The organism is Flavobacterium sp. ov086, from assembly GCF_900187965.1.
In the GTDB taxonomy this organism is placed as follows: Bacteria; Bacteroidota; Bacteroidia; order Flavobacteriales; family Flavobacteriaceae; genus Flavobacterium.
The window spans coordinates 115,344-173,014 of record NZ_FZNL01000012.1 but is presented as its reverse complement, the minus strand read 5'-3'; the positions used below and the strand labels follow the sequence as shown (position 1 = coordinate 173,014).

The window sequence follows — 57,671 nt, the reverse complement described above, 5'->3', positions numbered from 1 at the left end:
CCACAATTGACACCGCTCCTTTTTACGGATTTGGTTTAAGCGAAGAAATGATTGGCGAAGCTTTAAAAACCCAAGATCGATCAAAAGTACAATTGTTGACTAAATTTGGCCTTGTTTGGGACGGAAGCAATAACGGAAAAGGAGAATTCTTTTTTGACGCCGAAGACAACGGAAAGAAAATCCCGGTTTACAAATACTCTTCAAAAGCAAATATTATCAAAGAAGTTGAAGAAAGTTTAAAACGTCTTCAAACCGATTATATCGACTTATTGCAAATTCACTGGCCAGACGCTACAACGCCAATTCATGAAACAATGGAAGCACTTGAAACCCTTATTAAACAAGGAAAAATTAGAGCTGCCGGAGTTAGTAATTATAGCCCAGCACAAATTCAGGAAGCACAAAAAACAATACAATTAGCTTCAAACCAAGTTCCGTTTAGTATGTTGAATCGCAATATCGAAACCGATTTAATTCCGCTAACAATTGCAGAAAATATCGGAATCATTGCTTACAGCCCAATGGAAAGAGGTTTATTGACCGGAAAATATTTCACAGACAGTAAACTAAAAGACAACGATCATAGAAACGGATATTTTGGACAATTTGATCTTCAAAAAGTAAAAACTTTAGTCGAAGAATTAAGTTCATTAGCCAACGCAAAACACATTTCGATTTCACAATTGGTTTTACGCTGGACCACTTTACAAAAAGGAATCACAATTGTTTTAGCTGGAGCAAGAAACGCCGAACAAGCAATTTCGAATGCAAAAACAATGGATTTTGATTTATCAATTTCTGAATTAGATTTCATTAATCAAGCAATTTCAAAATTAAAATAAGAAGAATAATTTGGGTGTGACCCCGCAGAAAAAGCGGGGTCGGGCTTTCGGCTATATCTTTTGTTCCGTTTCACTTCACAAAAGGATACCGCCTCTATCCCTCACACAAGCTCAAGAATACATAAGAACATACAATTATGAAAAAAATATTTATTATCAACGGCAGTCAAAATTTCGCGCATTCTGGCGGACAATTCAACCAAACCGTTACCGATTGGACAATTGAATACTTAAAAAGTAAAAAGTACGAAATAAAAACAACGGATATAAAACAAGACTTTGATTTGGACGAAGAAGTAGAAAAATTTGTTTGGGCAGATGCAGTAATTTATCATACACCGGTTTGGTGGTTTCAGTTGCCAAACCTTTTCAAAAAATACATCGATGACGTTTTTACAGCCGGACATCAAAAAGGAATTTACAAAAGCGACGGAAGAACCAGAACAAATCCGGACATTAATTACGGAACCGGCGGGCAATTACACGGACGTAAATATATGCTTACCACAAGCTGGAATGCGCCTGCAACTGCTTTTACAATTCCGGGAGAATTCTTCGAAGAAACATCTGTAGATGACGGAGTTATGTTTGGTTTCCATAAAATGAATAAATTTGTAGGTATGGAAAAATTAGACGGCTTCCATTTCCACGACGTTGAAAAAGGTGCAACTGCCGAAAATATTGACATTTTTAAGGAAAACTACACGAAGCACCTAGAAAAAACTTTTAATTTTTAACCTTTAACTTTTCACAATTATGATCTCAATCACAGCAATTTTCAAAAGCAAACCCGAAAATATAGAACAAGTTCAAAGCATGTTAAATCATTTGGTTACCGAAACCAGAAAAGAAGCTGCTTGCGTTCGTTACGACCTTCACCATACTGAAAATGTTTTCATTATTTGGGAAGAATGGAAAGATCAGCCAGGTCTTGACATACACAACAACCAACCATATTTACTTGATTTCGTTGCTAAAAGCGAAACTCTCGTTGCAGCACCAATTCTGGTTTACAAAACGGTTCAAATATTATAATCAAAAAAAATGAAAGCACTTTTCACAAACACATACGAATCTGATTTTGTAACCACAGAAACAGCAAAACCAACTCCGAAAAAAGGAGAAGTTTTAGTAAAAATACACGCAAGCGGCGTAAATCCAATCGACAATAAAATCAGATTAGGACTTTCGCCTTACGCATCGCCGGTATTACCGGCCATTTTAGGAACTGATCTTGCAGGCGTTATCGAAGAAATTGGCGAAGGCGTTACTGACTTTAAAGTAGGCGACGAAGTTTACGGACTTGCCGGAGGAGTTTTAGGAGTTCAGGGAACTTTAGCGGAATATACCGCTGTCGATGCTGATTTATTGGCAATAAAACCAAAAAATCTAACGATGAGAGAAGCGGCAGCAATTCCGTTAGTATTGCTTACCGCTTGGGAAGGTTTAATTGACAGAGCCAAAGTACAAAAAGGCGACAAAGTTTTGGTTCATGCCGGCGCCGGCGGAGTTGGACATATGGTGGTTCAGCTTGCTAAAAATCTTGGAGCTGATGTTTATGCAACAGTTTCTTCTCAAAAAGCTGACATTGTAAAAGGTTTTGGTGCAACACCAATTGATTACAAAACTGCAACTGTTGAAGATTATGTAAATCAATATACAGACGGAAAAGGTTTTGATGTTATTTACGATACTGTTGGCGGTCAATCTCTTGACGATTCGTTTAAAGCCATTCGTCATTATGGGCAAATTGCTAGTTGTTACGCTTTCGGGACACATGCTTTAGCAACAAGTTCGTTGCGTTCTGCAAGTTTACATGGTGTTTTTGTTCTACATCCAATGATTGGTAATGAAGGCAGAAAACATCACGGAGATATTTTAAGAGAAACCACAAAACTAATCGAAGAAGGAAAACTAAAACCAATTTTAGATCCTAGAAAATTCACTTTAAACAATGCAATAGAAGCTCATAAAGCGGTAAGCGACGGTTCTTCAGTTGGAAAAATTGTTGTTGACATAATTTAATTTGTTTTTCTATTTATAGCAACATTAAGCCCTTAACGGGGCTTTTTTTTTGTTTTGTCAATTTTTCACATTAAAAAAAGGTATTGTTACTATTATACTTTTAAAATTATTTCAAAAAAACTAACTTGCCTCCTATTCAAAACCATACCAATATGAGCAATTATCATCTTGCCGAAATTAACATTGCCAAAATGAAAGGAATCACCATCAACGATCCGATCATGAAAGAATTTGTAGACAATTTAGATCTCATCAATACATTAGCCGAAAAAAGTGACGGATTTGTTTGGAGATTAAAAGACGATAGTTATAACGCTACAAATCTGAATCCTTATAATGACGAACAGATAATTGTAAATGTTTCGGTTTGGGAAAACATTGAAACATTAGAACATTATATGTACAAAACTTTTCACAGTGACTTTTTAAAACGCCGTAAAGAATGGTTTCAAAAATTTGGAAAAGCAGCTACAGCAATGTGGTGGATTCCAAAAGGACATATTCCAACACTTGAAGAAGCAGTTGAAAAACTAGACTATTTACAACAAAACGGAGCTTCGGAATTGGTTTTCGATTTTAAAAATAAATTTTCTGCACCAAAAGCAAAAGACGTTTCTGAAATCGAATAATAGCTTCATAAAATCTATTAAATACAAAAGAGACTGTATCTTCAACAAATACAGTCTCTTTCTCTTTTATAAAAGTTTATGAATTACTTCTTTATTATTTTCTGAACATAAGATTTCTTATTTGAAGAAGTTACATTAAGAAAATAAACACCTTTTGCTTTACCTGATAAATTAATAGCTTTATCACTATCGTTTTCACCTGAGAAAGTTTCTGTATAAATCAATTTTCCTTCAACACTATGAACCGTAACAGTATAATCATCTGTAGAAGATGATGTTTTCAAATAAAACACATTACTGGACGGATTTGGATAAACCTGAACTCCTGCTAAAGTATTTAGTGCTTTTTTAGGTTTAGCTACAGCTAAATTTGGTCCATTATCAATTTTTAAATTATCAAACCAAATTCTGGTTCCATATCCTGAAGTATTTTTGAATTTAATCAAAACACTCTTTTGATTTTTCACCAAACTCAAATCAATTTTCTCTGCTCTCCAATCAGAATCTTTGGTCGGAATCCAATCATTCGTTTCATTTGTTGCGGTTGTTGCAGGATCATCCTGAATTGCCGGTGAAACAGTTTGTAATTGTAATTGATTTTTAGAATACACATTGGTCCACGTAACACCACAATCTGAAGACACCGCAATATCAATATGATCAGGCGCAGGAGTTGGATCAAACGCATTTAAATATTGTGTATAAGCCAGATCAAAGTATAAAAATGGAGTCGAAGAAGTAGAAAAATCCATTGACTTCAAAATCAACTCATCTACCTTACCCGTTGGATTATCGGCATTATTAATAATCATGCAAGACAAATCACCTTTACCAGCATCAGAACGTTTTTCCCAAGTTATGGCGTCTTTGTCAGGGTTACTAATTTCCCAATCCTGAATAGGAAAACTTCCTTCAAAATTTTCTAAAAACGGAACACTATTTTTACCTTTTATAATCACTACACCAGTTTTTAACATTGTAGATCCAGCTCCATAAGAATTAGAAGCCGTTAAAGTCACATTGTAAGTTCCCGGACTGTCATAAATCACAGCAGGAGTTTTACTTGTAGAAGTTGCAGGCGTACCACCCGGAAATGACCATGACCATGAAACAGGTTCTCCTGTTGAATTGTCTTTAAAAGCAATTGGCAAATCACTGCACAATCTCTCGTTTTCTACTACAAATTCCGAAAATGGAGTTTCTTTACTATCAAACGTGAATTTTACATTATCAATCCATATTCTAGAACCGTATCCTGAAGTGTTTTTAAACTTAAACAAAACATTCGATTGTCCTTTAAAGTTTGATAATAACACCCTTTCTGTTCTCCAATGGGAATCAGAAGTTGGAACCCAATTATTTGGATCAGTACTGACAAAAGTTTCCAATTCAGTATGTGTCTTTAAATAAACACTTTCCCAAGTCAGACCACAATCTTTGGAAGCCAGAATTTCAAGAACATCGGGACTTGCAGCATCAAATTTAGCATAAGCAACATCGAACGAAAAATCAGTTATTCCAACAGATAAATCAGCAGGTTTCAGAATAATTTCGTCTATCTCTCCAACCTTACTGTTATCAGCATTATTCATGATCATGCATGACGAAGAATTATGTCCAGCACCGGAACTTTTCTCCCAAGTTAATTTATTATCAGCATTAACAATTTCCCATTCAGCAGGAGGAAAAGAACCGTCAAAACCTTCGATATAAGAAATCTTGTCCGGATCAACAACGTTTATAAAATTACTTTTAGTAACGGTAGTTCCTGCACCGTTTGCATTTGTAGTAGAAAGTGTTACTGCAAAAGAACCCGGCGAACTATAAGTTACTATTGGATTTTTAGCTGTAGAACTTGCTGGCGTACCTCCGGGAAAAGACCAAGCCCAAGAAGTGGGATTTCCTGTTGAAACATCCAAAAAAGGAGCCGTAACACTGCTGCATCGAGTACCTCTTACTGCCGAAGCAAAATCAGAAACCGGAGTAGCGGCTTGTGTAATAGCAACATTTACATTATCAATCCAAATTCTGGTTCCGTATCCCGATACATTTGCAAACCTGATAGAAACATTGCTGTTTCCCTTATAAGCGCTAAGATCTACAATTTCTTTTCTCCAGTTAGCATCTGTAGCCGGTATCCAATTATTTGCCAACGCCGTAGGAACGGCTGTAGTTTGCAAAACAGTATGCGTTTTCGAATAAACATCATTCCAGATAAGTCCGCAATCTGTAGAAACCTGTACTTTTAAAACATCAGGACTTGCATCATCAAATTTTGTGTAAGCAACATCAAAAAATAACTGACTATTTTGTCCAGCAGTAAAATCAAGATAAGGCAATCGGATATAATCCAAAGCACCTATTACAGCATTATCAGCATTATTCATAATCATGCACGAAGTATCATTGTGCCCTACTCCATTTCGTTTTTCCCATGCCAATCCATTGTCGGGATTTGTAATTTCCCAACCAGCAGGAGGAAAAGAACCTCTAAAGTTTTCAACTAAATTCACACCTGATCTTTGATCAACTTCAATATAATTTACTACTTGTTTTATATTCGTTCCTAGAGAATTCGTAACCTCCAATGTTACTTTGTATTTACCAGATGTGTTATAAGTAACAACCGGATTTGCCGCTGTAGAAGTTGCAGGGCTTCCACCTTCAAAAGTCCATACTCTGGAAGTAGGTAATCCTAAAGAAAGATCTTTAAAAGCAATTGTTTTTCCTGAACAAATAGCCGTAGTATTACTACTGAAATTAGCAACTGGGGCCGCCTCAATTACCCCAACTGAACTCAGATTACTTTGCTGCCACAATACGCCTCTCGGATAAATGGCAACCGTCATATCATCTAACCAATACGTCATTGCATTCGTCTGATCTCTGGTATACATATTCTGACAATTAGTATTGTAATCCATGTGATTTTCGGCATTGGCATAAACACCACAGCTATTCAATACATTTCTGGCACAGCCTTCAGCAACTTTAGTTGGAGGCGTATCAGCCATTCCGTCATTAACAGGATCACAATCGTCCTGAAAAGTATGCTTTAAACCAAAATAATGACCAAATTCATGCGTCATTACTTTTGCAAAAGTAGCGCTTGCATTAGAGCCACAAGTACTTCCTATATATCTGTGATTGTAAGCAACACGCGGAATCGCATCCTGAATTGGCAAAAATGCATGTCCCGAACCAACAGATCCTTGTCCAGTATTTGGCTCATCGACAACCAAAACATCCAGATAATAGCGATTATTTTTGCCATACCATATATAGTCATAAATTCTGTTATCATATCCATCAACGATATGCGCCTCAGGATGCCAATCTAAACCAGCAATTTCAAGAGGATTTCCATCCGGATCAACGGTTGCCAAAACAAACTGAATATTCAATTTACTTTTAACCGCATCAAAACGCGGATCTGTAGTTGCGTATTCCGGAAACAAACCATTAAAATCTTTGTTAACCGTCACCAATGCATCATCAATTCTGCATTTCATTTGTTCTTTGGTAAACACATTATTGATATTTGTTCCATCTGCGAGAATATGAAATACCACCGGAATAATGTAAGGAGTTGCAGCAGATCTCTTTGTATTGCTTTTTTTCCAGGTTTTAATCTTCGATAAAGATTTTGCAAAAGCAGCTTCTTCCTTTTGAGATAAATGAGTACCGCATCCTATGGGGTTTTGGTTTTGACCAAAGGACACGAAAAATTGCAGCAGAAAAACTGCTGTAAAAAAGTAGGTTTTTTTCAAAATAATAGGTTTTTGTTAGTTGTTAGTTTAAAAACAATATTATCAAACAACCAATTAAAAAATTCGGCTAAAAACCCGCTTCCTCTCACGATCATTTTCGATAATATAATTTTTATAAAAATATTTAATCACAAAGCAAAAAATCGATATTATCTTATTGTAAAACAATTGTATATTATCTAGTTTCAATTCCTTAATTACCTTTCAAACATTAAAAAACAATAAAAAAAGCTGCCCTTTTGAGACAGCTTATATAAAAATCAGATTAAACTCTGACTTTTAATATTTCAAAATCAATATTATTTAACTCCGCCAAAGGCACCAAAACACATGTTTTTGTGTAAAATTTCAACGCTTGTAAAACCAATCTTTTTCATCAAATCTAATTGATAATTCATAGATCTTGGAGAATCTTCTTTCTCTACATAATCCAATACTTTCTGACGATATTCGGCACCGCCAATTCCTTCCAAATAATCACCATAACGTTGCCACGTATATTCATTCAACAATTCAGTATCCTGAGTTATTAAATCCGAAATCATAAAACAACCGCCCGGTTTTAATAATTTGAATATTTTCGTAAAAGTCGTTTCCCAATCTTCATCGTCTCTCAAATGATGCAAAACTGCTCCCGCCAAAATAATATCAAAATGACCTTCTTCTAAATTTACTTCACGAATATCACCGTGCTTCACCTCTACTCTTCCATTTGTTGCTGTAGAAACCCTTTCAAAAGCACGATCCAACATTGGCAAACTCAAATCGACCAAAGTGCAATTCAAATTCGGAACCTTAGAAAGCATTTTCAAAGTATAATTCCCCGCTCCACAGCCAATATCCAAAACATTCACTGCATTTGGAGCAATTCTCTTAGAAGCCTCAGTTATTAATTCTAAAGAAATTGTCGCATCGATTGTAGCAACCTGCCCAGTTTCTAAATTCGAAAATCGTTCGACATCATTGTCAAAACGTTCTCTAATCTCTTCAATAGTTGATTTTTTCATAGTTTTTTGTTTTAGGTTTCCACACAGATTTTGCAGATTAGGGCAGATTTAAAATGATTTTCTTTTTAAATCTCTGTAATGTAAATGAAAATCTGCGCTTATCTGCTTAAATCTGCAGAATCTGCGTGAACATTTTTTTTCAAAAGTACCTATTTCATATATACTTCAAAAATACTAATTTTATCAATTATCAATACTTAATAGGTATTTATGGAATTACGTCACTTGAAATATTTTTTGGCTGTAGCCGAAGAATTAAACTTTACCAAAGCTTCTGAAAAACTTTTTATTTCTCAACCTCCTTTGAGCAGACAAATTATCGAACTCGAAGAAGAAGTTGGGGCACGTTTATTTAACCGAAACAATAAAAAAGTCGAATTGACTGAAGCCGGAAAATATTTCGAAAAAGAGGTAAGAGAACTTTTTCAGAATCTCGAACACATTACATTAAAAACAAAGAAAATAGCCGAAAATACTTCTGGTGATTTCAGAATCGCTTATATCAGTTCTATTTATTCAACCGTAATTTCAGAATTGATAAAACATCTGAAAGAGCAATTTCCGTATGTCAATTTCAAACTTTTTGAAATCTCAACAACAAAACAAATTTCAGCTTTAGAACAAGGAAAAATTGAATTAGGAATCATTCGTTCTCCCATAAAGTCGCCCAAAATAAAATCGCAATTGTGGTTTCAGGATGGATTTTCGGTAGTCTACAATAAAAGTTCGATTCAAATTAATTCAGAAGAAGAAATTCCGAATCTGAAAGACGAAACTTTTGTGTTTTTCAATAAAGACTATGCACCGCATTATCATGAAGTTTTATTAGAGCTTTGCGCTTTTTATGGCTTTACGCCGAAAGTGGTTCACGAATCCAACAATATCAATTCGATTGTACAATTGGTAAAAAATGGATTAGGAATTTCGATTGTTCCGTCTAATATTGCCAGAAACAATCAGGATCCGGAAATAGATTTTGTCGAATTAAAGAAAGTCAATTTATATACTGATGTTTCGTTAATCACTTCAAGAGAAGACGAATCTGAAATCACAAAATCTGCTGTTGCTTTTTTATTGAATTTTAAAAAATAAAGTTGCCACGAGTTACACGAATTTTCACGAATTAATTTTTAGAAAATCTCACAAAGTCACAAAGACGCAAAGTTTTCTTCTCTTTTGAATAGCCTCCTGCTTTAGCAGGAGGCTATTCATGAAAATATTTTAAAAACTTTGCGCCTTTGCGCGATTAATAAATTTATGGTAATCCGTAAAATTTAAAAACTTAATGGAATTAAATTGCGCATAGCAATTAAAGCGAAACAAAAAATAATTAGTAAAAATTCGTGCAATTCATGGCAAAAAGTTATAATTTATCACAGCTTAATTTCCTAAAAAGAACGAACTTTTAAATATCTTAGCAGATTATTACATTACCTAAATAAAATCAATAAAAATGGCTGAGCAATCTTCAATTCAGTGTCCAAACTGCGGAACTACAATCGATGTAAATGATATTCTAAAACATCAATTGGAAGATAGTATCCGTAAAGAATATCAACAAAAAGCCAATGCTCAAAAACAAGAATTGGAACTTAGAAATGAGCAATTCGAGAAAGCCAAAGCCGAATTTGAAGCCAAAAAGAAACAGGAGAATGAGCTTTTTGCCGAACGTTTAGAACGTGAAAAAAAGACAGCTGAAAAAGAGATTACCGAAAAAATAAAAACGAAACTAGACGAAGAAAATAAAGATCGTTTGGTTGCGATGGAAAAAGAACTTTCTGAAAAATCAGAGAAACTTCGCGAACTCAATAAAATGGAGGGGGAAATTGCTAAACTTCAGCGTGAAAAACTGGAGATGAAAGACGCCATCGAAGCTCAAGCTCAAAAACAATTGAATGAGACTTTAGTTCTCGAACGTGACAAAATCCGTAAACAGGAAGAAGAAAAAAACGAACTTAAAATTAAGGAATACCAAAAACAATCTGACGATCAAAAAAAACTGATTGAAGAAATGAAACGCAAGCAGGAACAAGGTTCTATGCAATTGCAAGGTGAAGTAATGGAATTGGCAATTGAGGAATGGCTGGCAAATAATTTCCCATTAGATACTATTGACGAAATTAAAAAAGGTGCAAATGGTGCCGATTGTCTTCAGATTGTAAATACTCGTGAACTACAAAATTGTGGTTCTATTTATTATGAAAGTAAACGTACGAAAGCTTTTCAACCCGCTTGGATTGAGAAATTTAAAAATGATATTAGAACTAAAAGAGCCAATATCGGGGTTTTAGTAACCGAAGTTATGCCGGCAGGATTGGACCGTATGGGAATGCGCGACGGAATCTGGATTTGTACGTATGAAGAATTTAAAGGTTTAAGTGCTGTTTTACGTCAGTCATTGATTCAGGTAAGTCAGGCGGTTCAGGCACAGGAAAATAAAGGCGATAAAATGTCGATGTTGTATGATTTTTTAACTAGCAATGAATTCCGCTTACAAATAGAAGGAATCGTTGAAGGTTTTACTCAAATGCAAGGCGATCTTGATGCCGAAAAAAGAGCAATGCAAAGAATCTGGAAACAACGCGAAAAACAAATCGAAAAAGTGGTACACAATACTTTAGGTATGTACGGCTCGATTCGTGGTATTGCAGGAAATGCAGTTCAGACGGTAAGAGCTCTGGAACTGGATTTTATTGAAGAAGAAAAGGAAGATCCTAAGGAATTGGAATAACTATATGAAATGGCACGCGGATGACACGGATTTAAACCGATTTACACTGGTTTTTTTGCGCGATATTTGTCATTTCGAACAAGATGGTAATAAAAAAGGCTTCAACTAAATTTAGTGAAGCCTTTTTATTATTAATTTCCTTTTTTGAAAAGCATTGTTGGTCCAAACTGATTAGAAAGCAATAGCTTATTATTCTCTATTGTATAACCACTAGTGGTTTTTAACAACTGTGCAAACTCACCTTCTTTTTTTGCCTCACATTTTTTAGTTTCTGAAGTAAAATTCAAAAACTGAATTTGTCCCGCATCTTTAGAAAGTAAATTCCCTTTAATTGCATTACATCCTGTAGAACCGGAAAAAGTTGATGCTTTCAGTTCGATTTTTGGAAGGCTTGAAAAATCCTTTTCAGTAATAGGCTTACCATTCAAATTTTCTAAAACCCAACTTTGTTGTATTTTCTTTTCAATTGACCTTCCCACTGTATCTGTTGACGCATTTGCATCCTTAGTAGATTTGCAGCTGCACACTAATGAAACCGCAATAAACAACATTAAAACTCTTTTCATGTAAAATAATTATTTTATAAATATTATTTTACAAAACTATTTAGACTCTAAATCTAATAAGAAACCTATATGTCATTTTTAAAGCATTATAAGACATCTTTTAGCCTTACGAAACTAATCTACTTTTCTTAGAACCAAAAGTTTCCCGGACGGATTTGAAAGCGTTAATCTATTATCTCCTATTGAATATGTTGTAGTACTTTGAAGCGCTTTTATAAACTGATCTTCTTTATTACCTGGAGCACAGGCCATAAGAGTAGAAACCGTATTGGTAAATCTCAGCAAATCTTTCTCATAGAATATCGTTCCGGTTATAGAATTACAACCGCCAAATCCCATAAATCTATTTTCTTCCGCATGAATTTCGATTCGGGGCAATTCATTTTGAAAATCTGTTGCAAAAACTTTATAACCTTTTAGTTCTTCCAGAACCCAAATATCATGTAAGCGATAATCTGTAATATATTTTCCGCAACCCTCAATTTTTTTAGAGGCAAGATCTGAGTTATTTTTAATTTCGATTGAAACCTTATATGGCGAAATCATTCCTGACATCGAGTCCTGACAATCTAATTGCTGAATAGTAACTGTAGCGCTTGCCGTCGAATTACTTAATTTATACATTTTCACGTTAGCATCCATCGCGCGAATTGGTTCTACAGATTGGAAAATCAAATTTTCTTTACCTTCTATCAAAGAAGTAAAAACCGTTCTTTCCTTCCCAATTTTCAATCCCCAAAAAGGTTCATTTCCGGTCGCTTTAAAGTAAACCATCATTTCATCTTCTTGAGAATTGGTCATTGAAGTTGCTTCTTTTGTATCAGGGCTTTTAGTTGCTGCTGATTTACAACCAATTATCAAAGACGATAATAACAATAATGAAAGTACTTTTTTCATGGAGTCCGTTTTTTAAAATGATTTTGTTTGAAAATAGAATCTAAAACTAAGCTGAATTTGAAGTGAGTTTTTAGAATACTTATTTAGATCTAATTCAAATTTAAGAAAAATAATACAGTTTGAAAAGAAATTATACCATCAAAAAACTCCTGAATATCGCACCAATTCTAAGATTAAGATAAAATACGTATTTCATGTTGTTATTTTTCTAACAAAAAAATACAATACTTACGTATTTTTATAAGTACAAATACTTATATTTGCGTAGTAATACTTAATTAAAGAAATCATGATTAGAGTAATAGTAGTTGGAAACGGCATGGTTGGTTATAAATTTTGCGAAAAGTTCATTGCAAAATCAGGACAAGAAAAGTATCAAATTACCGTATTTGGTGAAGAACCCAGACGTGCATACGATCGTGTTCATCTAAGTGAATACTTTGGTGGAAAAACGGCAGATGATTTATCATTATCAACTAGTGAATGGTACGCAGAAAACAATATTACTTTGAATACTTCTGAACTAATTACAGATATTAACAGAGAAGAAAAAACCATACATACACATTTAGAAAAAACACATACGTACGATTACTTAGTTCTTGCAACAGGATCATCGGCGTTTGTACCACCAATTGAGGGTGTAGAAAAAGAAGGTGTTTTTGTGTACAGAACCATCGAAGATCTGGATGCAATAATGGCTTACGCCAAAAAAATAAAGCAAAAAGGTGCCTCAGAAGCAGCCGTTTTAGGTGGCGGATTATTAGGACTGGAAGCTGCTAAAGCAGTTCGCGATTTAGGATTAAATCCTCACGTGGTTGAATTTGCACCACGATTAATGCCAAGACAATTAGACAAAGGTGCAAGCGATATGCTGCAATCTAAAATCGAAGAGCTTAATATTGGTATTCATCTTAACAAAGCAACTCAATATATTGATGGAAAAGAATCGATAACGGGAATGATGTTTGCCGATAATGAATTGTTAAAAGTTGACATGTTGGTTATTTCTGCCGGAATTAAACCTCGTGATGAATTAGCCAGAGTTTCAGGACTTGAAGTTGGCTTGCGAGGCGGCGTTGTGGTAAACAATCAAATGCAAACATCAGATCCTTCTATTTTTGCTATTGGCGAAGTTGCCTTATACAATCAAAACATTTACGGACTTGTTGCTCCTGGTTACGAAATGGCAGATGTTGCCGCTGAGCAAATCTTAAATGGTTCTAAAACCATGAGAGAAACCATCGATATGTCGACACAATTGAAGTTAATTGGTGTTGAAGTTGCGAGTTTTGGTGATCCTTTTGTCGAAAATGACAATGTAACCGCGATTATTTATGAGAATAAATTAAGCGGAATTTACAAAAGAATCAACGTTACCAAAGATTCTAAAACCTTATTGGGCGGAATTTTGGTAGGAGATTCAAGTGATTATAATTCGCTTTTCCAGATTTACAGCAATGCAATGGCTTTACCCAAAAACCCAGAAGATCTAATCTTAGGTTCAAGAGACGGTTCTGAAGGTTCTAGCTTAGGAAGCGTTCTTGATTTGCCAGATACCGCTGTAATATGTTCCTGCGAAAATGTAACAAAAGGTTCTATTTGCTGTTCACTTTTAGATGAAACTTGTTCGAATTTTTCAGATGTTATAAAACACACCAAAGCAACTTCGGGCTGTGGAGGCTGTAAACCAATGGTCTCTGATTTGGTTAAAGCCACTCAAAAATCATTAGGAAAAGAAGTAAAAGATGTCATTTGCGAACATTTCTCTTATACCAGACAAGAATTATTTGACTTAATTAAAATCAATAAATACGAAAATTTCTACGACGTAATTGATCATCACGGAAAAGGTGACGGCTGCGAAGTTTGTAAACCTGTTGTGGCTTCGATTTTCTCCAGTATATATAATGATACGGCAAACAAACACGTAACTACACAAGATACAAATGATAGATTTTTGGCTAATATTCAACGAAACGGAACGTATTCTGTTGTACCAAGAGTTGCCGGAGGAGAAATTACTGCCGAGAAATTAATTGTTATAGGTGAAGTTGCCAAACAATTTGATTTATATACCAAAATTACCGGTGCACAACGTGTAGATTTATTTGGAGCACATTTAAGTGATTTACCAAAAATCTGGAAAATATTAATTGATAATGGTTTTGAAAGTGGTCACGCTTACGGAAAATCGCTTCGTGCCGTAAAAAGCTGTGTTGGAAATGCTTGGTGTCGTTACGGAATGGACGACAGCGCGGGATTTGCCATAGAATTAGAAAACAGATACAAAGGAATCCGTTCTCCGCACAAACTAAAAGGTGGTGTTTCGGCTTGTATTCGTGAATGTGCAGAAGCCCGAGGAAAAGATTTCGGATTGATTGCTGTCGAAGGCGGTTGGAATTTATACATCTGCGGAAACGGTGGAGCAAATCCAAAACACGCTGTTTTATTGTCCGAAAAAATAGATAAAGAAACTGTTATCAAATACATGGATCGTTTCTTAATGTATTACATCCGCACGGCAGGTCCGTTGGTTAGAACTGCGACATGGTTAGAAAAACTAGATGGTGGTTTAGAGTATTTAAAAGAAGTTATCATCGAAGACTCTTTAGGAATCTGCGAAACGCTTGAAGCTGAAATGCAGACTTTGGTAAACACGTTTGAATGCGAGTGGAAACAAGTTCTCGAAAAACCAAGATTATTAAAACGTTTCAACCATTTTGTAAACTCTGAAGAGAAAGATGATAATGTTGTTTTTGTTCCTTTAAGAGATCAAAAAATGCCAAAAGCATGGACTTAAAAAAGTTGTTTTAATCTCGCAAAGACGCAAAGTCAAATTATAAAAACTTAAAGAAAAAAACTTAGCACCTTTGCGTCTTTGCGAGCAATTTTCAATCTAGACAAAATTCAGCTCCAAAAAAAAAGAAAAAAATATCACTAACGTTTGCTGTCCTCTTACCCTCTTTTTTACTGCGCCATCATAACTCTCTTGATTGTAAAAAGAGGGATAAGAAACAGGAAACTAAAATTTGAATCAAATGGAAGAAATCTTAAATCAATATGAAACCGTTCACCCAAGTGATGCAACAATTTGGTTCAAAGCTGGAAAAGTAGAAGATTTCCCAACCAATCGTGGCGGCTGCATCAAATACAAAAACAAACAAATTGCCATTTTTAATTTTGCACGCCGCAACGAATGGTACGCTTGCCAAAATGCCTGTCCGCATAAAATGGAAATGGTTTTGGCGAGAGGCATGACCGGATCTACAGATGATATTCCGAAAATTGCGTGCCCGATGCACAAAAAAACGTTTTCATTAGTAGATGGCTCAAATTTAAATGGAGATGACGATTTAAAAATTGCAACCTATCCAATTAAAGTCGTTGAAGACGAAGTATTTGTTGGCTTTATAGACTAGACTTTTAAGAAGCAAGATTTGAAAAACTTTATCATCTTGCTTCTTGCTTCTTGCTTCTTTCATCTCACTTTCCACTTTCCACTTTCGACTTTTCTACTAATTACGTATATTTGAGATCTATTATTCTACCAAAAAAATGAACACACCTTTTCAAAAAGCCAGCGAGTGGATAGATGCCGAAAACGCACAGGATCCAAATATCGAAATTGACCAAAATTCCGAATATCCTAAAGAATTATTGTATTCGAACAGGATGTACGAAAGACTGATGCAGTTTGAACCAAAAGCATCTGAAGAAATTCAGATTGCTTCAAAAGCACAACACATTTGTCGATGGAAAGTAGCACGAGAATCTTACCCAATGGATCGTGTGGGTTATTTGAAATGGAGAGAAGAACTTAAAAAATTTCATGCTAAAACTACTGCCGAAATCTTAGAAAAAGCAGGATATAACCCGGAATTTATAGATCGTGTTTCATTCTTAATCGAAAAGAAATTACTTAAAAAAGATGCCGAAACCCAATTACTCGAAGATGTAATTTGTTTGGTGTTTTTAGAATATTATTTAGATCCTTTTGTGCATAAACACGACGAGGAAAAACTAAAAAATATCATCAAAAAAACCTGGGATAAAATGTCAGACAAAGGGCATCAGGAAGCCTTAAAAATCAAGTATTCTGTAGAAAACTTAAACCTAATAAAAGCTTCTTTAGGATTGTAAATTGGTTCTAATGACCAGGAACTAAAAACGAATTACATTTTCCGGAAAAAGACAGATATTATCTTCGAATGAAAAAAAGCAATCAGGAAGCTGCCGATAAAATTACTTTCAAAAATTTACGCCGACTGTATTTTTTTGCACTTCTTACTATTGCTGTAACTATAATTGCGAGTCAGGTTTTAGTTCAGTATAACTTAAATCAGCAATTAAGCGATTCAAAAATTATCAATATTTCGGGAAAGCAAAGAATGCTGAGCCAGAAAATTGTCAAAGAAGTTTTGATCCTGCATTATGTTTCTGATGAAGCCTTGCCAAAACAAATTTCGCATTTAAAAGAAGTTTTATCGCTTTGGAGAACGACTCAAAATGCTTTAGAAAATGGCAGTGATAGTTTGACTTTTCCAAAAGAAAAAAGCGAAACACTGAATACATTATATTCAGAAATCAATCCTGTTTTTAGCACTATTTCAGAAACTACTGATTTGTTTCTGTTGAATTTAGAACAGAAAAATGATAGCACTAAAAATCAAAAACTGGTACAAATAATTCTGCAAAACGAAGGTGTTTTTCTTTCGAAAATGAATCAAATTGTAACGCAATATGATCTCGAAGCGCACGAAAAAGTTACCGAACAACGCAAAATAGAATATTGGATTTTTGCTTTCACCCTATTTGTTTTACTTCTGGAATTTTTCTTCATTTTTAAACCAACCAATAAAAAAATCGAGAAACTTATTGCCAAACTTTTATCTTCTGAAAAGAAGGCCTTAAAACTTGCTTATGACACAGAAATCATTAGCGAAATCAAGGAAAACTCGGTAAAAGAATTAAAATCACTTAATTATGCCATGGAAAATACGCTGCTTTATTGCCGTATTGCTCCCGATGGTTCGATTATTCATGTTGGAGAAAAATTTGCCAAACTTTTAAATTATACCAAGTTTTCATCCAATAAAAAATTCTCAGAAATTTTAACGACTGACGAAAAAGAACAGCTTAATATTGAGCGTATTATATTCGAAAAACAACGCAGCGGCTGGCAAGGCGAAATCAAAATCGTTAATAAAGAAGCACAAACAATTTGGCTAGATTTATCGATGGTTCCGGTAATGATTAAAAAAGACGAATTGGAACTTTTAATCGTTTGTTTCAACATTACTGAACGCAAAAAAGCACAACGCGAAGTGGAACGTTTGAACATTGAAAACAGCACCGAAAAAATCAATCAGCAAAAGATTATTTCGAGTAAAATTGTCGAAAATCAGGAAAACGAACAAAACCGAATCGCCAAAGAAATTCACGACGGAATTGGGCAAATGCTTACCGGATTAAAATTCAGTTTAGAAAGTATTAATCTGGACGACAAGGAAAAAGCAGCGCAAAAAATAGAATATCTAAAAAAACTCTCTTTAGATATTATCAAAGGCGTTCGCACCGCAACTTTCAATCTGATGCCTCCGGAATTAAGCGATCACGGTATCGTTTCTTCATTGGCAAAACTTACACAGGAACTTTCTAAACTTACCGGAAAAGAAATCCTTTTTTACAACAAAACCGACTTTAACCAACGTTTAGATTCTTTAATCGAAATTAATATTTACCGTTTAACTCAAGAAGCCATCAACAATGCCATAAAATACGCCGAATCTTCACATATCATTGTGCAACTTTCACATAGCGATACACTCCTAAGCATTATTGTTGACGACAACGGAAAAGGTTTTGATATACACGCTGTCGATAAAAAACGTAACAGCGAATCCGGAATGGGACTATTGTTCATGAAAGAAAGAATCCAATATATCAACGGCCGCGTTTTCATTAAATCAATTCCAGGCGAAGGAACGAGGATTACTTTTAATATACCGATTTAGGAATTAGATAATTTGTCAATTAGAAAATTAGATAATTTACGCACCAATCTTTGTCAAAGTTTTAAACTTTGACAAAGGTTTTCGCAATATTGTCATCTCTGTTAGAACTTTACGTCAAACCCGACAGGTTTTAAAAACCTATCGGGTTTAGAAATCGCAATAGAAACTCCATTTAGAGAATCGTCAATCTTTGTCGAGCTACGAATGTGATTTCTCCTAAAGTCGAAATGACAAAACATCGCAACAACATCGTGTCTCAAAAGAAACATAAACAAAAGTCTACACCCAATTCCAAATTATCTAATTTTCTAATTCACTCATTATCTAATTGACAGATTATCTAATTTTCTAATTGACAAATTATCTAATTTAAAAAATTACGTATCTTAGCCTAATCTTTTTAGATGAATATACGTAAAAATTGAGAATCAAAATTAAGTAAAATATGAGTAATACTATTCGAGTAGTTCTGGCAGATGATCACGTTTTTGTAAGAGATGGAATTAAATCTTTACTGGAAAATGAAGCAAACATAGAGGTTGTAGGCGAAGCTATTGATGGAGCTGATGCGCTTGAAGTAGTAGCAACCAGCAAACCTGATTTACTTATAGTAGATATTCGTATGCCCAACTTAACCGGTATCGAGGTAGTAGAAAAACTTAGAAGCGAAAATAATACTGTAAAAATTATTATGCTTTCTATGCATGAATCTGAAGAATATGTCTTGAAATCTATTAAGGCTGGAGCCGATGGATATTTACTAAAAGGTTCCAGTAAAGAAGAGTTCCTGAAAGCATTACATACTGTTGCAGCAGGCGGAAAATATTTCAGCGGAGATATTTCTTCGATATTAATCAGTCAGCTCACTAATTCTTCGAATGCTTTAGAACCTAAGCAAAATTTAAGCGAAGAAATGATGATTACCAAAAGAGAAAAAGAAATCCTAACGCTTTTATTATCAGGAAAAGGTAATAAAGAAATCGCTGAAGTTCTGGAAATTAGCAAACGAACTGCCGAAGTGCACCGTTTTAATCTAATGAAAAAACTGAAAGTAAAGAATTTAATGGAACTTTCGAACAAAGCAACAGAATATTCACTTTTATAATTCTGTTTAAACGATAAAAATCGCCTTTTAAAAATAGTATTTTAATAAAATAGAGAATCAATTTTGTGATGTTGGTAAATCTACTTCTTAAACATAAAATACTTAGATAAAATTACGTATTAATACTTATAAGTACTTACATTTGGTAAAACAAATCTAAGTACTATGAAAAATACAAACTCTTTATCACAATCACACAAGATTTTATTTTTGAATACTTTAGCCTTCACCGTATGTTTTGCTTGTTGGACATTAAACGGTGTATTGGTAACTTTTTTAGTCGACAATGGCATTTTTCATTGGAGCGTTGTTCAAGTTGGCTGGCTATTAGGGATTCCTATTTTGACAGGTTCAATTATGCGTTTACCAATTGGTATTCTCACCGACAAATTTGGCGGCAAATATGTTTTTTCGCTTTTACTCCTACTCTGCTCTATTCCGTTATTCTTATTGCCTTATGCCAATAGCTTTTTAACGTTTGCAATACTTAGTTTTCTGTTTGGAATGGTCGGAACGAGTTTTGCTGTCGGAATTGGTTATACTTCAATTTGGTATCCAAAAGAATGGCAGGGGCGCGCATTAGGAATTTTTGGGATAGGAAATGCAGGAGCTGCAATCACAACTTTTTTAGCACCGTCGTTATTAAACTATTTTTCTTTAGAAGATCCTCAAAATGGCTGGAAAACACTTCCTGTAATTTATGCAATTGCCTTAGTAATTATTGGAATTGCTTTTTTAATTTTTGCAAAAAACAAAAAGCTGGAGAACGATACCAGAACCGTTTCTCAAATGCTTCAATCTTTAAAATGTGCCAGAGTATGGCGTTTTGGAGCGTATTACTTTTTAGTTTTCGGATGTTTTGTAGCTTATTCACAATGGCTTTTGCCGAATTTCATGAATGTTTATCAAACCAGTCTGGTTATGGGCGGATTGTTTGCAACGCTTTTTAGTTTGCCATCTGGCGTGATCAGAGCATTTGGCGGTTATTTATCAGATAAATTCGGGGCCAGAAAAGTAATGTATTGGGTTTTAAGCTCTTCTGTAATTTTAAGCGCTTTATTGATGATTCCAAAAATGGAAATTACAACGACAGGACCTGGAGTTTTAGCTACCAAAAAAGGCACAATAACTGCTGTCGCCAATAATAATATTAAAATTGGAGAAACCGAATTTCCTATTGCACAAAAAAAAGAAAACGAAGCCGAAAATGCAATTTTCCCAACCAGCACATCCTGGCAGCAAGTTGTTGTTAATGAGAATCAAACTGTAAAGAAAAAAGAACTTCTTGCTAAAGGAATTACGGTAATTAAATTTGATGCAAACATGTGGGTATTTCTCACCTTAGTAATACTAATAGGAATTTCATGGGGAATTGGGAAAGCTGCTGTCTATAAACACATTCCTGAATATTTTCCAAAAGATGTTGGTGTTGTTGGCGGCATGGTTGGTATGATTGGCGGTCTTGGCGGATTCTTTGGACCAATTATTTTTAGCTACTTATTGACCGCAACCGGAATCTGGTCGAGTTCATGGATCTTTATCCTTGTATTATCAGCTATTTGCTTGATTTGGATGCATTATACGATAACAAAAATCATGAACGAAAAACAGCCTATCCTGTCCAAAGTAATTGACAGAAACTAAAATTAAAAAATTGACAACATGATTTTTATCACAAAAACTTAAGTCTTTTTCCTATATTTTTACCTCGTTATTTAAATAAAACAAAATATGAAAAATCTAAAAATAATTCTTTTATTACTATTAGCAGGAATTGGCGTTGATAGTCAGGCCCAGGAATTAGATGTCAATTTACAAATAAGACCGCGTTTCGAATACAGAAATGGATACAAAACGCTTTTACCGGAAGGTCAGGAAGGAACATCGCAAATCTCGCAACGTTCAAGACTGAATTTTAACTATAAACAAGATGAGTTAACTGTAAAATTGACTTTTCAAAACACCAGAACCTGGGGAGATGTAGCAACAACAGCATCTGCTGACAAAAATGGAGTGGCAGTTTTTGAAGCTTGGGCACAATATGACCTCACTAAAAAATGGAGTGCCAGAATGGGACGTCAAGTACTTTCATACGATAATCAACGTATTATGGGCGAAATGGATTGGGCGCAACAAGGACAAAGCCATGATGCATTAATGGTATCTTTTCATCCTGAAAACCATCAGCTTGATATGGGATTAGCGTATAACTCTAATGCCGAAAACACTTTTCAAACTCCTTATACTGTAGCGAATTATAAAGCTATGCAATATGCTTGGTATCATACCACATTTGATAAAATTGGAGCAAGTTTATTGTTCTTAAATACAGGTTATGAATATGCAAATGCCGATGCAAAATTATTAGTAGATTACAAACAAACCTTCGGAACTTACTTAACCTACAAAACAGGAAAAATTGACAGTAACTTAAGTTTCTATGGTCAAACCGGAAAAAGTACAGATAAACAAGTTAGCGCCTGGGATGCTGCCATAAACTTTGGATATAACATAACTGATTCTTTTAAAGCTGGTTTAGGTTATGAATTTTTATCAGGAAAAGATACAAATGATCAAAGTACCGTTATCAAATCATTCAACCCAATATTTGGAACTAATCATGGTTTCAATGGTTACATGGATTATTTTTATGTGGGTAATCACTTAAACAGTGTAGGTTTGCAAGATGCTTTTCTTAAATTTAATTACAATGTAAAAAAATGGCAATTTGCTTTGATTCCACATGTATTCTTAGCTGCTGCTGATGTCGTAACGCCACTTAATGAAAAACTAGATTCTTATTTAGGAACTGAGGTTGACTTTACTGCTGGTTTCAATTTCAAAAAAGATATTACACTTACAGGAGGATATTCTCAAATGTTTGGAACTAAAACTTTAGAATTTATAAAAACCGGAGACGCTAGTCACACCAACAATTGGGCTTGGTTAATGATTTCTGTGAATCCTAGAATTTTTAGCTGGAAAAAATAGTTTTTCTTCAAATTTTACCTTTATATTTTACCCTTTTCCTATTTCGGAAAAGGGTATTTTTTTTATCCTTCCGAAAACTTGTTTTATGCTTTAATTAGTTATATTTGAATCGAATACGAACCCCCAATTCTATCCCCATGAAACAACTTTTAAAATTATCGATGCTAACTTTTATTGTTACTCAAACAGGTTTTTCGCAAAAATATAATGACACCTTAATCTCCAAAGATTCAGAAATAAATTTTGCAAAAACACAAAAAAGAGGAATTAAAAAAAACAACATTATTTACTTTGTCGAAAATGACTTACAGACAATATCTGCTTACAAGAAAAACAAACTAAAATGGCAGACGAATGTAGTTTCTATCTGTGGAAAACCAAAAAACGGTGAACCTGAAATAAGATATGTCGGATTTAATACAAACAAACTACTTGTTGTTATGGGAAAGCATAATTTTGCAGAAGTTGACATAAATAATGGTTTAACAAGACTTGTTGGTTAAGATTAAAATTCTCGGCTAACGGGAACGGAATTGAAATAATAAAAAAGATATTTCTCCAAATCAAAAAATCCGGAGAAATATGATGCTCAATTCATGTTTAAAATTAAAACTGAATTAGAAAATAATACAGAAAATATACCAATCTCTGAAATGCAGAAATTAAAAAAATGAAAGTAACTTTAAACAAAATTTAAGTACGCTTAAACCATGTATCAAAATTTTGTTTAAAACTTCATTCAATGAAAATCATAGCTTGGAATTGTAATATGGCTTTTAGAAAAAAGGCAGAATTTATTCTGGCCTTTGATCCGGATATTGCCGTTATTTCTGAGTGCGAAAATCCCGAAAAATTAAAATTCGACATTGATACCAAATTACCCACAGATATACTTTGGTACGGTACAAATCCACACAAAGGATTGGGTGTTTTCTCGTATAGTGATTATAGATTTCAATTGCTGGATTGCCATAATCCAAGTTTCAAAAATATACTCCCGATTGCTGTAACTGGCGGAAAAGTCGACTTTACCTTGTTTGCCGTTTGGGCTAATAATCCCGAAGACAAAGACGGACAATATGTTACGCAGGTTTGGAAAGCGATTAATTATTACGAAGACCTAATCAAGGAAAATAAGACGGTTTTAATTGGCGATTTCAACAGCAATACGATCTGGGATAAACCCCGACGGGAAGGAAATCATTCGACTGTTGTAAATAAACTCGAAGCCAAAAAAATCTTTAGTACTTATCACAAATACTACAATCAAATACAAGGCAAAGAAGAACATCCAACTTTGCATTTATATCGCCACGAAAACAAGCCTTATCATCTTGATTATTGTTTTGCTTCTAATGATTTCATTGAAATTATGGAAAGCGTCGAAATTGGAAATTATCAAGACTGGACTTTATACAGTGATCACACACCTTTAATAATTAATTTTAATATATAAACAATGAACAACTCGTGGACTGAAAGATGGAACGATCGCTACAGCAATGAAGAATTTGCGTACGGCGAAGAACCCAATAATTATTTTAAAGAACAAATAGAAAAATTAAACCCAGGAACAATCCTTTTTCCTGCTGAGGGCGAAGGTCGAAATGCAATTTATGCCGCAAAATTAGGCTGGAAAGTTTCTGCTTTTGATATTAGTGAAGAAGGAAAAAACAAAGCCCTAAAACTTGCTGAAGCCAACAATGTAACTATTGATTATCAAGTTGGAGAATTAGAAACCTTAGATTATCACACGGAACAATTTGATGCAATTGCCTTAATTTATGCTCATTTTCCGGCTGAAATAAAATCGGAAATTCATAGAACTCTTGAAACTTATTTACGCAAAAACGGAATCATAATTTTTGAAGCTTTCAGCAAAAAACATTTGGAATATTTAGCAATAAACGATAAAGTTGGCGGACCAAAAGATATTGAATCGTTATTTTCCATCGAAGAAATTCAAGCTGATTTTCCAAATTATGAAATCATTGAATTAACCGAAAAAGAAATCGAATTGAACGAAGGTTTATTCCATAACGGAAAAGGTTCAGTAATTCGATTTGTCGGAAGAAAAAAATAAATTATAAATTCCAATGTAGAGACGCACTGCTGTGCGTCTCTACAGAACTATACTTATACAATACTCCTCCATTTTACCTCTCACAATCCTCTTTTTATTTTTTATCCAAAAACTTAAAATAAAATTTCAAAAATTACGTATATATACGTAAAAATACTTATTTTTGTACTACATCATTATACGTGAATTATCTTAGTCAAGTAAATTCAACTTATAGTATTCAAAAAAAGTTACAATGCAAAATACCAAAATCAAAACTACCTGTTCCTATTGTGGCGTTGGCTGCGGAATTATCGTGACCAATGATGCTAAAAATGGCGTGATGGTTACGGGCGACAAAGACCATCCTGTAAATAAAGGAATGTTATGTTCTAAGGGAATGAATTTGCATTACGTAGTCAATGATACTTCAGACAGAATTCTATATCCCGAAATGCGCGGCAGTAAATCTTATCCGCTCGAGCGTGTGAGTTGGGATGCTGCACTTGATCGTGCTGCTGCAGTTTTCACTTCCATTATAAAAAAACACGGCCCGGATAGCGTTGGTTTTTATATTTCAGGACAATGTTTGACCGAAGAATATTATCTGGTAAACAAATTGGTAAAAGGCTTTTTGAAAACCAATAATATCGATACCAACTCCAGACTTTGCATGAGCTCGGCGGTTGTGGGTTATAAAAAGACTTTTGGTGAAGATTCTGTTCCAATTGCTTATGACGATATCGAACTCGCAGATACTTTCCTGATTACCGGAGCAAATCCGGCTTGGTGCCATCCTATTTTGTTTAGAAGAATCGAAAAACATAAAGAGAAAAATCCGAAAATAAAAATTATTGTAATAGATCCAAGACGAACAGATACGGCAGCTTTTGCCGATTTACATCTGCAAATTATTCCCGGATCTGATATTATTTTATATCATGCAATCGCAAAACGCATTATCGAAAAAGGTTATGTAGATCATGATTTTGTAAAGAATAATGCGGAGAATTTCAAAGAATATAAAAACTTAGTTTTAGGAACTTCATTAGAAAAAGCCTCAAAACTATGCGGAATTTCGGTAAACGATATAAAACTTGCCGCAGATATTATTGGTAAAGCCAAAGGATTTATTTCGCTTTGGGCGATGGGATTAAATCAAAGTGCTGTTGGTGTTGATAAAAACACCGCTTTACTGAATTTATCTTTATTAACGGGACAAATTGGAAAACCGGGTTCAGGACCTTTTTCATTAACAGGTCAACCCAACGCAATGGGCGGACGAGAAGTGGGTGGAATGGCAACTTTACTCGCTGCACACAAAGACATTGCAAATCCGGAACATCGAAAAGAAGTTGCCGATTTTTGGGGTGTTGATTCTATTTCGGACAAACCCGGTCTAACGGCAACCGAAATGTTTGAAGCCTTAGAATCCGGAAAAATGAAAGCCGTTTGGATTATTTGCACTAATCCAATGGTAAGTTTACCGGATTCGCGTCGTATCGAAAAAGCTTTGCAAAATGCCAAGTTTGTAGTGGTTCAGGATATTTCGCATAATGCAGATACTTCAAAATATGCCGATTTATTATTACCTGCCGCAGGTTGGTTAGAAAAAGAAGGTACAATGACAAACTCTGAACGCCGAATTTCTTATTTGCCTAAAGGAATTAATGCGCCCGGAGAAGCGCTTCCGGATATTGAGATTTTAATTCGCTTTGCGAAAAAAATGAATTTCCATGGTTTTAATTTTAATAGCGCCGAAGAAATTTACAAAGAACATTGTGCGCTGACCAAAAATACCAACATCGATATTTCGTTTTTAAATTATCATCGTTTAAAAACCGAAGGAACTTTTCAGTGGCCTGTTCCAGATTACGGACATCCCGGAACTCCTCGCCTTTTTACTGATAAAAAATTCTATACGCCATCGCAAAAAGCAATTTTCAATTTACCTACAGCGATCGAAAATACATCAGAACAACCAAGTCCGCAATTTCCGTTTATATTAACAACAGGAAGAGTTCGTGATCAATGGCATACGATGACCAAAACCGGAAAAGTGTCGCGATTAATGACGCATACACCAAGTCCCGTTTTAGAAATTAACCCGATTGATGCTTATAAAAACGATATTAAAAATGGTGATATTGTCGTTGTTTCCAGCAAAAATGGAGAAGTTCGCGTAAAAGCAAAAGTAACAGATTCTATCAAAGAAAAAGTCGTTTTCCTGCCAATGCATTGGGGGAAGCAACTCGAAAATGATTTAAACCGAACCAATAATTTAACGAATACCGTTGTTGATCCTGTTTCAAAGGAACCTGATTTTAAATACACTACGGTTTCAATTACCAAATATGTAAAACCTTTTCAGAAAATTGCCATTATTGGTGCTGGAGCAGCTTCTTTCAGATTCATTCAGAATTATCGTGAATTTAATTCGACTGATGAAATTATTGTTTTTTCTAATGAAATGAATCCGTTTTACAATCGCGTTTTGCTTCCTGAATACATGACAGGCGAATTTACGTGGGAACAGCTTTTGAAAGTTAAAGATGGTGAAGCATTAAATAAGCTGAAAATCACCATGAAAGCCGGCGTGGCGATTGATAAAATAAATGCTAATGAAAAAACGATAACAGATAGTTTTGGCGAAATACATACTTACGATTCGTTAATTATGGCAACCGGAAGCCGTCCTTTTGTTCCTGAAAACGCTCAGCTTCATTTACCCGGACGATTTACAGTGAGACGAAAAGAAGATGCTGACCGTTTAAAAAAACATCTTGATAGTACTAATTTATCGCCCGAAGAGCAACATGTTGTAATTATTGGCGGAGGTTTGTTAGGTTTGGAATTAGCCGCCGCATTAAAACATAAAAAGGTAAAAACTACCATAGTTCAAAGAGCTTCCCGATTGATGGAGCGTCAGTTGGATTTAATTTCAAGTAAATTATTGGCCGAGGAAGTTCAACTTCGTGATATTCAGATTTATTTTGATAATGAAGTCAGTACCGTTTTTGAAACTGATAATCCAAACGAGGTCGAAATCGCCTTGAAAAGTGGCAGAATAATTACTGCAAATGCGATTGTTTATACTATCGGAACAATTCCGAATATTGAAATTGCACGCGAAACAGGACTTGCCTGCGGTCGTGGCGTAAAAGTAAATCAGTATTTACAATCATCAAATCCAGATATTTATGCTATTGGCGAAATAGCAGAATTTAACAATAAATTATTCGGAATTACATCTGCCGCCGAAGAACAAGCCGATATTCTGGCCAATTTTATGGCAGGCGATATCAGCAGTTATTACAAAGGTTCAATTTTAATGAATATTCTAAAATTAGAAGATATTAATCTGTGTAGTATTGGCGATATTGAAATTCCGGAAAATGATGATTCATACGAAGAAATTGTCTTTGCCGATCTGAAAAAACGTTATTACAAAAAATGTATTGTAAAAGATGATTTGCTTGTTGGAGCAATTTTAATGGGAGATAAAAATGAGTTTGCCGAATTTAAAACGATGATCGAAAGCAAAATCGAATTATCCGACAAACGAAATTCATTGTTAAGAGGAAGTTCAAATGCAAAGCCTGTTTTAGGAAAATTAGTTTGTTCCTGCAGTCAGGTTGGAGTCGGAAATATTGAAGAAACCATTAAAAGCGGCGTAAACAATTTTACGGATTTATGTAAAAACACCGGTGCCGGATTAGGCTGCGGAAGCTGTAAAACAGAGGTGAAAGAGATACTCGCAAAGTGTAAAATTTAGTTTCAAGTTTCAAGTTTTTTTTGTTTCAAGTTTTAAACACGATCCAAAGAAACTTGAAACTTGAAACCTGAAACTAAAAAAACTAAATGAAATGGAATTAACGAGATTAATAGTAAAAGGAGGCGTTATTTCGCCGGGAGAATTACGAGAAGTAGTTAATATCGCTATGGATCAGGGTTTAGATTCTATTTCCTTTGGTTCAAGACAGGATATTATTTTCCCTAAAGGGTTAAAATCTTTAGATAAAGAAAAAATTGGCAAACATCATTTTGTGTTTCCCGATCAAAAAAGTGGTAATAATATCGTTTCTTCTTATGTTTCAACTGATATTTTTAGAAATACAAATTGGTTAACCGGAAACAAATTTTTATACGTTTTAGAGCAGTTTAAAGAACAGCCAAAACTAAAAGTCAATATAAATGACCCAAAGCAGCAATTGGTTCCACTGTTTACAGGGCATTTAAATTTTATAGCTTCAGAACACGAAGATTACTGGTATTTGTACATTCGTTTGCCAAAATGGGATCGTATGGAAGTTTATCCTGTTTTAATTTATAGCTGGGATATTGCCAAGTTTTATTATGAAATCGAGAAAATTACAAATGAGGAATCTCTTGATATTGAGGTACTTTTTAGTTTAGTCAGTGAAAATTTAGATACTAATAACAGAACAATAGACAAACCATTAAACGTTCCGTTCTATCCATTTCCGTATTATGAAGGCATGAATCGCATGGGAATTGATCAATATTGGCTTGGATTATACTGGAGAAATAATCTGTATGATTTAGATTTTCTGAAAGAAATGTGTGATTTATGTTTTGATTGTAAAATTGGAAAAATATGCATCACGCCTTGGAAATCGTTTATTATAAAAGGAATCCCAAAAGATCGAAAACTGGAATGGGAAAAATTCCTGGGTAAAAAAGGAATCAATGTTCGCCATTCTTTGTTAGAATTAAACTGGCATTTACCTGTTGCAATGGAATGGGCTTTGAATCTTAAAACCTTTCTTGTTCGAACGCTTGATCAATTTGACATTAGTACATATGGATTAACTTTTGGAATATCTGAATACAATCGTGACGGACATTATTTTACATCGGTTGTTGTGGAGAAAAATGAGTTACCGGCTGCTCTTGAATCCATAAAAATAAGAGATACCTATAATGTTTTGTTTGCAAAGAATTTCGACCCAAATACACGGGAATATATTGTGCATTCGCAAGACATTGATAAACTTGAATTACCAACAATTTTAATTGAACTGAGTCGGAAATATTTTGATGAACTCGGAAATTCTATTTCCGAAACAACAGAAAATCCCCAGAAAAAAGAAAAGCCTCAGCTGGATATTTACCAATGTCAGGAATGTTTGACGCTTTATAAATCAGAATACGGAGATGAAAGTCAAGGTATTCCTAAAGGAATTTCATTTACAGATTTACCTGAAACCTACTGTTGTTCTTTGTGCGAATCTCCAAAGAGTAATTTTAAGATTTTAGAAATCTTAGTAAATTAGTTTCGACTTCACCCAACATGACAATATAATTATGTTAGGTAGAATTGATAAAAATTTACTTCTGATCTAATAATTCGATCAAATTTTGATTCAAATCTTTTGTTTTTATTCCGATAACTGAGAAGAATTTTTTATCAAAGCTTTCGACGGTTACAATAGCCTTTTTAGTAATTTCTTTTCCTTCATTGGTAAGTACGACAACTTTTGCCCTCGTATCTCTGGGATGTTCTTTTCTTTGTATCAGTTTTTTTTGTTGCAAAGTTCTTAAAACCGTCGAAGTTGTCATTGGGTCAATTTTAGTATGTGCCGAAAGTATGATTTGTGTAACTTCTTGTTTATGAAGCGTAAGCCAGTGTATACTTGCCATCAAGACAAACTGTGAATGTGTTAAATTGTATTGCTCTAATGCTTTTTTGATTTCGCGCTGCCAAAGATTGGTCACTTGCCACAATAAAAAACCAGAACTTTCTTCTGGTTTTTCAACACTAAATGTATTATCTTCTGATGTACTCATTTTTTACTTTCTTTACTATGAATTGCCAACAATGCTTGCTTTACAAATCATTTTTGAAGTTATAAAGTTAAAATCATTTTCGTTGATTTCAAAGAAACCATAACGAAACGGATATCCCCAGGACTTTTTATTGGGTATAAATTCAAGATTTTCGATTAACGGAATTATTGAAACCTCATTGCATTCTATAAATTGAATATTTCTTCTAAAAGGTACAAAATTTTCGGTCATCTGAAAGGAGTAAACTTCATCATCTATGACTTTTCCCAGAGCCGTAAAAGCCTGACACTTTTCATTTCCTACCATAGTTATTTTTGAAGAGTATATTAATAAATAATCTTCCTTTTGCATTCGTTTTAAAGGAGCCTCTTTTCCATGACAAACCTGAATAAATCCACCATTTATACCTCTTTCTGTATGTTCTTTTGAGATTGTTGCTATCCAATATTTTTTTGCTCTCATAACTTAGAAGCTGCTTTAATCTGTTCCTGAACATCAATTGGTAAATTATCAACAATTTTTTTAGCTACTAATTTCACCCAAAGAAAACCTAATAATCCTTTTACAGTTATAGTATTTATAATTTTTAATCCATCAGGAGTTTCTTCAAATAGATGCTCATCATACATTTTTGCTAAAGGGAAATTCGTTACATCAAGAAATCTTTTATTTTCTAGCACTTCCAATAATTCTACTTTTACATTTGGACCACCTTTTGGTCTAAGTAAAAAGTGATTTCCTTTTTCAAATTTACCTTCTAATTTGGCATATTCAATACCAGTATCCCAAGTATGCCAATTATTTACATCTGCAAAGAGATTCCACATTTGTTCTTTGGTTGCAGATTTTGTTGTTACAGAATGAGATTTCGACCACATAGTTTTAGGATTAAAATTAATAAGTACAAATATAATAAGTGTACTTATAATAATCATCAATTTGTTTTATTTTTTTTAAATATTTAATTAATGAATTGAAAAACAGATCATAATTAGTAGTATAAATCCATTTTTTTGTCAGTGGAATTGTTAAGAGATTTCGACTTTTAAAAAACGTCAAAAACTTAACCTATTAAAAATAAGCAGTTTATTATTAAATTTTAAATAAAAACTTAACATTGGGAGACTTGTTTTATGTTTATCTTTACTTAACTGTTAGTTAACAATTTGATTACATTGATAATAATATCTTCATCTAAAAGCGTATAAATATGGAAAACAAACCCACAGAAACCACTCCTGAGAAAATCGATTCCCCAATTTCTGAGAATAGCCAACCCGTTTCAGATAACATAAAACCTGTCGAGCCGGCACCAGTAAAAGTACCTGTACGTAAACCGGCACCAGCTAAAACAACAGCTGCAAAACCGGCAGCTTCTACAACTGCAAAACCGGCAACACCAGCTGCAAAGCCAGTTGATTCAAAACCAACGGTATCAAAAACTCCAGTAAAACCCGCTATAAAAAAAGCCGCAACAACTACTCCTAAGCCAGCAACTAAGAGTGCTCCGGCAAGAAAAGTTAGTGGAGCTGTTATTGAGAAAACAGAAGAAATAACTACTCCAAAAGTGACAATCAAAGTGCAAAAGGAAAAAGACACAGTTGTTGCAACAACAGGAGAAAACAAAAAAGATAAATCAACAGATAAAAAGAAGAAAAAAGTGAAAGACAAAGACAAGGAAAAAGAGAAAAAGAAATTAGCTAAGAAAAAAGATCAGGCTAAAAAAGACAAAAAGAAAGAAAAAGCTAAAAAAGCAAAACAAAAAGCTGCCGCTAAGAAAAAAGAAAAAGCTAAAAAAGCTAAGGAAAAAGCGAAAGCAAAAAAAATAGCAAAAAAGAAAGCAAAGTCTCAAAAAAAGGCAAAAGCTAAAAAGAAAAAATAATATCAAAAAGAAGGTTTGACTTAGAATTAAGTTGAACCTTTTTTTATGCCCTTAAATTAAACATTCTGGAGAGTTCTGGAGAGTCATTGCGAGGAACGAAGCAACCGCACTAACATAAGTAAAATTATAATGAGGAAGATTCTCTGGATGAGATTGCTTCGTTCCTCGCAAAGACAAATCTGTGCGCTATCTTTGTCAAAGTTTAAAATTTTGACAAAGATTCTCGAAACGACAGTCTTTTCAAATTTAGCCTCCAATCGCAATCATACTGCGATTATCAAAGTGAAGCTTAGGATCATCCATTTCTTCAATAGTAACCATTCCGGCTCTGACTTTCTTTTTACTTTTTATTGAATCTGAAATCAAATCTGTAATCGATTCTCCGTTTCTAAAAGGCGTTAGCAGATCCGTCTCAGAATTAGAGAAGAGACAGTTTTTTATTTTGCCGTTTGCCGTCAGGCGAATTCGGTTGCAACCATCACAAAACGGATTTGTAATCGAACTTATGATTCCAAAATCGCCTTGAAAACCTTTTATTTTATACGTTCTGGCTGTGAAGTGTTTTTCGTCTTCCAGCTTTTGAATTTTATCCAAAGAAAAACTTTCTTCTACTTGCGATAATATCTCGTTTTGTGATACCATTTTACTTCTGTCCCACTCGTTTCCGGCAAAGGGCATAAACTCAATAAAACGAATTGAAAGCGGAAGAAATTCGGTTAGTTTAATAAAATCAATTATCTCGTTTTCATTAAAGCCTTTCATCAAAACCACATTTACTTTTACCTGAAAATTGTTATTCAGCAATAAATGTAAATTATCAATTACTTTTTCAAACTGATTTCTAAGTGTTATCGAATGAAATTTAGAAGCAATTAAAGTGTCTAAACTCAAATTAATTTTTTTGATATTAGATTGCTTCAAAACATCGATATGACGGTCAATTAAAATACCGTTTGTCGTTATTGAAAGAGAGGTTTCTAAAGTTGATAATTTAGAAATAATCTCTGGAAAATCCTTTCTTAATAAAGGTTCTCCTCCGGTTAGTCTTATTTTATCAACCCCATTTTCTACGAAAGTCTGAGCCAAAGCAAAAATCTCATCTGCCGTCATTAAGCTGGCTTTTGGAGACAATGCGATTCCGTCAGCAGGCATGCAATACGTACAACGCAAATTGCATTTCTCCAGTAACGAAATACGCAAATAATTGTGTTTTCGCCCAAAATCATCCGTTAAAATGGTTTTAGAGGGTGTCATGATTTTTTCCTTTTAAAATATGAAAAACGTGCAATAAATGTGGAAAAACCGCATCCATAGATTCTCTGGCTCCGTTTGTTGATCCAGGCAAAGCCAGAATTAAACTTTTACCCAATGTTCCCGCAACTGTTCTGGATAACATGGCATACGGCATACGCTGTTGCCCGTAATTACGAATCGCTTCTTCAATTCCCGGGATTCTGCTTTCTAACAATGGTGACAAAGCTTCCGGTGTAACATCTCTTGGCGATAATCCCGTTCCTCCGGTAAAAATAACCAACTGATTATCTTTGGCAAAAGCCTTAGTTCTTTCCTGAATAATATCAATTTCATCAGGAATAATTTCGTAATGCGCTGTTTCGACGCCACAGGCATCTAATTTTTCTACTATTACTTTTCCGGAACGATCTTCTTTATCACCTGCAAAAATAGAATCAGAACAAACAAAAACTGCTGCTTTTATCGTGTTCGCGAATTTATTTTTGAAAGACGATTTCCCGCCTTCTTTATTGATCAATTTAATTGTCGAAATTTCAATTTCTTTATCAATTGGTTTCAACATATCGTACATTGTCAACGCTACAATCGAAGCGCCGTGCATAGCCTCAACCTCAACTCCGGTTTTGTAAACGGTCTTTACATTGAAAATAATTTCAATAGTTAAACCTTCAATTTTATATTCTACCGAAGTAAATTCAATTGGAATTGGATGACAATCCGGAATTGATAAATGTGTGTTTTTTACCGCAAACAATCCGGCAGTTTTTGCCATTTCGAACACATTCCCTTTTGGAACCAAATTATTCACCACAGCATCAATTGTTTCCTGCTTACTTACTTTGACAATTGCTGTTGCCGTTGCGGCTCTTAATGTGTTTATTTTATGCGTAATATCAACCATTATTATTTTGTTTCCAAGTGAATGTATCGTTCTCAAACATTTCTTTACCAAAAATTGGCACGTCAGTTTTTATCCAGTTTACAATAGCTTCTGTGGCTTCATAAACTTGTTTGCGTCGTGTTGCCGAAACAAATACGAACAAACAAATTTCACCCGCTTTTACCACGCCCAAACTATGATAAATATGCATACAAGTCAGGTCGAATTTAGCGAAAGCTTTTTCACGAATTGCATATAAAGCTTCATTCGCCATATCTGTATATGCCGAATAATCGATTGCTACGACCGTATTCTCGTGAATTACATCGGCACGAACCTGACCCAGAAAAATATTATGCGCACCAATTGTATGTTTTGATTGGTGTTTAGCGATTGACTCAGCTATAAATTCAGGAGAAATTGGTCCTTCTACAAATACATTTTTACTCATTGTTTATGTTTTTTTTGCCACAGATTATATTGATTAAAATGATTTTTCTTTTGCCACGAATTACACGAATTTTCACTAATTTTTTATCTTGATTACAAAAATTCAAACTTTATAATTAGTGAAAATTCGTGTGATTCGTGGCGAACTTTTTTTTGCACAATCTTCAAAAAAATCATTTTAATCTGTGCAATCTGTGGCTATACTTTTTCTTTTACTAATTGGCTTAAAGCCAAAGCACCGCCAGTAATACTTTTTGCATTTTTAAATTGATGCTTTTGTAATAATTCGACAGCTATTCTACTTCTGATTCCCGATTGGCAATACACATAAATAGTTTGATTTGGATTCAGTTTTTTGATTTCATTTTCTAAATGCAACAATGAAATCTGAATTCCATTTTTAAAATTAATTTTCGGAAGTTCTTCTGCATTTCTAACATCCAGAAAAAGAACCTCATCATTATCAATTTCATTTAAAATTTCTTCAACCACAACTTCTTCAACCTGATTTTCAACTGCATTATATTTTTTCTGAAAAGCTTCTAAATTCATTACAATATTAGTGTTCTTCTCAAAATCATACTTTTGCTGTTCATTATTCAAAATATTATAAACCAGAATTTTACCACTTAGCACCTCTCCTATTTCCAGAATCATTTTGATAACTTCATTCGCCTGAAGCATTCCAATGATTCCAACTGAAATTCCTATTACTCCTGCATCTTCACAATTTGCAGATTGACTGTTCTCATCTGGATACAAACATCTGTATGTTGGTCCGTTTTGATAATTAAAAACCGATACCTGGCCCTGAAATCTAAAAATAGATCCATAAACCATTGGTTTATTGGTAACGATACAAGCGTCATTAATCAGATATTTTATGGCAATATTATCTGTTGCATCAACAATAATATCATATTGTTCAAATAATGAAATGGCATTTTTTCCTGATAATTTTTCTGCAATTGCCTCAACTTTTGTTGATGGATTCAATTCGGCAATCATCAATTTCGCTTCGTCAACTTTATGTTTTCCAACTGCCGAGTTTTTATAAATTACCTGACGATGCAAATTCGAAACTTCAATAACATCATCGTCAACAATTGCAATTTCTCCCACTCCGGCGGCTGCCAAATAAGGTAAAATAGCAGCTCCCAAACCGCCAGCACCAATTACTAAAACTTTTGCTTTTAATAATTTTTGCTGACCTGTTTCTCCTATTTCCGGAAGAATTATTTGTCGATTATAACGTATTGAATCATTCATAAAAATTCATTTATCCTCCTGCAAAAGGAGGTAATAAAGCTACAACATCGCTTGTTTGTAATTTATAGTCAGTTGTTTTTGGCACTATTTTCTGGTTGACCGCAACACTAAAAGAAAGCGATTCAAATTGGTATTTTATCTCAAGATCCTGCAATAGTTTTTGCAGTGAAACTTCAGAAAAAGATACTTTTTCGAAAGTACATTTTGTCTTTTCTGCGACAGCTCCAAAATATTTAATCTCAATCATTATTTTAAATTTAAATTCTGAAAAATAAATTCGTCATCAAAATGCTCCTGAAAATAAGACGTTAATCTTGAAGTATTTTTTACGACTTCTCCAATCACAATAATTGCCGGAGATGATATTTTCTTTTCGGATACTAATTTAGTAATCGAACTTATAGTTCCAACTACTTTTTGTTCTGTATTTTTTGTTCCGTTTTGAATAATTGCAATAGGCAAATCATCTGTGCGGTTCTCTTGATAAATAGCGATAATTTCATCCAATTTATGCATACCCATCAAAATAACTACGGTTGCAGCCGATTTTGATGCTAAACGAATATCCTTAGACAATTCATGATTAGATGTTGTTCCTGTAATTACCCAAAAACTCTCTGCAATCTGACGTTGTGTCAAACTAATTCCAACCGAAGCCGGTACACCTAATGCAGATGAAATTCCAGGAACAATAGCAGTTTCTACACCGTATTGTTCTACATATTCAATTTCTTCACTTCCTCTTCCAAAAATAAAAGGATCACCACCTTTTAAGCGTACTACATGACCATACCGATTTGCCATTGAAACTATCAATTCGTTGATCTGATCTTGTGTGTAAGCATGGCATCCTAAACGTTTGCCTACAAAAACAATTTCTGCGTTTGTCGCATATTGCAATAATTCTTCGTTTACTAATGCATCGTATAAAACAACATCTGCAGCTTCTAATGCTTTTATTGCTTTTAAGGTAATCAATTCAACATCACCCGGACCTGCGCCTACAATCGTTAATTTTGGTGTTTTAAAATTTCGCATAACTTTTAACTTAAATTGATATTCAGGTCATTTAATTCGTCAACCGAATTAATATTGGTTAAATGAAAGTTTTCACTTTCGTCAATATTGATGATTTGATGGGGAATTTTCGCCAATAAATCCATCATTTTTAGTTCGTCGTTATCAATTGCGCTTTTGATAACTGGTACTACTTTTTTAGAATAAATCCCAATTAAAGGATGTAATCTGCTTTCTGAAGCAAAAACCGTAATTTCGGCTTCATCATTATGTTTTGAAATTAACTCTGATAATAATCCCGTTGAAATTAACGGAATATCACAACTCAAAATCAAATTAAACTCGGTTTCAGAAGAAGTCAATGCTGTATAAATTCCTCCCAACGGACCTTTATCTGAAACAATATCGGGTATTTTCTGATACGGTAAATAATCATATTCTTTAGTCGCCGTTATCAGTTTTATTTTATCTGTAATAGGCAAAATCGCCTGTATAATATGTTCTATAAAAGGTTTATCCTGAAACAGAACCAATCCTTTTTCTGATTGCATTCGGGAACTTTTTCCGCCGCAAAGAATAAATACTGTTAGTGTTTCCATGATTTAATTATTTTGTTTCAGGTTTTCTTTGTTCAGGTTTAAATGAGAAAAAAAATTTACCGCAAAGTGCGCTAAGTTTTTTTATTCATTTGGTGTGTTTTAAATTAAGTTCGCAAAGCTGAATAAATACAAAGCTTTGCGAACTTTACTTTGTTATTTCTATAAACTGCTTTTACAAAACCTTGCGTACTTTGCGGTTAATTCAAATTTATTACTTTCAAGGAAAAATTAATTTAACGCTTGCCATTAAAATCACGGTTCCTAAAACAATTTTCAATGTTTTATTAGAAAAATAACCGCTGCCATAATATCCTCCCAAAACACCGCCTAAAACGGCAATTGGAACCAAATAAAAACTTTCTGTTGGAACTGTTTTTCCTCCTAAAAAGAATCCCAAGATCCCCGCAAATGAATTCACAAAAATGAATAAACTCGAAATCGCCGCTGATTCCTTGATCGAAGCCCATCCTAAAAACAATAGAATCGGACTCAAAATAATTCCTCCGCCAATACCCAACATTCCCGATAATAATCCAATAATAAATCCGATTGTCAAGGCAAACGGAATGTTTATTACAACTGCTTCTTTTTCTTTAAAATTAAATATTCCGAACAATCGAAGCGCCGCAAAAACCAAGACTATTCCTAAAATAATTTTATAAATCGTGTTATCTAATGTAATAAAACCGCCAATAAATGCTGCGGGAATTGAGGTTATTGCAAAAGGATAAAACAATTTGGGCTTGAAATAATTCATCTTATAATAAAAGAAAAATGAAATACTCGAAACAAACAAATTCAGTAATAATGCCGATGGTTTCATTACGGAAATTGGGAATGCAAAAATCGTCATCAAAGCCAAATATCCAGATGCTCCGCCGTGTCCAACACTCGAATACAAGAAAGCTATCACTACTAAAGCGATACTGAATAAAAGAATATTTTCGGAACTAAGTAATTGCATTTTTTTGTTTCAGGTTTTGTTTGTTTCAGGTTTATTTTGTTTCAAGTTTCAAGTTTATACTGTCAGTTTCATGTTTTGTTTGTTTCAAGTTTTGTTTGTTTCAAGTTTATGCTGTGTGTTTAATTTTACATACCGCATTTTACATTTCATTTTCAAATTATCTAATTTCCTAATTGACTAATTTTCTAATTCCCTCTAATCAATTGGTAATAACGTTACGAATTGACCTTTTTTAATTGTTTCGGTATCATTTGGTACGATTAGTAAACTATTGGCAATTGCAAATGTATTGAGCATTGCAGAGCTTTGTCCTTCTAAAATCGTTACGTGTGTTTCATCATATAATGCTTTTAGGAACAATGTTTTTCCCGTTGTATTGGTAAAACCTGAATTAATTTTTCGAACTAATTTTGGCAAATGTGTGTCAGAAAAACCCATTCTGTTTTTAATAGCAGGATAAACATAAATATAAAAATTAGTTAGTGACGAAGCTGGATTTCCGGGTAAAGCAAAAACTAAAGTTTCATTTTTACAGCCAAAAAACATCGGTTTTCCAGGTTTCTGATTGATTTTATAAAACAGTTCTTCTACTCCATTTTCTAATAAAGCTTCTTTGACAAAATCATAATCTCCCACAGAAATTCCTCCGGAAACTAATATTATATCGTATTTTTTTAAAATGCTTTTTAGCGCTTTTTTAGTCGCTTTAAGACTATCTTTTACTTTATAAATTTTTGTTTTTTTAATTCCGATTGTTTGAAGCGCCGCCTCCAACATAACTGAATTGCTTTCGTAAATTTTTCCTTTAGCCAGTTTTTTACCGGGTTTTACTAATTCATTTCCGGTTACTAAAATGGCCACTTTAGGCTTTTTATAAACTTCAATTTCGGTAATTCCTAAACAGGCCAGAAAACCAATTGCAGCAGGCGTTATCAAGGTATTAGACTCAAAGACAACATCTTCTTTTCCTATTTGTTCTCCTTTATTTCGAACATTAGTAAACTGTTTTGGCATGTTAGTAATCAAAATCGATTTATCATTTGCCATAACATGTTCCTGCATTACTACAGTATCAGCATTATGAGGTACAAAAGCACCTGTAAAAATACGGACTGCCTCGTTTGGATTCAGTTTTATATCAGAATGATCTCCGGCTTGCGAAATACCAACAATATCATACTGATGTCTTTCGCTGTGAATAAAAGCATATCCATCCATTGCCGATTGACGGAACGGCGGCATTGCAATTGGCGAATACACTGTTTCTGCCAGGATAAATCCCAGTGATTTGCTCACCGGTATTTTATACGTTGGCATGTTTATGCTATTGGCTGCAATTATTGATAAGGCTTCTTCTACTTGGATCATAGTGCTATTTTTGTGTATAAGCAAAAATACCTACTACAAACATACGTATTTTTACTTAGTTTAATTCATTAGTTACCTAATTTTTTTTAAGAATATAAATTTAAGCTTAATTCTTCAAATACTTTGGTAAAAATCAATCAAATAGCTTTTATAATTAATTATAAAAAAACTGGAGAAGATTATACTTTTTATTTTCTTTTAAAATTTCCAGTTGGTAAGTAATACATCCATGCAAAACCTATGAAAAACAGAACTGCTGAAGCTATAAATGCAGGCAACAATATTTCATTGTTATTATCCAGTGCATTGTTCAATGAAGCATACAGAAGCCAAATTTGAATACTAACATTTAATATCAAAATAAAAATAAGTGTCGAAAGTATATTGTTCAGTTTATTTGGGTTGGCGCGATTTTGACTTCTTCTAAAAGTACTCATGTTGATTCGTTTTTAGTGTTACTCCTAACTATCTTTATTTTCTGTAAATGCTCTCACAAAGACTCTATTATCTTTAAAAAACACTTCTAACTGTGGTAGTGCTCTTGGTGGCGGTCCTGCAATTACATCTCCTGTCATTGCATCAAATGAGCCTTCATGACAAGGGCAATGTATGATTCCAGTTCCGGGTTTATAGAAAACAGAACAAGATAAATGGGTACACTTTTGTTCATAAGCTCTAAAATCTCCGCTTTCCAGATGTATTAAAATATAAGGAATTGTGCTGCCTTCAATTACAAATCCACGTGTTCCTCCCACAGGAACTTCCTCTTTATTACAAATAAAATGTTCTCCTTCTACACCTTCTTTTGGCAGCAAATAGGCTTTTGCAGCAACAAATCCACTTCCTACCATTAATCCTCCGGAAACAAATGTTAGGAATTTGGCAAAATCACGTCGGCTAACTTGTGTAGATTCCTGCTTTTTTATTGGGAAATCTTTTTTCCAGTTTTGATTTAAATTATCTTCTTTTGACATGGATTTAGATTTAATATATTCTTAATTCATTACTGCCTTTTGGCATCATAATGTTTACTTTAGTATTTACTGTTTCTTTTCCGAATATGAAGGTATTTACTGGTGAGCTATTTGGTCTCATTTCTTCAATTTCGGCTCTTGTTCCATAAAACAAAGCTCCACTTGGGCAAACCGTTGCGCACATTGGTTTTTTACCAACGCTTGTTCTGTCATAACACATAGTACATTTCATCATCAAATCATACTCTTCCATCTTTTTAGGAACTCCAAACGGACATGCCATCACACAGTTTGAGCAACCAATACATCTTTCTGTATTTGCGGTATGAACAATTCCAAATTCGTCTTGCGAAATTGCATCGGCAGGACATACATTTGCGCATACCGGATCTTCACAATGCATACAAACCTGCACAGTAGTTTGAATTGTTGAAGAACGCTCAACATAATTCACGCTAATCAACGATTCCTGCCCGTTTGTTTCGCATTCTGCGCAAGCCATTTCGCAAGCTTTACAACCAATACAGCGTTGCAGATCTACAAAAAACTCTTCATTTCTATTAAAATTAGTCAGGTTCATAATTTCGTTTTTATAGATTAAATACTTGCATATGCGTGTGATTCTTTAGATGATGGTGCAATTTTTCCTTGCGGATCTAATAAGCATGCACAAACTTTAAATTCCGGTATTTTTGAAATTGGATCTAAAGTTCCCGGTGTTAATTGATTTGCCGATTTTGCTCCTGGCCAATGATAAGGTATAAACACCGTATCTTTACGGATAGTTTCTACAATATTTGCAGGGAAAATTCCTTCTCCGCGTCGTGTTGCAACACGAACTAATTCATGCTGTTTGATTCCGTATTTTAAAGCTAGTTCCGGATGAATCTCTAATAATGGTTCCGGAAACTGATCTACTAATTTTCCTATTCTACGTGTTTGGGTTCCGCTTAGATATTGAGAAACTACACGTCCTGTAGTTAGAATAACAGGATATTCTTCATCTGTAACTTCTCCCGGTAATTTGTATGGTGCAGGATTAAAATGCGCTTTTCCATCTGGTGTTTTAAACTTTTTATCTTCCCATAATCGCGGTGTTCCGGGGTGATCGTCTGTTGGACAAGGCCAAAAAACGCCCATATTATCTTCTATTTTTTTATATGATATTCCAAAATAATCAGCTGTTCCTCCTTTTGAAGCTACGCGTAATTCATTAAAAATAGCTTCACTGTTTTCATAAGTAAATTTATCTTCTTCACCCAGTCTTTTTGCAATTTCTAACAATATCGAAGTATCTGTTCTTGCTTCTCCCGGAGGTGTAACAGCTTGGCGAATTCGAATTACGCGACCTTCTGCCGAAGTTGTTGTTCCTTCTTCTTCTTCCTGTAAAGAACCCGGAAGAACAATATCCGCATGACGGGCAGTTTCATTCAAAAAGAAATCAATACAAACGTAAAACTCTAATTTTTCGAGAGCTGATCTAACATAATTATTGTTTGGTAAGGATACTAGTGGATTGAAACAAATAGAAATTAATCCTCTGATTTCTCCACTATGAATGGCTTCTATAATTTCATAGGCAGTAAGTCCTTTTCCAGGCATATCTTTTTCATCGATGCCCCAAACTTCTGATATATACTTTCGATGTTCAGGGTTTTCGATATCACGATTTCCAGGCAATTGATCACACTTATGTCCGTGTTCACGACCGCCTTGTCCGTTTCCTTGTCCTGTTATAGTTCCGTATCCGCAATAAGGTTTACCGATTCTTCCGGTTGCTAAAACTAAGTTTATACAACCTACTACATTATCAACACCTTTTGAATGGTGCTCGATTCCGCGTGCATGAAGTAGAAAACTAGTTTTGGCTTTGCCCCATAATTCGGCAGCTTCTTTTATTTTATTCTTATCGATTCCTGTAACTTCTTCTGCCCATTCTAAGGTATAATCTTTTACGGCATCTAGTGTTTCCTGAAAACCTGATGTATAATTGTCTATAAAATCATGGTCCAGCATATCGTGATCTACCAGATATTTAAGCATTGCACCATATAATGCAGAATCTGTTCCGGGTTTAACATCCAAATGTACATCGGCAGTTCTGGCTAGCGGAATCATTCTTGGATCTATAACAATCAATTTAGCTCCACGATCTCTGGCTTTCCAGATCCAATGGGTTAATGTTGGGAAGGTTTCGCTGATATTTGCTCCGGCAACAATAATAACCTCGGCATATTCTAAATCAGAATAATTGTTTGAAGCACGATCTAAACCAAAAGCTTTTTTATTTCCTGCTCCTGCACTTACCATGCAAAGTCTTCCGTTGTAATCAAGGTTTCTGGTTTTTAATGCTACACGGGCAAATTTTCCAACCAAATAACTTTTTTCGTTGGTAAGTGATACGCCTGATAACATCGAAAAGGCATGTTTACCATATTTTTCCTGAATTCTTTTGATCTCAGAAACGGTTTTATCCATTGCTTCATCCCAGGTTGTTTTTTCAAATCCTTTTCCTTCTACTCTTTTTATTGGATGTAAAAGGCGATCAGGATGATTATTTTGAAGATAACGCTGAACTCCTTTTGGACACAAACGTCCTTCATTAAAAGGAAATTCCATCCACGGTTCAAAACCTACCACTTTATTATCCTTTACTGATAATTGAATACCGCATTGCATTCCGCAAAAACAACAATGCGTTTTTACTAAACTATCTGGTTCATCTCTACCTTCATAACCATCTTTGGGCGCATAATTTAAATGAGGACCAAAATCTTCAATAATCTTTTCAGTCGATACGGGTAATTTTGCCATGTCTTTCTTTTTTTTGTTTCAAGTTTTTCTTGTTTCAAGTTATTGTCGTTTGTCTATAAACTAAAGTTTACACAAAGTGTGAACTTGAAACTTGAAACTTGAAAAACTTGAAACTTTTTTTATTTTATCCAAATAACTTTCCGCCGTTTTCTAATCTTGCTTTTAAATGTGCCTGAGCTAAGCGAGATCTTTTTCCCTCAGGACTTAAATCTAAGTGTGAGGTTCCATCTTCGTGCGTAAAGTCAAATCCCAGTTGTTTGGTAACAATTTTTAAATCGCTTATATGCAGTTGTGTTGCAAATTCTTCTCCTGTATGAGGGCAAACTGCCATTCCTTTTTTTATTCCTTCTTGCTTATAAATGTGAGCTCCAATTTGTGCCGGACGCTGAATTATATGGAAGAATTTGCCAAACGGAATCCATATCAAAAACATGATTACGGTTACGGCATGTATTACTGCTAAGAAATCATAAGCGAATCCTTTCATAAATTGATAGGAATACGTAAGACACAAACCGGTAACTGATATTGCAATCAATAAAATAAGAGGTAATAAATCGCCTTCAAAAGATTGTGTTGCAATTAAACCTGGATTTGTCAATCGTCTTCGCAAATAATAAACAGAACCAAATATTACTAGCCATGAAGACCAGTTTAAGGCGTGAAAAATTAAAAATGCAAGAACAGACCCGATTTTAAAATCCATCATTTTAAATCCGAAGAAATGAGCTTCATAAATCGATATTGAATCTGGTGCCAACGTAAAATGAATCCAGCCAAACGTAAGTGGAATTGTTATAGCAAAAGCGGACATGCATCCTAGTGCAATACAAAAATGGGCTGCCCAACGGTATTTACTTCGTGGATAAATAAATTTTTGAACCACTATATTTTCTACTGATTCTTTTCCTAGAAACCACGAATGAGCAAATATCTTTCCGGTGAACAGAAATTTAATACTGCGCTTGAAATACATCCATGTTGGCGGTCGCTGCAGCCAAACCGTATAGCGATACACGATTCCGAAGAAAGCGAATATGGTTCCGAATAAATAGGTTACTAATGCAGCATCAAAATTCTGAAGTTGCCTGGACCCGTAAAATACTAATACTATAGTTAATGCAGAGATTAGAGTAGCTACAAGTAAGGCTTTGGTATTAAACGTTTTATTTTTCATCCTTAATTAAATTTTAATGATTACTTTTCTAACTTGGTTTCTCGCAACCTTTACGATTATAAAACCACCAATTTATACCAGTAGCTAAGATAGCGAAAACTGCAACACAAATAAAGAATTGATTTACAGTACCATTAGCAGAAATATTATTCCCTATTGATTTTGAAAATATAAATGGTCCAAAAGCTGCAATTGCTGCTGTCCAACCAATAACTCCTGCTGCCTGACGTTGATTTTCGGCAAAAATAATTGGGTATTGTCTAAACGTTCCTGCATTTCCGATTCCTGTAAAAAAGAACATTCCCAGAATTACGGTTACAAAAAGCGGGAATTGATCCATACTTGTTGGCGCTACTAATCCTTGTGTTACTAAAATAATTGCTCCGGCTAAAATTCCTAAACCAGTAATTGTGGTTAGTATTGCTCCTCCAACTTTGTCAGCCACAAAACCAAAAGCAACTCTACTCGCTGATCCTATAAGCGGACCATAAAAAGCATATACTAAAGGATCCGGCGCATTAGGAAAATCTCCATACAAGAACTTAATCATTAATGGAAAAGCTGCCGACAAACCTGCAAATGTTCCAAAAGTCATTACGTAAGTTATTGTACAATACCAAGTATGCTTATTCGAGAAAATATCCAATTGTTCTCTAATAGAGGCTTTCATTGGAATGCTTCTTAAATAAAACCAACTTATAAATGATAATAACAGTAAAAAAGGAACGTACCAAAATGCTGCGGATTGCAAGTAAATTTCTTTGTTTTTGACTGCAGTATTTTCAGCACTGATATTGTTTAAAATTTTCTCTGCCAATTTAGGATTTGCATTTGCAATGGCTTTAGCCTTTGCTTTTACTGGCAATGCTATAAAAATGGTCGTATTATCTGATGAATTAACTGCTGTACTTACGGAATCTAATATGGGTTTCTTTACATTAGATAATATTTTAGTCTGTACTTCTGGGTTAAGTGCTGCAAAAACTTCTTTTTGTTTTTCTAAGCTTGCGTTTTGAAATACAGTAATCGTCTCTTTTGGATCGATGCTTGTAAATACTGATGCTGCTCCATAAATCCCGACACTAATTATAAGGGGTGTAACAAATTGTGCTACCGAAACACCAAAATTCCCTATACCTGCCTGAATTCCGAGCGCAGTACCTTTTAATCTTTTAGGGAAAAATAAATTTGTACTTGGCATATAAGAGGAGAAATCACCTCCTCCAAAACCAGTTGCAAAAGCTAATACTGCAAATACCCAAAAAGGGGTATCTACATTCATTACTGCAAAACCAATTCCTATTACGGGAATTAATTTTATTGCTGTAGCAAAAGATACTACATGTCGTGTACCAAATATTGGTAATATAAAGGTGTGGATAATTCTTAAAAATCCCGCTGCTAATCCGGGAATTGCAGTTAGCCAAAAAAGCTGATCTTTAGAAAAATTAAAGCCTAAACCGGGTAATTTGACAGCGATAACGCTCATCATAAACCATGAGGCAAAAGATAATATTAATGTTAATGTTGTTATTGTTAAAGTTCTCCAAGCAATTTTACTTCCGGCAGCATTCCAAAACGCTTCATCTTCGGGTTCCCATTTGTCTAACCAAGTTTTCATATTATATATTTGTTATTTAATGATTGTGTTCTATATCTCTGGTAAAATCAGGTGATTTTTTTCTCATCGCATTTATGATTGTTCTATGCATCCAAAGCAGGCAAAGAACTGATACTATGAAAATAAATATCCAGGAACTGGTCCAGAGTCCGGTATAATTAAGGAGATAACCAAAAATGATTGGGCCAATGAATCCGCCTAGTCCGCCTATTAAACCAACCATTCCGCCAACGACACCTACTTCGTTAGGAAAATATTCCGGAATATGTTTATAGACTGCGGCTTTACCAATTCCCCACGAGATTCCTATAAGGATTACCAGAATTACATATACCCATAAATTGGCGCTAAACTTAATTTGCGTGACACCTTGGGCTAATAACTCTTTCTTTTTGACTTCTTGATTTTGTTCTACTACAATTTCCTGCCACGAATTCTTTACAGGAAAAATTGCTTTATCATCGTTGTTTGAAATTTCTTTTTTATGGATTTTATGTTCTTTACCATTTACAGTAATTGCTTCTGCAGAAACTTCGGTAACTATACCATTTGTACCGGAAAGAACTCCGGGACCTGCGGTAAAAATTTCCATTTTTGGAAACATTAATAAAAAGCTAATTACTATAGATGAGCCAAGTACCCAATACATTACTTTTCTGGCTCCAAACTTATCTGATAAATAACCGCCAAAAGCTCTGATAATTCCTGATGGCAAACTGAACATTGTAGCAAACATTCCGCCCATTACCAATGAGGTATGATAAACATTCATGAAATTAGGAACTAACCATTGTGAATAAGCTACAAAGCATCCGAATACTAAAAAGTAATAGGCTCCAAAACGCCACACACGAATATTTTTAAGTGGAGACATCAATTCTCCCATTGTTTTTGAAACTCCAGAATTGATTTTATTTTTAGCAAAAACAATAAAAAGTATTCCTATAAGTATTAATACTGCTCCATAAATAATGGGAAGCATTTTCCAACCGTTTAAAGGATCTTTTTCTGATAGCTGATTTAATAAAGTTGGTGCTATAAAAGTTGTTATCGCAGCTCCGGCATTTCCCATTCCGAAAATACCTAATGCTCTACCCTGCCAGTTTTTAGGATACCAAGCTGAAGTATAACCTATTCCTACTGCAAAACTGGTTCCTACTAAGCCAAAGAAAAAACTTAAAACGGCAAAGCTCCAAAAGGAATTGGCAAAAGGAAGTAGAAAAAGAGGAATAGAACAAAGTATCAACAAAATTGAAAATACAATTTTACCTCCATATTTATCCGTCAAAATACCTATAGGAAGTCGGAATATAGAACCTGATAATATAGGAATCCCTAATAACCAGCCTGTTTCAACAACTGTCCAGTTAAAAATACCTTTATCAACGAGATAAGTAACTAAAACACCATTTAATGTCCAACAGGCAAAACAAATTGTAAATGCTAATGTATTTAAAAATAAAATTTTATGCGATTGCGAAAGATTACTCATATCTGCTTCTTTATTAACTTCTTTATTTTCAGCAACTTTTATTAAGGTCAGAAAACAATGACTCTAATATATCCACAAAGGTGGCCGAATATATTCTTACAAAAAATGATAATTGTCATGAAGCAGCTATTGACACTTTTAATTTATTTTAACCTGTTGCATGTAATTAATTTCAGTACAGAATTGATGTTTCAAATAAAATTTTATGGGATTCGAAAAAGAAAATTTTCTTTTGAAGATGTATTTAAAATATGGGAGCTTTAAGAAACTGAAAAAGCTTTTAAAAATTGACAATCGATCTTAAATGACGTTTTTAGTTCATTTTCAATCTTTTGAAAAAAGTTTAAAGGATAAAAACCAAGTAAAAAATACTACATTTTAAGGTTCACCAGCAATGCTTTTTTAACAATTATTGAAATAAAACAAAAATACACAACTAACTAACAATCAACAATATAAATACAATAAAATCAATTTAAAATGCATACTAAGCCTCTCTCTGAAAAAAAAACTTCTGAAATTTTTGGATTTTATTATATTAAAATTAACTTTGTCTATAGGATTAGTAGAGTTTAAAATAATATTTAAAACCAAAAAAACTAAATTTTGAAAACAACCGCAAGCATATCGTATAACAATCTTCCTGAAAACTATACTTATAACACTTTATGTTATATGTGCTTCTGTTGCTAATTCCCACCACAATTTATTCGTCATCTGATTTCCTTATTTACAAATCAGATTTAAAAATCGAATTTCTTATATATCAAAAATACCCTATTACTGAAAATAACAAAAGTCTGTTTAATGCAATAACCTGTATTAAAAAGACACTTGAAACTATACCTGTACAATTAAAAAAAAAATGACTAATAACTAAAAAAAACTAAAATGAAAGAGATGCAAAGCAGTTGCTGTAAATAAAAAAAGCCATTTCTGCGGCAACAGAAATGGCAAGGCTTAAAGAACATTTATCACTAAATCAAGAAAACCATCAGAGAGTTGAAAATTCAACTTTCAAGGCGCCTTGTTAATTACTTAAAACCATTACAAAGAAATGAAAAAAAAATTAAACATATACTCATTGCTTTTTCTCCTTCTGCTCTCGGCAGGAATTAATGCCCAAAACACCACTCCGCTTATACAATCTAAACTTGACGGAACTGTTGTTGATGATGTTACAAATCAACCCATTATAGGTGCTTCTGTTGTTATTAAAGGTACAACACACGGAGTTCAGACAGATGCTGAAGGAAAATTTTATTTTCAAACAGGTCAAAAATTTCCTTACACTTTAATAGTAACTTATATTGGATATAAAAAAACCGAAATAATCGTTGACAAAAATCCTGTTACGATCAACTTAAAAGAAGAACGTCAAGAACTGGACGAATTAGTAGTTGTGGGTTATGGCTCTCAAAAAAGAAAAGATATTACAGGCTCTGTAGCATCGGTTCCAAAAGCTAATTTATCGCAAGTTACCTCATCTGCAGATAATCTGCTGCGTGGTGCTATTCCCGGAGTGGTAGTTACACAAAGTTCCGGACGTCCGGGAGCTTCGTCAAGTGTACGTATTCGAGGCGGAAACTCTATTACGGCAGGTAACGAACCGTTGTATGTTGTTGATGGAGTTTTAATTTATAATGACAATAGCAATAGTACTGCGGGAGTTTCTTTTGCAGGTGCGACTGTCAATGTTTTATCGACGATAAATCCCGGTGATATTGAATCTATTGAAGTTTTGAAAGATGCTTCTGCAACTGCAATTTATGGTTCTCGTGGTGCAAATGGTGTTGTTCTTATTACGACTAAAAAAGGAACTAAAGGACAGGATAATATTTCGTACCAAGGCTATTTTGGAGTGCAATCAGTTTCAAAAAAACTGGATATCATGAATGCTTCGCAATGGGCTAGTTTACGTAATGATGTTCAGGCAAGCATTGGTCAGGCACCTTCGTTTACTCCGGCTCAAATTGAGGCTTTTAAAACTTCTGAAAATTATAACTGGCAGGATGCACTTTTTAGAACCGGAGCACCGGTTCAAAATCATCAACTAACATTCTCCGGTGGAGACGATCGTTCAAGATATGCCGTTTCGGCAGGATATTTTGACCAGGAAGGTGTTGTGATTGGATCAGATTTTAAACGTATTTCGCTTCGTGCCAATTATGAAAGAAACTATTCACAGGCTTTTAAATTTGGTGTAAATGCCAATTACAGTAATTCAATATCAAACGGAATTGGAACAAATGGCGGAGGAAGTTCCGGCAGACAGCCAAATCCTATTGTTACAGCTTTATTAATGGCTCCGGTAGTACCTATTAAAAATGCTGACGGAAGTTATAATGTAACAAACAATCCTTACGCAACATCGGTTAATGGCTATATTTCCAACCCAATTAATGATTTGGAAAACACAACCAATGAAACTAAAATCAATAGAATCCTGACGAGTTTATTTGGAGAATACAAAATCACTAAAAAACTGGTTGCCAAAATTGCCGTTAGCGGTGATGTAATCAATACCAAACAAAATTATTATGCTCCGGCAAATACCACAAATGGTGCGGGAACAAAAGGTCTGGCTTCTGTTGGAGACAGATTAGTGAGTTCTGTATTGAATGAAAATACGTTGAACTACAATACCAACTTTGGTGAAAACCATAAATTCTCGGCTTTGGGTGGATATACCCTTCAGTACACTCAAGGTGAAGTTGTTAATGCAGGTGCTCAAACATTTGTTAATGATTCTAATACCTACAATGCTTTGCAAGATGGTGTTCCGGTGAAACCTTATAGTGATGCATTCGAAAGTGTTTTGAAATCATGGTTGGCCAGAGTAAATTATTCTTATAAAGGAAAATACAATTTTATAGTATCAACACGCGCCGATGGTTCGTCAAGATTTGGATCTGAGTCGCTTTGGGGGTATTTCCCGTCAGCAGGTTTCTCGTGGAATATTACCGATGAAGAATTTGCAAACCACATTAAAGGTGTAACCGAAGCAAAACTTAGAATTACCGCAGGAACAACCGGAAATCAGGAAATTGGAAATTACCTTTCTCTTGCTCAAATGGGTTCTGTAAACTATGCCTTTGGAGGAACTTTACAAACCGGATTGGCTCCTACCCGATTGGCAAATCCTGATTTGAAATGGGAAAAAACCAATCAATATAATATTGGTTTAGACTTATCCTTATTAGATCGAAAAATCAATTTTGTTTTTGATGTGTATTACAAAAAAACAAAAGATTTGTTAATCAATGTTCCAATTCCGTTGACTTCTGGATATGCTACAGTGCTTCAAAACATTGGAGGTGTTGAAAATAAAGGGATCGAAATTGGTTTGATTACTGAAAACATCAAAACAGAAAACTTTTCATGGAATTCTAACTTTGTTTTCTCTGCCAATAAAAACAAAGTAGTTTCTATAGGAAACGGTGTTAATCAATTTTTTCCGGTAGTTCCAAATGGTTCATTATTACAGCAACAACCCGTAACTGTAAAAGTAGGATTGCCTTTGGGAACTTTCTGGGGATACAGAACCGCAGGTATTTTCCAGACTCAGGAAGAAGTTAACACACAACCAAAAATAAACAGTCTTGCCAATACTAAAGTTGGGGACAGAAAATATGTTGATACTAACGGAGATGGTGTAATTACAGCACTTGACAAAGGAAATCTGGGAAGCTCTCAGCCAAAATTTGTTGGAAGTTTCAGCAACACAATTTCTTACCATGATTTTGATCTTAATTTTTCTTTCCAGGGATCTTATGGCGGAAAAGTATTTAATGCCCTAAATCAGCAATTAGAAATTTCTACACTTGGTACAAATGCTGCGTCAACGCTTAATGATCGCTGGACACCAACAAATCCAAGCAATGAAATCCCAAGAGCCTCAAGTTCTCCTTTAGGAATCGTTTCTGAGCGTTACGTCGAAGATGCTTCTTTCCTGAGATTAAAGCTAATCACTCTTGGTTATACGCTGCCTAAAAGTCTTTCGTCTAAACTAGGAACAAAAAGTATCAAATTCTATGTATCAGCAGAAAACCTGATTACATGGACAAAATATACAGGCTTTGATCCAGAGGTGAGCTCTTATGAACAAAACAACTTATATCCGGGAATTGACTTTGGTTCTTATCCAAATTCCAGAACATTCATTTCGGGCTTGAACGTAACTTTCTAAGTAAAAAAATATACACAATGAAAAAGATTATAATAACAATCATACTAAGTGCCGGTTTATTTGCATCGTGCACTGATCTGGAGGTAACACCAACCTCTTTTGTAACCGAAGATAAATTCTTCAACACGCAGGATGACGCAATTGCAAGTGTAAATGCTGTTTATGCTTCGCTGAGTTTAGATCCGGGAGAGCAAAGTTTATTTGGACGAAATCTATATTTCCTTACTGATATGGGATCTGATTATGCAGCAGCGGGAGTTTCGGCAACGAATCCTCAGGTAAGAGCAATGAGCAGTTTGACGCATGATGCGACTAATGATCGTGTTCAGGTTGCTTGGCGCCAAATTTACAACGGTATAAACAGAGCCAATGTCTCAATCGACAATGTTCCTAAAGTAACCGGAAACGATGTTATAAAAACAAGATTGATTAATGAATCAAAATTCATCAGGGCATTATTATACTTCCAAGCCGTTCGTCTTTGGGGAGGAGTTCCAATTGTTTTGCACGAGCCAACTTCTATTCAATTAGAAAGTTTAAAAACAAAAAGAGCCACTGTAGACGAAGTTTACGCACAAATAATTTCGGATTTGAAAGATGCCGAAAACCTTCCTGCTACGTATCCTGCAACTGATACCGGACGTGCAACTTCGGGAGCTGCAAAAGCCATTTTAGCTAAAGTATATCTAACAAGAAAAGATTGGCCAAATGCAATTCTGAAGGCTCGTGAAGTTATTAATGGAGGTTATGGTTATGCTCTTTTTGAAAATTTTCAGGACATTTTCACTAAAACAAAAAAGAATGGAAAAGAACATATTTTCTCTGTTCAGTTTGAGCCAAATCAAGCCGGAAACGGATCAAGCGGAAGTACTTTTCAAGGAACATCTTTTACAGGATTTACAGCTACAGAACCGGCAGATATTATCTCTGATGTTGCTTTATTCTATGATATATATGCCGCAGGAGATACAAGAAGGGACGTAAGTTATGCCAAACAATTACTTAACCCAACAACTGGAACGCTTTATACTTTTCCGAAGCCAATCTTTAAAAAATATCTTGATTTAACTAACCTCGCTACTCCAGGAAATGTGGCAATTAATTTTCCTGTAATTCGCTATGCTGATATTTTATTGTCTTTGGCGGAAGCGATAAATGAGCAGGGAGCACAAACACCGGAAGCTTATGAATTGATTAATCAGGTAAGAAGAAGAGCTTTTGCAAAACCAATCAATACTCCAGATCCAACAATAGATTTGGTAGGATTAACGCAAACAACTTTCAGAGCTGCCATTCAGGAAGAACGCAAAAAAGAGTTTGTTCAGGAAGGACAACGCTGGTTTGACTTGGTACGTTGGGGAACTCTTGTTACCGAAGTAAAAAAAGTAACTGCTAAGAATTCGGTTTCAGAAAGAAATAACCTGTATCCGATTCCGCAAAGCGAAAGAAATATTAACCCGGACGGCTTACCACAGAATCCTGGCTATTAATAAAAAGCTTACATACAAGTAAATAAAATGATTAAAAAACTGCTCATTATTGCCCTACTGGTTGTTGTACAATCTCAGCTATTTGCACAGAAAAAACAACCTAACATTATCGTCATTTTGGCGGATGATTTAGGTTTCTCAGATATTGGTGCTTTTGGTTCAGAAATTAAAACTCCAAACTTAGATAAGCTCGCTAAAAACGGGCTTATTCTAAAGCAATTTTACAATGCAGGGCGCTGCTGTCCTTCTCGGGCTTCATTGCTCACTGGTTTGTATCCGCATCAGGCAGGCGTTGGTGATATGGTGCAAGACAAAGGATTTCCAGCCTATCAGGGATATTTAAACGAGCATTGTATCACAATTGCGCAAGCACTCAAACAGGCAGGATACAATACTATTGTTTCCGGAAAATGGCACGTTGGTTTAGTACCATCAGCTTTGGCGGTTAATAGAGGGTTTGATGATTCTTTTACTTTACAAAACAATGGAAGCAGTTATTTCAACTCGGAACCTTTGTATAACGACGGTAGAAAAATTACTTTTTTGAAAAGAGATAAAGAAATTATTCGCACGGATACTTCAACTTATCTGACTCAGGAAATTACCAATTTTGCGCTTCGTTCTTTAGAAAAACAAAGAAATCAGCAAAAGCCTTTTTTCCTTTATGTGGCTTATAATGCACCGCATTGGCCCATTCAGGCATTGCCCGAAGATATTGCAAAATACAAAGGCAAATACTTAGAAGGCTGGGATAAATTGAGAGCAAGCCGTTTTAAAAAATTAAAAGAACAAGGAATTATTAATAAAAACTGGGACTTATCAAATCGGTTTGAAAAAGTGCCGGATTGGGAAAAACTAAGTGCCGAAGAAAAAGACAAATGGGATACCCGAATGGCAATTTATGCCGCGATGATCGACCGAATGGATGCCGGAATTGGAGAAATCCTGCAGAAAGTAAAGGCTTTGGGGGAAGAAGATAATACACTTATTCTTTTTCTTTCGGATAATGGTGGAAGTGTTGATGATGTGAAAAACTGGAATTATGTTACACAAAAAAATGGAACACCAGGTTCAGTTGCTTCGATTGATAGTTACGAAAGTCCGTGGGGAAATGTGAGCAACACGCCTTTTCAATTATTCAAAAAGAACACCCACGAAGGCGGTATTGCTTCCCCGTTTATTGCCTATTATCCAAAGCATATTAAGGCAGGAACAGTAAGTAACAGAGTAAGTCATTTGATTGATATTTTTCCAACTTTCCTCGAGTATGCCGGTTTTCAATATCCGGATTCTTTTCAAGAAAAAAAGCTAACACCCTTAGAAGGTATTAGCTTGAAAAAGGAATTTGAAGGACAACAATCTGATGCACATGAAGCTTTGTTTTGGGAGCATGAAGGCAGTAAAGCAGTACGAAAAGGGCAATGGAAGGCTGTAGCCGAAAACAATCAGCCTTGGGAATTGTACAATCTTGCTACAGACCGAACAGAAACAAAAAATCTGGCAAAATTAGAACCAAAATTGCTACAATCGCTGATTGAATTACATCAGCAATGGTCAACAAAAGTAGGTATTGAAGATTGGAATAAGATAAAATAGTATACAGTTAAGTAAACAAGTTTAATCTAATATTTATTGCAGAAATTCTATAACTAATGATAATAAAAAAATAATAATTATGAAAAATTTCAAATACAATGGTAAAATCAAAAGCGCTAATAAAGGGCTTTTGATTACTGCATTACTTGTTGCACAATTTGGTTTTGCACAAGAAAAGCAAGAAGAATTTAAAGGTGTAATCGGTAAAACATTAGCCGATTCTAAAGAGTATTGGCCAGAGCCGGTAAAAGCTCCGGCCGGTGCACCAAATGTTGTCTGGATTCTGTTGGATGATGTAGGATTTGGCGCTTCAAGTGCTTTTGGAGGTTTGATCGAAACACCAACTTTTGACGCTTTAGCCAACAATGGTTTGCGTTATACTAATTTTCATACCACCGCTATTTGTGCTCCTACCCGAGCTGCATTATTAACCGGAAGAAATTCAGGAAGAGTACATGTAAGCGGATTTTCGCATACTATTTTATCAGCAGGTTTCCCTGGTTGGGACGGAAAAATTCCATCAGATAAAGGAACAATTGCAGAGATTTTGCGTGATAATGGTTATAACACTTTTGCAGTTGGTAAATATGGCGTAACTCCAGACGAAGATGCCACAGATGCAGGACCATTTGACAGATGGCCAACCGGAAAAGGATTTGATCATTTCTATGGTTTCTTAGGATCACAAACAGATCAATACAATCCTGATTTAGTAGAAGATCAGGTACATATAAAACCAGACGGAAGACATTTGAATGAACTTATTACAGACAAAGCGATTAGTTACATTCAAAGACAGCAAAAAGCAGCGCCTGGAAAACCATTCTTTTTGTACTATGCACCAGGAGCAGCGCATGCACCACATCAGGTAGCCACAAAATGGAGCGATCCATACAAAGGAAAATTTGATGAAGGTTGGGATGCTTACCGCGAAAAAGTAATTGCAAACCAAAAGAAATTAGGTGTAATTCCCGCCAATGCCGTATTACCGGAACGTAACCCATTAATTACAGATTGGAAAAAACTAACTCCGGATCAAAAGAAAGTATATGCACGCTTTATGGAAGTTTACGCAGGATTCCTGACCTATACAGATTACGAAGTGGGAAGAGTTGTAAATTATCTAAAAGAAACAAATCAATTGGATAATACTGTAATTTTTGTAGCAATTGGAGACAACGGTGCCAGTAAAGAAGGAACTACTGAAGGAACAATTAATCAAAGTTTATTCTCTCAAGGAACTTCTGACGACGAAAACCTAAAGAAAAACTTAGCGAATATTGACGAAATTGGAACCCCAAAAGGGCTGAATACCAATTATCCGTTAGGATGGGCACAGGCAACAAATGTACCTTTTAAAAACTGGAAACAAGATGCACAATCCGAAGGAGGAACACACAACCCGCTGATTGTTTTTTATCCAAAAGGAATTAAAGAAAAAGGCGGAATTAGAAATCAATACAGCCATGTAACAGATTTATTGCCTACAACTTTGGATATTGCAGGAATTAAAGCGCCGGAATATATCAAAAATGTGAAACAGGATATTATTCAGGGTTCGTCATTATACGCTTCATTGAATGACGCTAAAGCGGAATCTTTACACAAAGTTCAATACTACTATATTTTTGGAAACAGAGCGATTTATAAAGATGGCTGGAAAGCCGGAGCTGCACATTTACCGGATGCATTTGCTGTAAAAAAAGCATTGGGTAAAAATGAAAAACCTGTTGAAAGTAATTTTGATACAGATGTTTGGGAACTATATAATCTAAACGAAGACTTTAACGAACGCAATAATCTGGCAAAAAAATACCCTGAAAAATTAGCAGAACTTAAAAAAGTATTTGACGAACAAGCCAAAGAAAACAACGTTTATCCGCTTATCGACTGGCAAGATGTATACAACAGAAGGATACACAATACCGGAGCCGACAAAGGAAAAACGCTTCAGGATTTGATAAAACAAGTATCAAAACCAGGAAGTGCGGGAAGTTCTAACTAAGAAAGTTTTCAACCTTCTCGATTGGCAGCACGTTTTAAAAACGACGTGTTCACAAGAAAAATAAATAAAAGTTTTCGGGCTATTATACAAGCGCCAAAAGTGTTCTTAATAGCTCGGATCTTAAATTCAAAAATAAAAACTGTAAACTATTGTAACAAAATTCTACAATAATATTAA

At 34.6% G+C, this 57,671-nt stretch carries 48 protein-coding genes (1 of these 48 only partly in view); 24 read left to right on the top strand and 24 right to left on the bottom strand.

Annotated features, from left to right (window positions below; genetic code table 11):
• The 5 genes from CHB81_RS14585 to CHB81_RS14565 all read left to right on the top strand — a co-directional run.
• Window positions 1-842 carry the 3' portion of an aldo/keto reductase gene (locus CHB81_RS14585; RefSeq protein WP_089352594.1) on the top strand. The gene continues 145 nt to the left of window position 1, outside the view, so only the last 842 of its 987 coding nucleotides appear in the window; the start codon falls outside the window, past its left edge; its stop codon occupies window positions 840-842.
• Between the two features lie 137 nt (window positions 843-979).
• Window positions 980-1,579 carry an NAD(P)H-dependent oxidoreductase gene (locus CHB81_RS14580; protein ID WP_089352593.1) on the top strand — a complete coding sequence of 200 codons (600 nt, stop codon included), beginning with the start codon at window positions 980-982 and terminating at the stop codon, window positions 1,577-1,579.
• 19 nt (window positions 1,580-1,598) lie between these two features.
• Window positions 1,599-1,877 (top strand): putative quinol monooxygenase, encoded by a 279-nt coding sequence (locus CHB81_RS14575; RefSeq protein WP_089352592.1) that lies wholly within the window; start codon window positions 1,599-1,601, stop codon window positions 1,875-1,877.
• 9 nt (window positions 1,878-1,886) lie between these two features.
• Entirely contained in the window at window positions 1,887-2,867 is a 981-nt protein-coding gene (locus CHB81_RS14570; RefSeq protein WP_089352591.1) for a zinc-dependent alcohol dehydrogenase family protein, read from the top strand.
• A gap of 152 nt (window positions 2,868-3,019) precedes the next feature.
• Entirely contained in the window at window positions 3,020-3,496 is a 477-nt protein-coding gene (locus tag CHB81_RS14565; RefSeq protein WP_089352590.1) for a DUF3291 domain-containing protein, read from the top strand.
• Window positions 3,497-3,579: 83 nt separating this feature from the next.
• Here CHB81_RS14565 and CHB81_RS14560 read toward each other — a convergent pair whose 3' ends face one another.
• The gene (locus CHB81_RS14560; RefSeq protein WP_141130404.1) at window positions 3,580-7,266 is read right to left on the bottom strand and encodes a PKD domain-containing protein; all 3,687 of its coding nucleotides are present in this window, start codon (window positions 7,264-7,266) and stop codon (window positions 3,580-3,582) included.
• 299 nt (window positions 7,267-7,565) lie between these two features.
• Window positions 7,566-8,273: a class I SAM-dependent methyltransferase gene (locus CHB81_RS14550; protein ID WP_089352587.1), complete on the bottom strand. Its 708-nt coding sequence runs from the start codon at window positions 8,271-8,273 to the stop codon at window positions 7,566-7,568.
• A gap of 210 nt (window positions 8,274-8,483) precedes the next feature.
• On the opposite strand from CHB81_RS14550, the gene CHB81_RS14545 reads away from it, so the two are divergent.
• The gene (locus tag CHB81_RS14545) at window positions 8,484-9,365 is read left to right on the top strand and encodes a LysR family transcriptional regulator (protein ID WP_089352586.1); all 882 of its coding nucleotides are present in this window, start codon (window positions 8,484-8,486) and stop codon (window positions 9,363-9,365) included.
• 361 nt (window positions 9,366-9,726) lie between these two features.
• Window positions 9,727-11,004, top strand: coding sequence for a DUF2130 domain-containing protein (locus tag CHB81_RS14540; RefSeq protein ID WP_089352585.1), 1,278 nt, complete (start codon window positions 9,727-9,729; stop codon window positions 11,002-11,004).
• 131 nt (window positions 11,005-11,135) lie between these two features.
• Here the strand turns inward: CHB81_RS14540 and CHB81_RS14535 are convergent, their stop codons facing one another.
• On the bottom strand, window positions 11,136-11,570 hold the full coding sequence (locus CHB81_RS14535; RefSeq protein WP_089352584.1) for an META domain-containing protein: 435 nt from the start codon (window positions 11,568-11,570) through the stop codon (window positions 11,136-11,138).
• A 114-nt stretch (window positions 11,571-11,684) separates the two neighbouring features.
• Complete coding sequence (locus CHB81_RS14530) at window positions 11,685-12,467, bottom strand: META domain-containing protein (RefSeq protein WP_089352583.1); 783 nt, start codon at window positions 12,465-12,467, stop codon at window positions 11,685-11,687.
• Window positions 12,468-12,756: 289 nt separating this feature from the next.
• Between CHB81_RS14530 and nirB the strand changes: the two genes are divergently transcribed.
• The 12 genes from nirB to CHB81_RS14470 all read left to right on the top strand — a co-directional run bounded on the left by nirB (window position 12,757) and on the right by CHB81_RS14470 (window position 29,939).
• Window positions 12,757-15,270: a nitrite reductase large subunit NirB gene (gene nirB, locus CHB81_RS14525; protein ID WP_089352582.1), complete on the top strand. Its 2,514-nt coding sequence runs from the start codon at window positions 12,757-12,759 to the stop codon at window positions 15,268-15,270.
• A gap of 238 nt (window positions 15,271-15,508) precedes the next feature.
• Window positions 15,509-15,889, top strand: coding sequence for a nitrite reductase small subunit NirD (gene nirD, locus CHB81_RS14520; RefSeq protein ID WP_089352581.1), 381 nt, complete (start codon window positions 15,509-15,511; stop codon window positions 15,887-15,889).
• A 136-nt stretch (window positions 15,890-16,025) separates the two neighbouring features.
• The gene (locus CHB81_RS14515; protein WP_089352580.1) at window positions 16,026-16,610 is read left to right on the top strand and encodes a DUF4202 domain-containing protein; all 585 of its coding nucleotides are present in this window, start codon (window positions 16,026-16,028) and stop codon (window positions 16,608-16,610) included.
• Window positions 16,611-16,678: 68 nt separating this feature from the next.
• Entirely contained in the window at window positions 16,679-18,484 is a 1,806-nt protein-coding gene (locus CHB81_RS14510) for an ATP-binding protein (RefSeq protein ID WP_089352579.1), read from the top strand.
• Between the two features lie 445 nt (window positions 18,485-18,929).
• Window positions 18,930-19,589 (top strand): response regulator transcription factor, encoded by a 660-nt coding sequence (locus CHB81_RS14505; RefSeq protein ID WP_089352578.1) that lies wholly within the window; start codon window positions 18,930-18,932, stop codon window positions 19,587-19,589.
• A gap of 165 nt (window positions 19,590-19,754) precedes the next feature.
• Entirely contained in the window at window positions 19,755-21,233 is a 1,479-nt protein-coding gene (locus CHB81_RS14500) for a nitrate/nitrite transporter (protein ID WP_089352577.1), read from the top strand.
• Between the two features lie 87 nt (window positions 21,234-21,320).
• A complete protein-coding gene (locus CHB81_RS14495; protein ID WP_089352576.1) occupies window positions 21,321-22,580 on the top strand; it encodes an alginate export family protein in 1,260 nt (419 codons plus the stop codon).
• A 137-nt stretch (window positions 22,581-22,717) separates the two neighbouring features.
• Entirely contained in the window at window positions 22,718-23,083 is a 366-nt protein-coding gene (locus tag CHB81_RS14490) for a hypothetical protein (RefSeq protein ID WP_089352575.1), read from the top strand.
• A 239-nt stretch (window positions 23,084-23,322) separates the two neighbouring features.
• Window positions 23,323-24,036, top strand: coding sequence for an endonuclease/exonuclease/phosphatase family protein (locus tag CHB81_RS14485; protein WP_089352574.1), 714 nt, complete (start codon window positions 23,323-23,325; stop codon window positions 24,034-24,036).
• A 3-nt stretch (window positions 24,037-24,039) separates the two neighbouring features.
• Window positions 24,040-24,663 (top strand): bifunctional 2-polyprenyl-6-hydroxyphenol methylase/3-demethylubiquinol 3-O-methyltransferase UbiG, encoded by a 624-nt coding sequence (locus CHB81_RS14480; protein ID WP_089352573.1) that lies wholly within the window; start codon window positions 24,040-24,042, stop codon window positions 24,661-24,663.
• A 235-nt stretch (window positions 24,664-24,898) separates the two neighbouring features.
• A complete protein-coding gene (locus CHB81_RS14475) occupies window positions 24,899-28,417 on the top strand; it encodes a nitrate reductase (RefSeq protein WP_089352572.1) in 3,519 nt (1,172 codons plus the stop codon).
• 91 nt (window positions 28,418-28,508) lie between these two features.
• Window positions 28,509-29,939, top strand: a complete 1,431-nt coding sequence (locus CHB81_RS14470) for a rubredoxin (RefSeq protein ID WP_089352571.1) — start codon at window positions 28,509-28,511, stop codon at window positions 29,937-29,939.
• Between the two features lie 55 nt (window positions 29,940-29,994).
• On the opposite strand, the gene CHB81_RS14465 is transcribed toward CHB81_RS14470, so the two are convergent.
• The 4 genes from CHB81_RS14465 to CHB81_RS27165 form a co-directional block, all read right to left on the bottom strand.
• On the bottom strand, window positions 29,995-30,453 hold the full coding sequence (locus CHB81_RS14465) for a MarR family winged helix-turn-helix transcriptional regulator (protein ID WP_089352570.1): 459 nt from the start codon (window positions 30,451-30,453) through the stop codon (window positions 29,995-29,997).
• 15 nt (window positions 30,454-30,468) lie between these two features.
• Window positions 30,469-30,915: an EVE domain-containing protein gene (locus tag CHB81_RS14460; protein ID WP_089352569.1), complete on the bottom strand. Its 447-nt coding sequence runs from the start codon at window positions 30,913-30,915 to the stop codon at window positions 30,469-30,471.
• A complete protein-coding gene (locus CHB81_RS14455) occupies window positions 30,912-31,331 on the bottom strand; it encodes an SRPBCC family protein (RefSeq protein WP_089352568.1) in 420 nt (139 codons plus the stop codon). Before CHB81_RS14455 ends, CHB81_RS14460 begins: the two co-directional genes overlap by 4 nt.
• A 316-nt stretch (window positions 31,332-31,647) precedes the next feature.
• A complete protein-coding gene (locus tag CHB81_RS27165; protein WP_254921114.1) occupies window positions 31,648-32,031 on the bottom strand; it encodes a hypothetical protein in 384 nt (127 codons plus the stop codon).
• Between the two features lies 1 nt (window position 32,032).
• Between CHB81_RS27165 and CHB81_RS27160 the strand changes: the two genes are divergently transcribed.
• Window positions 32,033-32,335, top strand: a complete 303-nt coding sequence (locus tag CHB81_RS27160; protein ID WP_254921113.1) for a hypothetical protein — start codon at window positions 32,033-32,035, stop codon at window positions 32,333-32,335.
• Window positions 32,336-32,581: 246 nt separating this feature from the next.
• Here CHB81_RS27160 and moaA read toward each other — a convergent pair whose 3' ends face one another.
• The 16 genes from moaA to CHB81_RS14370 all read right to left on the bottom strand — a co-directional run bounded on the left by moaA (window position 32,582) and on the right by CHB81_RS14370 (window position 48,214).
• Window positions 32,582-33,589 carry a GTP 3',8-cyclase MoaA gene (gene moaA / locus CHB81_RS14445; RefSeq protein ID WP_089352566.1) on the bottom strand — a complete coding sequence of 336 codons (1,008 nt, stop codon included), beginning with the start codon at window positions 33,587-33,589 and terminating at the stop codon, window positions 32,582-32,584.
• Window positions 33,576-34,490, bottom strand: a complete 915-nt coding sequence (gene moaCB, locus CHB81_RS14440; protein ID WP_089352565.1) for a bifunctional molybdenum cofactor biosynthesis protein MoaC/MoaB — start codon at window positions 34,488-34,490, stop codon at window positions 33,576-33,578. Before moaCB ends, moaA begins: the two co-directional genes overlap by 14 nt.
• Complete coding sequence (locus CHB81_RS14435) at window positions 34,483-34,920, bottom strand: molybdenum cofactor biosynthesis protein MoaE (RefSeq protein ID WP_089352564.1); 438 nt, start codon at window positions 34,918-34,920, stop codon at window positions 34,483-34,485. Before CHB81_RS14435 ends, moaCB begins: the two co-directional genes overlap by 8 nt.
• 197 nt (window positions 34,921-35,117) lie before the next feature.
• The gene (gene moeB, locus CHB81_RS14430) at window positions 35,118-36,188 is read right to left on the bottom strand and encodes a HesA/MoeB/ThiF family protein (protein WP_089352563.1); all 1,071 of its coding nucleotides are present in this window, start codon (window positions 36,186-36,188) and stop codon (window positions 35,118-35,120) included.
• Window positions 36,189-36,198: 10 nt separating this feature from the next.
• Complete coding sequence (locus CHB81_RS14425) at window positions 36,199-36,435, bottom strand: MoaD/ThiS family protein (protein ID WP_089352562.1); 237 nt, start codon at window positions 36,433-36,435, stop codon at window positions 36,199-36,201.
• Window positions 36,435-37,226 carry a uroporphyrinogen-III C-methyltransferase gene (cobA, locus tag CHB81_RS14420; protein WP_089352561.1) on the bottom strand — a complete coding sequence of 264 codons (792 nt, stop codon included), beginning with the start codon at window positions 37,224-37,226 and terminating at the stop codon, window positions 36,435-36,437. The genes CHB81_RS14425 and cobA overlap by 1 nt, the downstream gene beginning before the upstream one ends.
• A gap of 5 nt (window positions 37,227-37,231) precedes the next feature.
• Window positions 37,232-37,804 (bottom strand): molybdenum cofactor guanylyltransferase, encoded by a 573-nt coding sequence (locus tag CHB81_RS14415; RefSeq protein WP_089352560.1) that lies wholly within the window; start codon window positions 37,802-37,804, stop codon window positions 37,232-37,234.
• 217 nt (window positions 37,805-38,021) lie between these two features.
• Window positions 38,022-38,768 (bottom strand): sulfite exporter TauE/SafE family protein, encoded by a 747-nt coding sequence (locus CHB81_RS14410; protein WP_089352559.1) that lies wholly within the window; start codon window positions 38,766-38,768, stop codon window positions 38,022-38,024.
• 195 nt (window positions 38,769-38,963) lie between these two features.
• Complete coding sequence (gene glp, locus CHB81_RS14405; RefSeq protein ID WP_089352558.1) at window positions 38,964-40,136, bottom strand: gephyrin-like molybdotransferase Glp; 1,173 nt, start codon at window positions 40,134-40,136, stop codon at window positions 38,964-38,966.
• 188 nt (window positions 40,137-40,324) lie between these two features.
• The gene (locus CHB81_RS14400; protein WP_089352557.1) at window positions 40,325-40,573 is read right to left on the bottom strand and encodes a DUF6755 family protein; all 249 of its coding nucleotides are present in this window, start codon (window positions 40,571-40,573) and stop codon (window positions 40,325-40,327) included.
• 24 nt (window positions 40,574-40,597) lie between these two features.
• On the bottom strand, window positions 40,598-41,110 hold the full coding sequence (locus CHB81_RS14395) for a ubiquinol-cytochrome c reductase iron-sulfur subunit (RefSeq protein ID WP_089352556.1): 513 nt from the start codon (window positions 41,108-41,110) through the stop codon (window positions 40,598-40,600).
• Between the two features lie 10 nt (window positions 41,111-41,120).
• Window positions 41,121-41,690 (bottom strand): 4Fe-4S dicluster domain-containing protein, encoded by a 570-nt coding sequence (locus tag CHB81_RS14390; RefSeq protein ID WP_089352555.1) that lies wholly within the window; start codon window positions 41,688-41,690, stop codon window positions 41,121-41,123.
• A 17-nt stretch (window positions 41,691-41,707) separates the two neighbouring features.
• On the bottom strand, window positions 41,708-43,924 hold the full coding sequence (locus tag CHB81_RS14385; protein ID WP_089352554.1) for a molybdopterin oxidoreductase family protein: 2,217 nt from the start codon (window positions 43,922-43,924) through the stop codon (window positions 41,708-41,710).
• 124 nt (window positions 43,925-44,048) lie between these two features.
• On the bottom strand, window positions 44,049-45,101 hold the full coding sequence (locus CHB81_RS14380) for an MFS transporter (protein ID WP_089352553.1): 1,053 nt from the start codon (window positions 45,099-45,101) through the stop codon (window positions 44,049-44,051).
• 28 nt (window positions 45,102-45,129) lie between these two features.
• The gene (locus tag CHB81_RS14375; protein WP_089352552.1) at window positions 45,130-46,722 is read right to left on the bottom strand and encodes an MFS transporter; all 1,593 of its coding nucleotides are present in this window, start codon (window positions 46,720-46,722) and stop codon (window positions 45,130-45,132) included.
• Between the two features lie 16 nt (window positions 46,723-46,738).
• Complete coding sequence (locus CHB81_RS14370) at window positions 46,739-48,214, bottom strand: nitrate/nitrite transporter (protein ID WP_089352551.1); 1,476 nt, start codon at window positions 48,212-48,214, stop codon at window positions 46,739-46,741.
• Between the two features lie 1,057 nt (window positions 48,215-49,271).
• On the opposite strand from CHB81_RS14370, the gene CHB81_RS14360 reads away from it, so the two are divergent.
• From CHB81_RS14360 to CHB81_RS14345, 4 genes are all read left to right on the top strand, one after another.
• Window positions 49,272-52,403 carry a TonB-dependent receptor gene (locus CHB81_RS14360; protein WP_089352549.1) on the top strand — a complete coding sequence of 1,044 codons (3,132 nt, stop codon included), beginning with the start codon at window positions 49,272-49,274 and terminating at the stop codon, window positions 52,401-52,403.
• Between the two features lie 17 nt (window positions 52,404-52,420).
• Window positions 52,421-53,893: a RagB/SusD family nutrient uptake outer membrane protein gene (locus CHB81_RS14355; RefSeq protein WP_089352548.1), complete on the top strand. Its 1,473-nt coding sequence runs from the start codon at window positions 52,421-52,423 to the stop codon at window positions 53,891-53,893.
• Window positions 53,894-53,920: 27 nt separating this feature from the next.
• Window positions 53,921-55,489: an arylsulfatase gene (locus CHB81_RS14350; RefSeq protein WP_089352547.1), complete on the top strand. Its 1,569-nt coding sequence runs from the start codon at window positions 53,921-53,923 to the stop codon at window positions 55,487-55,489.
• A gap of 79 nt (window positions 55,490-55,568) precedes the next feature.
• A complete protein-coding gene (locus tag CHB81_RS14345) occupies window positions 55,569-57,494 on the top strand; it encodes an arylsulfatase (protein WP_089352546.1) in 1,926 nt (641 codons plus the stop codon).
• Window positions 57,495-57,671: the final 177 nt, after the last annotated feature.

Excerpts from the sequence above, each read along its gene's own strand:
- CHB81_RS14510 (WP_089352579.1), top strand. The coding sequence starts at position 16,679 with ATGAAAAAAAGCAATCAGGAAGCTGCCGATAAAATTACTTTCAAAAAT.
- CHB81_RS14385 (WP_089352554.1), bottom strand. The coding sequence starts at position 43,924 with ATGGCAAAATTACCCGTATCGACTGAAAAGATTATTGAAGATTTTGGT.
- CHB81_RS14580 (WP_089352593.1), top strand. The coding sequence starts at position 980 with ATGAAAAAAATATTTATTATCAACGGCAGTCAAAATTTCGCGCATTCT.
- CHB81_RS14390 (WP_089352555.1), bottom strand. The coding sequence starts at position 41,690 with ATGAACCTGACTAATTTTAATAGAAATGAAGAGTTTTTTGTAGATCTG.
- CHB81_RS14575 (WP_089352592.1), top strand. The coding sequence starts at position 1,599 with ATGATCTCAATCACAGCAATTTTCAAAAGCAAACCCGAAAATATAGAA.
- CHB81_RS14435 (WP_089352564.1), bottom strand. The coding sequence starts at position 34,920 with ATGAGTAAAAATGTATTTGTAGAAGGACCAATTTCTCCTGAATTTATA.
- CHB81_RS14410 (WP_089352559.1), bottom strand. The coding sequence starts at position 38,768 with ATGCAATTACTTAGTTCCGAAAATATTCTTTTATTCAGTATCGCTTTA.
- CHB81_RS14460 (WP_089352569.1), bottom strand. The coding sequence starts at position 30,915 with ATGAGAGCAAAAAAATATTGGATAGCAACAATCTCAAAAGAACATACA.
- moaA (WP_089352566.1), bottom strand. The coding sequence starts at position 33,589 with ATGACACCCTCTAAAACCATTTTAACGGATGATTTTGGGCGAAAACAC.
- CHB81_RS14550 (WP_089352587.1), bottom strand. The coding sequence starts at position 8,273 with ATGAAAAAATCAACTATTGAAGAGATTAGAGAACGTTTTGACAATGAT.
- CHB81_RS14540 (WP_089352585.1), top strand. The coding sequence starts at position 9,727 with ATGGCTGAGCAATCTTCAATTCAGTGTCCAAACTGCGGAACTACAATC.
- CHB81_RS14415 (WP_089352560.1), bottom strand. The coding sequence starts at position 37,804 with ATGGAAACACTAACAGTATTTATTCTTTGCGGCGGAAAAAGTTCCCGA.
- CHB81_RS14565 (WP_089352590.1), top strand. The coding sequence starts at position 3,020 with ATGAGCAATTATCATCTTGCCGAAATTAACATTGCCAAAATGAAAGGA.
- CHB81_RS14465 (WP_089352570.1), bottom strand. The coding sequence starts at position 30,453 with ATGAGTACATCAGAAGATAATACATTTAGTGTTGAAAAACCAGAAGAA.
- CHB81_RS14490 (WP_089352575.1), top strand. The coding sequence starts at position 22,718 with ATGAAACAACTTTTAAAATTATCGATGCTAACTTTTATTGTTACTCAA.
- CHB81_RS14395 (WP_089352556.1), bottom strand. The coding sequence starts at position 41,110 with ATGTCAAAAGAAGATAATTTAAATCAAAACTGGAAAAAAGATTTCCCA.
- CHB81_RS14570 (WP_089352591.1), top strand. The coding sequence starts at position 1,887 with ATGAAAGCACTTTTCACAAACACATACGAATCTGATTTTGTAACCACA.
- nirB (WP_089352582.1), top strand. The coding sequence starts at position 12,757 with ATGATTAGAGTAATAGTAGTTGGAAACGGCATGGTTGGTTATAAATTT.
- CHB81_RS14470 (WP_089352571.1), top strand. The coding sequence starts at position 28,509 with ATGGAATTAACGAGATTAATAGTAAAAGGAGGCGTTATTTCGCCGGGA.
- nirD (WP_089352581.1), top strand. The coding sequence starts at position 15,509 with ATGGAAGAAATCTTAAATCAATATGAAACCGTTCACCCAAGTGATGCA.
- CHB81_RS14380 (WP_089352553.1), bottom strand. The coding sequence starts at position 45,101 with ATGAAAAATAAAACGTTTAATACCAAAGCCTTACTTGTAGCTACTCTA.
- CHB81_RS14475 (WP_089352572.1), top strand. The coding sequence starts at position 24,899 with ATGCAAAATACCAAAATCAAAACTACCTGTTCCTATTGTGGCGTTGGC.
- CHB81_RS14455 (WP_089352568.1), bottom strand. The coding sequence starts at position 31,331 with ATGTGGTCGAAATCTCATTCTGTAACAACAAAATCTGCAACCAAAGAA.
- CHB81_RS14495 (WP_089352576.1), top strand. The coding sequence starts at position 21,321 with ATGAAAAATCTAAAAATAATTCTTTTATTACTATTAGCAGGAATTGGC.
- CHB81_RS14370 (WP_089352551.1), bottom strand. The coding sequence starts at position 48,214 with ATGAGTAATCTTTCGCAATCGCATAAAATTTTATTTTTAAATACATTA.
- CHB81_RS14485 (WP_089352574.1), top strand. The coding sequence starts at position 23,323 with ATGAAAATCATAGCTTGGAATTGTAATATGGCTTTTAGAAAAAAGGCA.
- CHB81_RS14360 (WP_089352549.1), top strand. The coding sequence starts at position 49,272 with ATGAAAAAAAAATTAAACATATACTCATTGCTTTTTCTCCTTCTGCTC.
- CHB81_RS14515 (WP_089352580.1), top strand. The coding sequence starts at position 16,026 with ATGAACACACCTTTTCAAAAAGCCAGCGAGTGGATAGATGCCGAAAAC.
- moaCB (WP_089352565.1), bottom strand. The coding sequence starts at position 34,490 with ATGGTTGATATTACGCATAAAATAAACACATTAAGAGCCGCAACGGCA.
- CHB81_RS14530 (WP_089352583.1), bottom strand. The coding sequence starts at position 12,467 with ATGAAAAAAGTACTTTCATTATTGTTATTATCGTCTTTGATAATTGGT.
- CHB81_RS14425 (WP_089352562.1), bottom strand. The coding sequence starts at position 36,435 with ATGATTGAGATTAAATATTTTGGAGCTGTCGCAGAAAAGACAAAATGT.
- CHB81_RS14480 (WP_089352573.1), top strand. The coding sequence starts at position 24,040 with ATGAACAACTCGTGGACTGAAAGATGGAACGATCGCTACAGCAATGAA.
- CHB81_RS14400 (WP_089352557.1), bottom strand. The coding sequence starts at position 40,573 with ATGAGTACTTTTAGAAGAAGTCAAAATCGCGCCAACCCAAATAAACTG.
- CHB81_RS14375 (WP_089352552.1), bottom strand. The coding sequence starts at position 46,722 with ATGAAAACTTGGTTAGACAAATGGGAACCCGAAGATGAAGCGTTTTGG.
- cobA (WP_089352561.1), bottom strand. The coding sequence starts at position 37,226 with ATGCGAAATTTTAAAACACCAAAATTAACGATTGTAGGCGCAGGTCCG.
- CHB81_RS14345 (WP_089352546.1), top strand. The coding sequence starts at position 55,569 with ATGAAAAATTTCAAATACAATGGTAAAATCAAAAGCGCTAATAAAGGG.
- CHB81_RS14355 (WP_089352548.1), top strand. The coding sequence starts at position 52,421 with ATGAAAAAGATTATAATAACAATCATACTAAGTGCCGGTTTATTTGCA.
- CHB81_RS14500 (WP_089352577.1), top strand. The coding sequence starts at position 19,755 with ATGAAAAATACAAACTCTTTATCACAATCACACAAGATTTTATTTTTG.
- CHB81_RS14350 (WP_089352547.1), top strand. The coding sequence starts at position 53,921 with ATGATTAAAAAACTGCTCATTATTGCCCTACTGGTTGTTGTACAATCT.
- CHB81_RS14545 (WP_089352586.1), top strand. The coding sequence starts at position 8,484 with ATGGAATTACGTCACTTGAAATATTTTTTGGCTGTAGCCGAAGAATTA.
- glp (WP_089352558.1), bottom strand. The coding sequence starts at position 40,136 with ATGATCCAAGTAGAAGAAGCCTTATCAATAATTGCAGCCAATAGCATA.
- CHB81_RS14535 (WP_089352584.1), bottom strand. The coding sequence starts at position 11,570 with ATGAAAAGAGTTTTAATGTTGTTTATTGCGGTTTCATTAGTGTGCAGC.
- CHB81_RS14505 (WP_089352578.1), top strand. The coding sequence starts at position 18,930 with ATGAGTAATACTATTCGAGTAGTTCTGGCAGATGATCACGTTTTTGTA.
- moeB (WP_089352563.1), bottom strand. The coding sequence starts at position 36,188 with ATGAATGATTCAATACGTTATAATCGACAAATAATTCTTCCGGAAATA.